General features: G+C 64.0%; 56 protein-coding genes and 1 riboswitch (2 of these 57 running past the window's edge). Of the genes, 29 read left to right on the top strand and 27 right to left on the bottom strand.

Going from position 1 to position 56,096, the window contains the following annotated elements; translation table 11 throughout:
- The 3 genes from gcvP to gcvT all read right to left on the bottom strand — a co-directional run.
- Positions 1-59: the 5' portion of an aminomethyl-transferring glycine dehydrogenase gene (gcvP, locus tag B5V03_RS07345; RefSeq protein WP_164987860.1), read on the bottom strand. 2,806 nt of this gene lie to the left of the window's left edge; only the first 59 of its 2,865 coding nucleotides appear in the window; it begins with the start codon at positions 57-59; its stop codon lies beyond the left edge, outside the window.
- A 156-nt stretch (positions 60-215) separates the two neighbouring features.
- Complete coding sequence (gene gcvH, locus B5V03_RS07340) at positions 216-584, bottom strand: glycine cleavage system protein GcvH (RefSeq protein ID WP_129268617.1); 369 nt, start codon at positions 582-584, stop codon at positions 216-218.
- Positions 585-594: 10 nt separating this feature from the next.
- A complete protein-coding gene (gene gcvT / locus B5V03_RS07335; protein WP_129268615.1) occupies positions 595-1,743 on the bottom strand; it encodes a glycine cleavage system aminomethyltransferase GcvT in 1,149 nt (382 codons plus the stop codon).
- A 142-nt stretch (positions 1,744-1,885) separates the two neighbouring features.
- Positions 1,886-1,976: riboswitch (glycine riboswitch) on the bottom strand.
- A 234-nt stretch (positions 1,977-2,210) separates the two neighbouring features.
- Here gcvT and alaS point away from each other — a divergent pair.
- Positions 2,211-4,889 (top strand): alanine--tRNA ligase, encoded by a 2,679-nt coding sequence (gene alaS, locus B5V03_RS07330; protein WP_164987839.1) that lies wholly within the window; start codon positions 2,211-2,213, stop codon positions 4,887-4,889.
- A 6-nt stretch (positions 4,890-4,895) separates the two neighbouring features.
- Positions 4,896-6,122, top strand: coding sequence for a cyclic nucleotide-gated ion channel (locus tag B5V03_RS07325; RefSeq protein WP_129268611.1), 1,227 nt, complete (start codon positions 4,896-4,898; stop codon positions 6,120-6,122).
- A 4-nt stretch (positions 6,123-6,126) separates the two neighbouring features.
- Here the strand turns inward: B5V03_RS07325 and B5V03_RS07320 are convergent, their stop codons facing one another.
- Positions 6,127-6,633, bottom strand: a complete 507-nt coding sequence (locus tag B5V03_RS07320; protein WP_129268609.1) for a DUF3455 domain-containing protein — start codon at positions 6,631-6,633, stop codon at positions 6,127-6,129.
- Between the two features lie 98 nt (positions 6,634-6,731).
- Positions 6,732-7,946, bottom strand: a complete 1,215-nt coding sequence (locus B5V03_RS07315) for an NADP-dependent isocitrate dehydrogenase (protein WP_129268607.1) — start codon at positions 7,944-7,946, stop codon at positions 6,732-6,734.
- 336 nt (positions 7,947-8,282) lie between these two features.
- Here B5V03_RS07315 and B5V03_RS07310 point away from each other — a divergent pair, with 336 nt between their 5' ends.
- Entirely contained in the window at positions 8,283-9,482 is a 1,200-nt protein-coding gene (locus tag B5V03_RS07310; protein WP_129268605.1) for a TrmJ/YjtD family RNA methyltransferase, read from the top strand.
- A gap of 216 nt (positions 9,483-9,698) precedes the next feature.
- On the top strand, positions 9,699-11,381 hold the full coding sequence (locus B5V03_RS07305) for a tetratricopeptide repeat protein (protein ID WP_245502179.1): 1,683 nt from the start codon (positions 9,699-9,701) through the stop codon (positions 11,379-11,381).
- Between the two features lie 116 nt (positions 11,382-11,497).
- Here B5V03_RS07305 and B5V03_RS07300 read toward each other — a convergent pair whose 3' ends face one another.
- From B5V03_RS07300 to mddA, 3 genes are read right to left on the bottom strand one after another with little or no spacing between them, the layout of a single operon-like run.
- Entirely contained in the window at positions 11,498-12,250 is a 753-nt protein-coding gene (locus tag B5V03_RS07300; protein WP_129268603.1) for a hypothetical protein, read from the bottom strand.
- 27 nt (positions 12,251-12,277) lie between these two features.
- A complete protein-coding gene (locus tag B5V03_RS07295) occupies positions 12,278-13,255 on the bottom strand; it encodes an NADPH:quinone oxidoreductase family protein (RefSeq protein ID WP_129268601.1) in 978 nt (325 codons plus the stop codon).
- The gene (gene mddA, locus B5V03_RS07290; RefSeq protein ID WP_129268599.1) at positions 13,252-14,034 is read right to left on the bottom strand and encodes a methanethiol S-methyltransferase; all 783 of its coding nucleotides are present in this window, start codon (positions 14,032-14,034) and stop codon (positions 13,252-13,254) included. Before mddA ends, B5V03_RS07295 begins: the two co-directional genes overlap by 4 nt.
- A 148-nt stretch (positions 14,035-14,182) precedes the next feature.
- Between mddA and B5V03_RS07285 the strand changes: the two genes are divergently transcribed.
- The gene (locus B5V03_RS07285; protein ID WP_129268597.1) at positions 14,183-15,745 is read left to right on the top strand and encodes an alpha/beta fold hydrolase; all 1,563 of its coding nucleotides are present in this window, start codon (positions 14,183-14,185) and stop codon (positions 15,743-15,745) included.
- A 115-nt stretch (positions 15,746-15,860) separates the two neighbouring features.
- Here B5V03_RS07285 and B5V03_RS07280 read toward each other — a convergent pair whose 3' ends face one another.
- Positions 15,861-16,502 (bottom strand): TetR/AcrR family transcriptional regulator, encoded by a 642-nt coding sequence (locus B5V03_RS07280; RefSeq protein WP_129268595.1) that lies wholly within the window; start codon positions 16,500-16,502, stop codon positions 15,861-15,863.
- A 246-nt stretch (positions 16,503-16,748) separates the two neighbouring features.
- On the opposite strand from B5V03_RS07280, the gene B5V03_RS07275 reads away from it, so the two are divergent.
- Genes B5V03_RS07275 through B5V03_RS07265 form a run of 3 tightly spaced genes read left to right on the top strand, consistent with a single transcriptional unit; the run spans position 16,749 to position 19,368 of the window.
- The gene (locus B5V03_RS07275; protein ID WP_129268593.1) at positions 16,749-17,291 is read left to right on the top strand and encodes an OsmC family protein; all 543 of its coding nucleotides are present in this window, start codon (positions 16,749-16,751) and stop codon (positions 17,289-17,291) included.
- Positions 17,292-17,326: 35 nt separating this feature from the next.
- The gene (locus B5V03_RS07270; RefSeq protein WP_164987838.1) at positions 17,327-18,439 is read left to right on the top strand and encodes an acyl-CoA dehydrogenase family protein; all 1,113 of its coding nucleotides are present in this window, start codon (positions 17,327-17,329) and stop codon (positions 18,437-18,439) included.
- Between the two features lie 50 nt (positions 18,440-18,489).
- Positions 18,490-19,368, top strand: a complete 879-nt coding sequence (locus B5V03_RS07265; RefSeq protein ID WP_129268589.1) for a sulfurtransferase — start codon at positions 18,490-18,492, stop codon at positions 19,366-19,368.
- Between the two features lie 6 nt (positions 19,369-19,374).
- Here the strand turns inward: B5V03_RS07265 and B5V03_RS07260 are convergent, their stop codons facing one another.
- Entirely contained in the window at positions 19,375-21,303 is a 1,929-nt protein-coding gene (locus B5V03_RS07260) for a sigma 54-interacting transcriptional regulator (RefSeq protein ID WP_129268587.1), read from the bottom strand.
- A 160-nt stretch (positions 21,304-21,463) separates the two neighbouring features.
- On the opposite strand from B5V03_RS07260, the gene B5V03_RS07255 reads away from it, so the two are divergent.
- The 4 genes from B5V03_RS07255 (at position 21,464) to cynS (ending at position 25,261) form a co-directional block, all read left to right on the top strand.
- Entirely contained in the window at positions 21,464-22,840 is a 1,377-nt protein-coding gene (locus tag B5V03_RS07255; RefSeq protein WP_129268585.1) for a CmpA/NrtA family ABC transporter substrate-binding protein, read from the top strand.
- 148 nt (positions 22,841-22,988) lie between these two features.
- A complete protein-coding gene (ntrB, locus tag B5V03_RS07250) occupies positions 22,989-23,828 on the top strand; it encodes a nitrate ABC transporter permease (protein WP_129268583.1) in 840 nt (279 codons plus the stop codon).
- A gap of 5 nt (positions 23,829-23,833) precedes the next feature.
- A complete protein-coding gene (locus B5V03_RS07245) occupies positions 23,834-24,757 on the top strand; it encodes an ABC transporter ATP-binding protein (RefSeq protein WP_129268581.1) in 924 nt (307 codons plus the stop codon).
- 15 nt (positions 24,758-24,772) lie between these two features.
- On the top strand, positions 24,773-25,261 hold the full coding sequence (gene cynS, locus B5V03_RS07240) for a cyanase (protein ID WP_008135039.1): 489 nt from the start codon (positions 24,773-24,775) through the stop codon (positions 25,259-25,261).
- Between the two features lie 53 nt (positions 25,262-25,314).
- Here the strand turns inward: cynS and purB are convergent, their stop codons facing one another.
- Entirely contained in the window at positions 25,315-26,757 is a 1,443-nt protein-coding gene (gene purB, locus B5V03_RS07235; RefSeq protein ID WP_129268579.1) for an adenylosuccinate lyase, read from the bottom strand.
- A 93-nt stretch (positions 26,758-26,850) separates the two neighbouring features.
- Entirely contained in the window at positions 26,851-27,174 is a 324-nt protein-coding gene (locus B5V03_RS07230) for a DUF1476 domain-containing protein (RefSeq protein WP_129268577.1), read from the bottom strand.
- 330 nt (positions 27,175-27,504) lie between these two features.
- Between B5V03_RS07230 and purC the strand changes: the two genes are divergently transcribed.
- Positions 27,505-28,272, top strand: coding sequence for a phosphoribosylaminoimidazolesuccinocarboxamide synthase (gene purC, locus B5V03_RS07225; protein ID WP_173015815.1), 768 nt, complete (start codon positions 27,505-27,507; stop codon positions 28,270-28,272).
- A gap of 12 nt (positions 28,273-28,284) precedes the next feature.
- Positions 28,285-28,527 carry a phosphoribosylformylglycinamidine synthase subunit PurS gene (purS, locus tag B5V03_RS07220; protein WP_129268575.1) on the top strand — a complete coding sequence of 81 codons (243 nt, stop codon included), beginning with the start codon at positions 28,285-28,287 and terminating at the stop codon, positions 28,525-28,527.
- Between the two features lie 48 nt (positions 28,528-28,575).
- Here the strand turns inward: purS and B5V03_RS07215 are convergent, their stop codons facing one another.
- Positions 28,576-29,592: a magnesium and cobalt transport protein CorA gene (locus B5V03_RS07215; RefSeq protein WP_129268573.1), complete on the bottom strand. Its 1,017-nt coding sequence runs from the start codon at positions 29,590-29,592 to the stop codon at positions 28,576-28,578.
- A 168-nt stretch (positions 29,593-29,760) separates the two neighbouring features.
- On the opposite strand from B5V03_RS07215, the gene purQ reads away from it, so the two are divergent.
- Positions 29,761-30,462, top strand: a complete 702-nt coding sequence (gene purQ, locus B5V03_RS07210) for a phosphoribosylformylglycinamidine synthase subunit PurQ (protein WP_129268571.1) — start codon at positions 29,761-29,763, stop codon at positions 30,460-30,462.
- A complete protein-coding gene (locus tag B5V03_RS07205; protein WP_129268569.1) occupies positions 30,459-31,433 on the top strand; it encodes a tripartite tricarboxylate transporter substrate binding protein BugD in 975 nt (324 codons plus the stop codon). Before purQ ends, B5V03_RS07205 begins: the two co-directional genes overlap by 4 nt.
- A 28-nt stretch (positions 31,434-31,461) precedes the next feature.
- Here B5V03_RS07205 and B5V03_RS07200 read toward each other — a convergent pair whose 3' ends face one another.
- On the bottom strand, positions 31,462-31,941 hold the full coding sequence (locus B5V03_RS07200; RefSeq protein WP_164987837.1) for a PaaI family thioesterase: 480 nt from the start codon (positions 31,939-31,941) through the stop codon (positions 31,462-31,464).
- 183 nt (positions 31,942-32,124) lie between these two features.
- Between B5V03_RS07200 and purL the strand changes: the two genes are divergently transcribed.
- Positions 32,125-34,335, top strand: a complete 2,211-nt coding sequence (gene purL, locus B5V03_RS07195; protein WP_129268567.1) for a phosphoribosylformylglycinamidine synthase subunit PurL — start codon at positions 32,125-32,127, stop codon at positions 34,333-34,335.
- Between the two features lie 114 nt (positions 34,336-34,449).
- Here the strand turns inward: purL and B5V03_RS07190 are convergent, their stop codons facing one another.
- Positions 34,450-35,637 (bottom strand): acyltransferase family protein, encoded by a 1,188-nt coding sequence (locus tag B5V03_RS07190; protein WP_129268565.1) that lies wholly within the window; start codon positions 35,635-35,637, stop codon positions 34,450-34,452.
- Positions 35,638-35,820: 183 nt separating this feature from the next.
- Between B5V03_RS07190 and B5V03_RS07185 the strand changes: the two genes are divergently transcribed.
- Positions 35,821-35,994 carry a DUF1328 domain-containing protein gene (locus B5V03_RS07185; protein ID WP_027548646.1) on the top strand — a complete coding sequence of 58 codons (174 nt, stop codon included), beginning with the start codon at positions 35,821-35,823 and terminating at the stop codon, positions 35,992-35,994.
- Positions 35,995-36,121: 127 nt separating this feature from the next.
- Here B5V03_RS07185 and B5V03_RS07180 read toward each other — a convergent pair whose 3' ends face one another.
- Positions 36,122-36,481 carry a DUF427 domain-containing protein gene (locus B5V03_RS07180; RefSeq protein WP_129268563.1) on the bottom strand — a complete coding sequence of 120 codons (360 nt, stop codon included), beginning with the start codon at positions 36,479-36,481 and terminating at the stop codon, positions 36,122-36,124.
- 208 nt (positions 36,482-36,689) lie between these two features.
- On the opposite strand from B5V03_RS07180, the gene B5V03_RS07175 reads away from it, so the two are divergent.
- Together B5V03_RS07175 and B5V03_RS07170 are read left to right on the top strand one after the other, a co-directional pair.
- Entirely contained in the window at positions 36,690-36,926 is a 237-nt protein-coding gene (locus tag B5V03_RS07175) for a BolA/IbaG family iron-sulfur metabolism protein (RefSeq protein WP_008139419.1), read from the top strand.
- 42 nt (positions 36,927-36,968) lie between these two features.
- The gene (locus B5V03_RS07170) at positions 36,969-38,150 is read left to right on the top strand and encodes a low temperature requirement protein A (RefSeq protein WP_164987836.1); all 1,182 of its coding nucleotides are present in this window, start codon (positions 36,969-36,971) and stop codon (positions 38,148-38,150) included.
- Between the two features lie 12 nt (positions 38,151-38,162).
- Here the strand turns inward: B5V03_RS07170 and egtD are convergent, their stop codons facing one another.
- A complete protein-coding gene (gene egtD, locus B5V03_RS07165) occupies positions 38,163-39,134 on the bottom strand; it encodes an L-histidine N(alpha)-methyltransferase (RefSeq protein WP_164987835.1) in 972 nt (323 codons plus the stop codon).
- A 51-nt stretch (positions 39,135-39,185) separates the two neighbouring features.
- Positions 39,186-40,484, bottom strand: coding sequence for an ergothioneine biosynthesis protein EgtB (egtB, locus tag B5V03_RS07160; RefSeq protein ID WP_164987834.1), 1,299 nt, complete (start codon positions 40,482-40,484; stop codon positions 39,186-39,188).
- A 240-nt stretch (positions 40,485-40,724) separates the two neighbouring features.
- Between egtB and grxD the strand changes: the two genes are divergently transcribed.
- From grxD to B5V03_RS07140, 4 genes are read left to right on the top strand one after another with little or no spacing between them, the layout of a single operon-like run.
- Entirely contained in the window at positions 40,725-41,051 is a 327-nt protein-coding gene (gene grxD / locus B5V03_RS07155; RefSeq protein ID WP_129268557.1) for a Grx4 family monothiol glutaredoxin, read from the top strand.
- 3 nt (positions 41,052-41,054) lie between these two features.
- Positions 41,055-41,606: an O-acetyl-ADP-ribose deacetylase gene (locus B5V03_RS07150; protein ID WP_129268556.1), complete on the top strand. Its 552-nt coding sequence runs from the start codon at positions 41,055-41,057 to the stop codon at positions 41,604-41,606.
- 46 nt (positions 41,607-41,652) lie between these two features.
- Complete coding sequence (locus tag B5V03_RS07145; protein WP_164987833.1) at positions 41,653-42,939, top strand: serine hydrolase domain-containing protein; 1,287 nt, start codon at positions 41,653-41,655, stop codon at positions 42,937-42,939.
- Position 42,940: 1 nt separating this feature from the next.
- Positions 42,941-44,200, top strand: coding sequence for a serine hydrolase domain-containing protein (locus B5V03_RS07140; protein ID WP_164987832.1), 1,260 nt, complete (start codon positions 42,941-42,943; stop codon positions 44,198-44,200).
- On the opposite strand, the gene B5V03_RS07135 is transcribed toward B5V03_RS07140, so the two are convergent.
- The 6 genes from B5V03_RS07135 to murI form a co-directional block, all read right to left on the bottom strand.
- Positions 44,201-45,268: a threonine aldolase family protein gene (locus B5V03_RS07135; protein WP_129268553.1), complete on the bottom strand. Its 1,068-nt coding sequence runs from the start codon at positions 45,266-45,268 to the stop codon at positions 44,201-44,203. It abuts the gene before it with no gap.
- An 89-nt stretch (positions 45,269-45,357) separates the two neighbouring features.
- Positions 45,358-45,975, bottom strand: coding sequence for a 30S ribosomal protein S4 (gene rpsD / locus B5V03_RS07130; RefSeq protein ID WP_129268552.1), 618 nt, complete (start codon positions 45,973-45,975; stop codon positions 45,358-45,360).
- Positions 45,976-46,173: 198 nt separating this feature from the next.
- Positions 46,174-46,941 (bottom strand): acyltransferase, encoded by a 768-nt coding sequence (locus tag B5V03_RS07125; protein ID WP_129268551.1) that lies wholly within the window; start codon positions 46,939-46,941, stop codon positions 46,174-46,176.
- A 104-nt stretch (positions 46,942-47,045) separates the two neighbouring features.
- Entirely contained in the window at positions 47,046-47,429 is a 384-nt protein-coding gene (locus B5V03_RS07120; protein ID WP_129268550.1) for a cupin domain-containing protein, read from the bottom strand.
- A gap of 68 nt (positions 47,430-47,497) precedes the next feature.
- Positions 47,498-48,271, bottom strand: coding sequence for an HpcH/HpaI aldolase family protein (locus B5V03_RS07115; RefSeq protein WP_129268549.1), 774 nt, complete (start codon positions 48,269-48,271; stop codon positions 47,498-47,500).
- A 61-nt stretch (positions 48,272-48,332) separates the two neighbouring features.
- Positions 48,333-49,130 (bottom strand): glutamate racemase, encoded by a 798-nt coding sequence (gene murI / locus B5V03_RS07110; RefSeq protein ID WP_129268548.1) that lies wholly within the window; start codon positions 49,128-49,130, stop codon positions 48,333-48,335.
- 173 nt (positions 49,131-49,303) lie between these two features.
- On the opposite strand from murI, the gene B5V03_RS07105 reads away from it, so the two are divergent.
- Together B5V03_RS07105 and B5V03_RS07100 are read left to right on the top strand one after the other, a co-directional pair.
- Complete coding sequence (locus B5V03_RS07105) at positions 49,304-49,855, top strand: cytochrome b (RefSeq protein WP_129268547.1); 552 nt, start codon at positions 49,304-49,306, stop codon at positions 49,853-49,855.
- Positions 49,856-50,044: 189 nt separating this feature from the next.
- Positions 50,045-50,686, top strand: coding sequence for a glutathione S-transferase family protein (locus B5V03_RS07100; RefSeq protein ID WP_129268546.1), 642 nt, complete (start codon positions 50,045-50,047; stop codon positions 50,684-50,686).
- Between the two features lie 11 nt (positions 50,687-50,697).
- Here the strand turns inward: B5V03_RS07100 and B5V03_RS07095 are convergent, their stop codons facing one another.
- The gene (locus tag B5V03_RS07095; RefSeq protein WP_129268545.1) at positions 50,698-51,603 is read right to left on the bottom strand and encodes a LysR family transcriptional regulator; all 906 of its coding nucleotides are present in this window, start codon (positions 51,601-51,603) and stop codon (positions 50,698-50,700) included.
- Between the two features lie 151 nt (positions 51,604-51,754).
- Here B5V03_RS07095 and B5V03_RS07090 point away from each other — a divergent pair, with 151 nt between their 5' ends.
- Entirely contained in the window at positions 51,755-52,501 is a 747-nt protein-coding gene (locus tag B5V03_RS07090; protein ID WP_129268544.1) for an SDR family NAD(P)-dependent oxidoreductase, read from the top strand.
- Between the two features lie 75 nt (positions 52,502-52,576).
- On the opposite strand, the gene B5V03_RS07085 is transcribed toward B5V03_RS07090, so the two are convergent.
- Both B5V03_RS07085 and B5V03_RS07080 read right to left on the bottom strand, forming a co-directional pair.
- Positions 52,577-53,383 (bottom strand): Crp/Fnr family transcriptional regulator, encoded by an 807-nt coding sequence (locus tag B5V03_RS07085; protein WP_129268543.1) that lies wholly within the window; start codon positions 53,381-53,383, stop codon positions 52,577-52,579.
- Between the two features lie 278 nt (positions 53,384-53,661).
- Positions 53,662-54,744: a SecDF P1 head subdomain-containing protein gene (locus B5V03_RS07080; protein WP_129268542.1), complete on the bottom strand. Its 1,083-nt coding sequence runs from the start codon at positions 54,742-54,744 to the stop codon at positions 53,662-53,664.
- A 204-nt stretch (positions 54,745-54,948) separates the two neighbouring features.
- Between B5V03_RS07080 and B5V03_RS07075 the strand changes: the two genes are divergently transcribed.
- Positions 54,949-55,293, top strand: coding sequence for a hypothetical protein (locus B5V03_RS07075; protein WP_245502178.1), 345 nt, complete (start codon positions 54,949-54,951; stop codon positions 55,291-55,293).
- A gap of 1 nt (position 55,294) precedes the next feature.
- Positions 55,295-56,096: the 5' portion of a hypothetical protein gene (locus B5V03_RS07070; RefSeq protein ID WP_129268541.1), read on the top strand. Its footprint extends 20 nt past the window's final position; the window shows 802 of its 822 coding nt (coding positions 1-802); the start codon lies at positions 55,295-55,297; its stop codon lies off the right edge, out of view.

Below are 56,096 nucleotides of genomic sequence, written 5' to 3'. Positions count from 1 at the left end.
CCGATGTGACGGCGAACGAAAGTGGCGGTGTCGCCGGTGGATTTGCGGTGCGCGGTCATCATGGGTCCTCGCTTTAGAAGTTGCTGTCATGCCCCGCGAAGGCGGGGCATCCAGTAAACGCAGGCGGCAGTGCTTTAACCGAGAAGCCGCGGCGTACTGGATCGCCCGCTTTCGCGGACGATGACACCGAATATGGAGCGGCTGCTTGCTTCATCTCACGCCGTGTGGGCCTTGTAGGCGGCTTCATCCATGAGGCCGCCGAGCTCGCTCTTGTCGGCGATCTTGATCTTGAAGAACCACGCCTTGCCTTGCGCGTCCGAGTTCACCAGCGCGGGCTCGCTGGCGAGCTCGGCATTGGTCTCGAGCACCTCGCCGGTCACGGGCGCGTAGACGTCGGAGGCGGCCTTCACCGATTCCACGACGGCGGCGGCCTCGGCCTTCTTCAGCGTGCGGCCGATCTTGGGAAGCTCGACGAACACGACATCGCCGAGCTGGGACTGCGCGTAGTCGGTGATGCCGACGGTAGCGACATCGCCGTCGATCGCGAGCCATTCATGGTCGGAGGTGTACAGCGTCGTGGTCATTGTCTTGTCCTCAGCGTTTGTAGGTGTTTTTCACGAAGGGCATGGCGGCGATGGTGAGCGGCAGACGTTGCCCGCGCACCTCGGCGAAGATTTTCGTATCGAGCGCGCTCAGGGCCGTCGGCACATAGCCCATCGCCACCGGCGCATTCAGGCTCGGGCCGAAACCGCCCGAGGTGACCTTGCCGATCGGCTCGCCCGCGGCCGCGTCCGCAAACAGCAGCGCGCCCTCGCGCACCGGGGCGCGGCCCTGGGCGAGCAGGCCGACGCGGCGGCGGCTCGCGCCGTGATCGAAATGTGCGAGAATCTTCTCGGCGCCGGGAAAGCCGCCGGCGCGGGCGCCACCGCTGCGGCGGCTCTTCTGCACCGACCATTCCAGCGCGGCTTCGACCGGCGTGGTCGCGGTGTCGATGTCGTGGCCGTAGAGGCAGAGCCCGGCTTCCAGCCGCAGGCTGTCGCGGGCCCCTAAGCCGATCGGCATCACGTTGGGGTTTTCCAGCAGCGCTTTTGCAAGCCGCTCGGCATCGGCGGCGGGGACCGAAATTTCAAAGCCGTCCTCGCCGGTGTAGCCCGAGCGCGAGACGAAGCAGGCGAGGCCGGCGACTTTGTGCGGGCCGGCATCCATGAAGGTCATGGACGGCGCCTCTGCACATAATTTCGCCAGCGCCGATTCCGCTTTCGGGCCCTGCAGCGCGATCAGCGCGCGGTCGGAGAGCTGCTCGATGACGCAGTCGTCGGAGAGATTCGCGCGCAGATGCGCCTCGTCCTCGTCCTTGCAGGCGGCGTTGACAACCAGGAACAAATGATCGCCGAAATTGGCGACCATGAGATCGTCGAGAATCCCGCCATCTTCATTGGTGAACTGGGCGTAGCGCTGCCGGCCCGGTGCAATCGCCACGATATCCTGCGGCACCAGCCGTTCCAGCGCGCGGGCGGCGTCCTCAACCTTGCCCGACTTCGGCCGAAGCGCGAGCTGGCCCATATGGGAGACGTCGAACAGGCCGGCGGCGCTGCGGGTCTGAAGGTGCTCCTTCAGCACGCCGGCTGGATATTGCACGGGCATGTCATAGCCCGCGAACGGCACCATCTTGCCGCCGAGCGACACATGCAGCCCGTGGAGGGGCGTCTTTTTCAGGGAATCTTGGTCGTCGCGCACTGGCATTACGGGGCCCTCGGCGGTTCCCCGGGAACGATTCCCGTGGACACCAGTCGAAGCCCCATCTGTCGCTGTGCCTGAGAGTATTATCCCGTCGGCGGACGCAGTCCGGGCCTAAGCCCGTCGGCGCCTCTTTCCAGATGCTGTCAAAGCCACGCGGTCCTTTTGCCTGAGAGTTTCCGGGGCGGTTGCTCCTTCGGCGCCGGCTACCAGTTGCCGGTCTCTCCCGACGTGGCCGTACGATACAGATGGGTACAGACCACAGGCCGGCCAAGCCTGTCAACGCGGCCTTTGTGGCTTTCCAAAGGGATTGCAACGGGATTGCGCGCCTGCGGCAACCCACTGATCCGTCTGCACAGTTTCTGGACAGCGAAGCTGGCCTTGTCTAAAAGCGCTGTGGCCCGCAGATATCAGCCCAAATGTCAGGTTTGGATGGCTGGGAAGCGGGTCCAAGCACACCCGATTGGATGAACATGAGCGGCGTCAACGAAATCAGGTCGACCTTTCTGAACTTCTTTGCCGAGAACGGCCACGAGATCGTGTCGTCCTCGCCCTTGGTGCCGCGCAACGATCCGACGTTGATGTTCACCAATGCCGGCATGGTGCAGTTCAAGAATGTCTTCACCGGCGTCGAGAAGCGGCCCTATCAGCGCGCCACCACGTCGCAGAAATGCGTGCGCGCCGGCGGCAAGCACAACGACCTCGACAATGTCGGCTACACCGCGCGCCATCTCACCTTCTTCGAGATGCTCGGCAACTTCTCGTTCGGCGACTATTTCAAGGAGCGCGCGATCGAGCTGGCCTGGAAGCTCATCACCAAGGAATACGGGCTGAAGAAGGACAAGCTGCTCGTCACCGTCTATCACACCGACGACGAGGCGGCCGGGCTCTGGAAGAAGATCGCGGGCTTCTCCGACGACCGGATCATCCGCATCCCGACCTCCGACAACTTTTGGGCGATGGGCGACACCGGCCCGTGCGGCCCGTGCTCGGAGATTTTCATCGATCGTGGCGACCATATCTGGGGTGGCCCTCCCGGTTCACCCGAGGAGGACGGCGACCGCTTCCTCGAGTTCTGGAACCTGGTGTTCATGCAATACGAGCAGGTGACGAAGGAGGAGCGCGTGGATCTGCCGCGTCCCTCGATCGACACCGGCATGGGGCTGGAGCGCATGGCCAGCGTCATGCAGGGCGTGGACAGCGTGTTCGAGACCGATCTGTTTCGTCACCTGATCGACGCGACCGCGTCCGCGCTCGGCAGCGGGCCGAACGAAGAGACCGTGGCCTCGTTCCGCGTCATCGCCGACCATTTACGCTCCTCGGCTTTCCTGGTCGCCGACGGCGTGCTGCCGTCGAACGAGGGCCGCGGCTACGTGCTGCGCCGGATCATGCGCCGCGCGATGCGTCATGCGCAGCTGCTCGGTGCGAAAGAGCCGCTGATGCATCGCCTGGTGTGGGCGCTGGTCCGCGAGATGGGCCAGGCCTATCCGGATTTGATGCGCGCCGAGAATCTGATCGAGGAAACGCTGCGGCTGGAAGAGACCCGCTTCCGCAAGACGCTGGTGCGTGGCCTCTCCATTCTCGATGAGAAGAGCGCGTCCTTGAAGAAGGGCGACATGTTCGACGGCGACGTCGCCTTCACGCTGTACGACACTTATGGCTTCCCGCTGGATCTGACGCAGGACGCGCTGAAGTCGCGCGGCATCGGCGTGGATCAGTCCGCCTTCACCGACGCGATGGAGCGCCAGAAGGCCAAGGCGCGCGAGTCCTGGAAGGGGTCTGGCGAGGCGGCCTCCGAAGCGATCTGGTTCCCGCTACGCGAAAAACTCGGGGCCACCGAATTCCTCGGCTACGAGACCGAGAGCGCTGAAGGCGTCGTGTCCGCGCTGGTGAAGGACGGCAAGGAAGCCACCAGCCTCAAGGCCGGCGAGACCGGTGCGATCGTGCTGAACCAGACGCCGTTCTACGCGGAATCAGGCGGCCAGGTCGGCGACACCGGCGTGCTGACGGGCGAGGGCGGGATCAAATTCCGCGTCACCGAGACGCAGAAGAAGCTCGGCGATTTCTTCGTTCACGTCGGCACCGTCGAGAGCGGCGAGCTGAAGCTCGGCACCGCGCTGCAGCTCGAAGTGGATCATGCGCGGCGCTCCTCGATCCGCGCGCATCATTCGGCGACGCATCTCATTCATGAAGCGCTGCGCCAGGTGCTCGGCGATCACATCGCCCAGCGCGGCTCGATGGTCGCGCCGGATCGCCTGCGCTTCGACTTCGTGCATCCGAAGCCGATCACGCCGGAGGAGCTTGCCCGCGTCGAGGACATCGCCAACGACGTGGTGCTGGAGAACGACGAGGTCACGACCCGCGTCATGGGCGTCGACGAAGCCCGCGAGGCCGGCGCGCGCGCCCTGTTCGGCGAGAAATACGGCGACGAGGTCCGCGTCGTCTCGATGGGCCGGACCGCGCGTGAGCGCGGCGCCAATGCGCTCGGCTGGTCGGTCGAGCTCTGCGGCGGCACGCATGTGCGGCGCACCGGCGATATCGGCCTGATCACGCTGACCGGCGAGAGCGCTGTCGCCTCCGGCGTCCGCCGCATCGAGGCGCTGACCGGCAATTATGCGCGCAAGCACGCCAACGAGACCATGGCGCTGGCGAAGACGGCGGCCAACGAGCTGCGCACCTCCATCGACGACGTTCCCGCGCGCATCACCGCGCTGATGGACGAGCGCAAGAAGCTCGAGCGCGAGCTCTCCGACGCCCGCAAGAAGCTGGCGATGGGCGGTGGCGCGGCGGCCAGCAATGGCGCGTCCACCGGCGTGCGCGAAATCGGCGACGTCAAGCTGATGGCGCGTGCGGTCGAAGGCATCGAGATGAAGGATCTCAAGAGCCTTGCCGACGACGGCAAGAAGCAGATCGGCTCCGGCGTCGTTGCCATCGTCGGCGTCACCGAGGACGGCAAGGCCGGCGTCGTGGTCGGCGTCACCGCGGACCTCACCGCGCGCTTCAATGCGGTCAATCTGGTGAAGATTGCTTCCGAAGCGCTCGGCGGCAAGGGCGGCGGCGGCCGGCCCGACATGGCGCAGGCCGGCGGCCCCGATGGTGCCAAGGCGGCTGATGCGCTCGCGGCGATCGAAAAAGCGATGGGGGCTGCGTAAACGGCCGTGGGCCTCGTTCCGCGAGGGCATGGCTCAGCCGATCCCGATCTGAGGGATCGCCTCTACGAATTGCTGGAGCACGATCCCTTGGCCTATTCGGCCGGATCGCGCTTCATCCAGCTGATCATTGGCGTCATCGTGCTCAACGTCGCCGCGATGATTTTGGCCTCGGTGCCGGAGCTGGACGCGCAGTTCGGCGCGCTGTTCTCAGGCATCACCATCCTGTCCGTGATCGTGTTCGCGCTCGAATATGCGGCGCGTCTCTGGACGGTCGCCGGCCACACGCCGCGAAAAGGCACGGCGCTCGCCGACCGGCTCGGCTATGCCTTCTCCGCGCTTGGGATCATCGACCTCCTGGCGTTCCTGCCCGCGGCAATCGTGCTCGCCACGGGGCGGCACGCGACGCTGGCAGCGCTCGGCGTGCTGCCGTTCTTCAAGCTCATTCGTTATTCACCGGCGATGCGCTCGCTGCTGGCGGCCGTGCATGCCGAGCGGCGGGCGCTGATCGGCTGCATCGTCATCCTGTTCGGTGTGGTGCTGACATTTGCCTCGTTGCTCTACGCGATCGAGCGCGACGTGCAGCCGAGCAAGCTCGGCACCATTCCGGATGCGATGTGGTGGGCGATCGTGACGCTCGGCACCGTCGGCTATGGCGACGTGGTGCCGGTGACGGCGCTCGGAAAATTCATCTCGGTGTTCGCGATCATCTCGGGCTTCGCCATGATCGCGCTGCCGGTCGCGATCATCTCCACAGGGTTCGCGGAAGAGGTGAGGCGGCGCGACTTCGTGGTGACCTGGGGCATGCTGGCGCGGGTGCCGCTGTTCTCGCATCTCGCGGCCGCGGAGATTGCCGACATCATGCGGCTCTTGCGCGCGCGAACGATCGAGCAGGGCGAGATCTTGGTGCGGCGGGGCGATGCGGCCTCGTCGATGTATTTCATCACCGCCGGCGAGGTCGAGATCGCGCTGCCGAGCCAGCAGGTGCGGCTCACCGACGGCACTTTTTTCGGCGAGATCGCGCTGCTGCACAAGACAAAACGCAGCGGCACGGTGACGGCGATGCGCAAGACCCGGCTCCTGCTGCTCGACGCCCAGGATTTTCACGCCTTGATCGCGCGCATGCCGACGCTCGCCGCCCATGTCCACGAGACCGCGAAGGCGCGGCTGGAGGAGACCGGCGATCTCGCGGCCGCTGAGCTGGCGCAGGCCGAGCGCGAAGGCACCGACCGCTGAGCGATCAGCCCTTCTTCAGGAAAACATACTCTGCCGAGTAGGGCGCGCTCTTGAATTCGCCGGCCTTGTCGCAAGAACCCTCGAGCTTGCCGCCATGGGTGTTGATGCGCTGGACCGTGGTGACAGGCGTCAGCACGCCGCTGCCGCGGCGGGAGGCGACCTCCAGCTTGAGCCAGGCGATATCGGCGGGCGTTGCGCCCGGCGCGTTGCCGATGGCCTTGCCGACCACGGCGCTGCTGTCGGCGAGCTCCCAGTTCGGGCCGGCATAGTGGCGGCCGACGGTCTTGCCTTCGGACAAGAGCGTCGCGATCGGTTCGCGGAAGGCCCAGGCGAGCTTGCCGTCGGTGCCGGCCTTGCATTCATAAACCTGCGCGCCCTCGGCGTGGACGCTGAGCACGAGGCTCTCGCCGGGTGCGGCGATGGCCTCGGGCAGCGTCTCTGCGGCCGAGGCGGGTCCGGCCATGGCCGCGAGCAGCAGCAGGGAGGGGACGGCGAACTTGATGATGGACATGGAGGGGCTCCGCACAGTGGCATCAAAATGAATGGGCCGCGCCTGCGCGCGGCCCATAATGATGTCTAACCCCGGTCAGGCCAAAATAATGCGCAGGCTTACGCCGCCAACGCTTTCGTGAGATTCTCCGAGACCTTGTCGAGGAAGCCGGTAGTCGAGAGCCAGCGCTGGTCGGCACCGACCAGGAGCGCGAGGTCCTTGGTCATGTAGCCTTCCTCGACGGTGTCGACGCAGACTTTCTCCAGGGTGCTCGCGAACTTGGCGAGCTCGGCATTGTTGTCGAGCTTGGCGCGGTGGGCGAGGCCACGGGTCCAGGCGAAGATCGACGCGATCGAGTTGGTCGAGGTCTCCTTGCCCTTCTGGTGCTCGCGGTAGTGGCGGGTCACGGTGCCGTGGGCGGCCTCGGCCTCGACGGTCTTGCCGTCGGGGGTGAGCAGCACCGAGGTCATCAGGCCGAGCGAGCCGTAGCCCTGCGCGACGGTGTCGGACTGCACGTCGCCGTCGTAGTTCTTGCAGGCCCAGACATAGCCGCCGGACCATTTCAGCGCCGAGGCCACCATGTCGTCGATCAGGCGGTGCTCGTAGGTCAGGCCCTTGGCGTCGAATTCCTTCTTGAACTCGCGCTCGTAGACGTCCTGGAAGATGTCCTTGAAGCGGCCGTCATAGACCTTCATGATCGTGTTCTTGGTCGAGAGATAGACCGGATAATTGCGCAGCAGGCCGTAGTTCAGCGAGGCGCGGGCGAAGTCGATGATGGAATCGTCGAGATTGTACATCTGCATGGCGACGCCGGCGCCCGGGGTCTTGAACACTTCCTTCTCGATCACGGTGCCGTCCTCGCCGACGAACTTCATCGTCAGCGTGCCCTTGCCCGGGAACTTGATGTCGGTGGCGCGGTACTGGTCGCCATAGGCGTGGCGGCCGATGATGATCGGCTTGGTCCAGCCGGGAACCAGACGCGGCACGTTTTTGCAGATGATCGGCTCGCGGAAGATCACGCCGCCGAGGATGTTGCGGATGGTGCCGTTCGGCGACTTCCACATCTGCTTGAGGTTGAACTCCTTCACCCGGGCCTCGTCCGGGGTGATGGTGGCGCACTTGACGCCCACGCCGACCTTCTTGATGGCTTCGGCGGCATCGATCGTGACCTGATCGTTGGTCTCGTCGCGGTATTCCATGCCCAGGTCGAAATAGAGCAGCTCGACATCGAGGTAGGGGTTGATCAGCTTGTCCTTGATGTACTGCCAGATGATCCGGGTCATCTCGTCGCCATCGAGTTCGACGACGGGTTGGGACACCTTGATTTTTGCCATGATCGGAGAAGCCTCTTGGGAACGGCGCCCGGGGGCGCAAACGGGAATATAAGCGGCGTCATAGCACCTGACCGCGGCGGGCGAAAGCCAAGTGATTATGCACTTTTAGCTCATCCAGCTTCCACAGATGGGGGGCGGGCTGGCGCCTGGCCGCAGGGGTGGGGTGAAGTTTCAGGCGAGATTCAAAAACCGAATCCAACCCGTTATTTCCCTTGAGAATTTCGTCAGGACAGGCAAACGACAGGCAGACGGGGCGAGCCGGCTGGCGGCCGGCTTGAATCAATTCCTGAGACGGCCTCTGCAAGGCCTTGAGAACCAGAGTGAAAGCGAAACCAGATGTCGGGGACTGACAAGAGCAAAGCGGGCCTTTCCCTCGACGGTCCCATCGTGATCCTGGTCGAGCCGCAGCTTGGCGAGAACATCGGCATGGCCGCACGCGCCATGGGCAATTTTGCGCTCGGCGCCTTGCGCATCGTCAATCCCCGCGACGGCTGGCCCAACATCGCGGCACAGCGGGCCGCCGCCGGCGCCGACCACATTCTGGAAAAGGTCGAATTGTTCGGCACGGTCGGTGAGGCCGTCGCCGATCTCGACCTGCTGTTTGCGACCACGGCTCGTCCCCATGATCAGGCCAAGCCGGTGGTCGGGCCTGAGGCCGCAGCCAGCGAGATCGCTGGGCATGTCGCGACCGGCGGCAAGGCCGGCATCCTGTTCGGCCGCGAGCGCTGGGGCCTGACCAACGAGGAGGTCGGGCTTTCCAACCGCATCATCACCTTCCCGGTCAATCCGGGCTTTGCCTCGCTCAACCTCGCCCAGGCCGTGCTGCTGGTCGGCTACGAATGGTTCAAGCGGGCGACCTCGGGCGAGCTGCCGCACGCGATGCCGGAGCGTTCCGAGCGCGCCTCGCAGCACCAGATGCAGGCCTTCTTCGACAACCTCATCCGCGAGCTCGACCGGGTCGAATTCTTGCGCCCGGCCGAGAAGCGCGACACCATGCTGGTCAATTTGCGCAACATCTTTAGCCGGATGGAGCCGACCAAGCAGGACATGCACACGCTGCACGGCGTGGTGATGGCGATCGCGGAAGGGCGCAAGGGCCCGGCCAAGGGCGGCGTGCTCGATGGCGAGCAGGCCACGCGCCTGCGCGCGCTGCTGGCCGAGCACGGACAGGGAGGTGGAGCGCCCGACAGTGGCTCGACCGTGCGCGGCCTCGCCCGCCTGCTCCGACGCAACCCGACCGATGCCGAGCGCCTGCTCTGGCAAGCCCTCACGCGTGATCGCCGTTTCGCAGGAGGGTTCAAGCGCCAGACCCCGGTCGGCCGCCATATCCCCGACTTTGTCTCGTTCCCGCACCGGATCGCGATCGAGCTGGTCAACCCGGGTGAGGGCGAGACCATCGCTGCTGATCGGGCGTCGCGGAGGGCCTGGCTGGAAGCGCGGGATTATCGGGTGCTCGACATTCGCGCGGCGGATGTGGAGCGGGATATCGAGGCGGAGCTGGTGCGGCTTGCAGCGATGATCGAGCAGGGCGCGTAGGTCTCGTCAGGCAAAGGTCTCGTAGGATGGGCAAAGCGAAGCGTGCCCACCATCTCGATCGAAGAGGCCGAGACAGGGGGGCACGGCGCTGCGCGCCTTTGCCGCCCCTACGAGACCGTCATCCGCGCCCGAGCTGCACGTCGCGCCGCAACCGAGGGCTGTGCGGGAGCGCAATCGGTTGCTATGACAGTTCCCAGGAATTGAGTTGGGGACTGCATGTTTGGAATCACGGGCCGCACACTTGTCTGTGCGGCAGCAGGCGTGAGTGCGTTGGCGCTGACGAACTTGCTCGAAGTATCGGCTGCGCGCGCGGAAATGCCTTTGACCGCGAAGTGCAATGCGGTCGGAAATTTCAGCGTTGATGATCGCATCGCGGGTTGCACCGCTATTATCCAGGCGGCAACGGGCATGCAGCAAGGTGCGATCATGGCGCGCTTCCGCCGCGCCATGTTCTACCGCCAGAAGGGCGAGGTCGGCCTAGCGGTCGCGGACTACAACCAGATCATCGAGCGCGATCCGGGCAATCTGAACGCCCGTATCGCGAGGGCGTCTGCGTTCCTCCAAAAGCAAGAGCCCGAAACCGCGCTGCTAGATTACGCCAAGGTGATCGAGCTCGATCCGAAGAGTACCTATGCATATGTAGGACGTGCTCACGTCTATTCGGCGAGACGCGACTTCGTCCGGGCCATCGCCGACTATGATCAGGTTCTCCTGATCCATCCGGAGAATGTCATCGCGTATGTCGAACGAGGCCTCACTTACGTCCGCAAGGGAGATCCGGACCGGGCCATGGTCGACTGTGATCGGGCGGTTGAGATCAGCCCCCAAACCGGCGGTGGCCAGTTGTGTCGCGGACGAGTTTACTTCGCTAAGGGTAACAGAGAGCGTGCATTGGCCGAGCTCGATCAAACAATGCAGATCAGGCCAAAGAACGAGAATTTCTACTACTTCCGAGCCGAATCCTTTTCTCAGCTGGGCGAACTCGACCGCGCTATCGCAGACTATGACCGGATCATCGAGCTGAACCCACAAAGCCGATCTGCCTACGGCTGCCGCGGTGTCGCCTATGCTCGAAAAGGCGATTATAATCGCGCCATTGCCGACTACAACCAAGTGCTTCAGCTGGCACATCAGGGTCAAGGAAACCCCGGCGATCGGCAGGCTCAGATTCAAGGTCAGGATGGTGACACCATTTCCGCGTCCGTCGCTGGTGAATCAATTGTACTCGCTTCAGGGGATGGCCCTGTGCTTCGCGCTCGGGGAGCGGCCTACCACGCGAAAGGGGAGCTTGACCGCGCTGTCGCAGACTATGATGAGGCGATCCGTCTTAATCCCAAAGACAAGGATGCTCTCGGGCTCCGCGCTAACGCGTACAAGGCAAAGGGGGACTTCGGCCGCTCGCTTGCGGACTACGATCAACTCGTGCAACTCGATCCCAAGGATGCCCGCGCCTACTTTCATCGTGCGCGGGTTTATTGGCAGCAAGCTTCATTCGACAAATCGTTGACCGATCTGGATCAGGCGATCCAGCTTGATCCAAAAGGCGCCTATCCGGTCTTATGGCGCGAGATTGTTGGAAAGCGCAGTGACCAACCGAGCCGATTGAACGAGGCTGCAAAGCAGCTCGACGCGACGAAATGGCCGGCGCCGATCGTCAATCTCTTTCTTGGCACGATGACTCCGGAGCAGGTGCTCAGCGCTGCCGAAGACCTCGACCCGGTGAAGAGAAAGGGGCAGGTCTGCGAGGCCAATTTCTATATCGCCGAGCGCGCACTACAGGGCGGCTCCAGGGAAGAGGCGTTGAAGCTGTTCGAGCAGGCGGCAGCCGATTGCCCGAAGACCTTTATCGAGAAACCGGCCGCCGACGTCGAACTTGCCGCGTTTCGAGCGAGCCGCTGATTGCGATTGGGGACGGTCTCGTCGGGCGGGCAAAGCAAAGCGTGCCCACCATTTCTATCAACTAAGCTGAAGTGGTGGGCACGGCGCTATGCGCCTTTGCCCACCATACCTGACCTTCATCCGCGCCCAAGCTGCACGTCGCGGTCGACTGCAATCCATGTCGTCTTCGCGACCGCCAGCAACTTCCCGGCTTCATCCTGCAGCGCGGCCTCCGCAGTGCGCTTGCGGCCGTCGCGGCCGGTGGGCCACGCCGTGATGATGCAGCGGTCGCCGGGGCGCGGGCGGGACTCGATCCGGGCTGACATGCGGCCGAGCAGGAGCGGCGCCTGATCGAAGCCATCGCTCTCTTGATTGTAGTTGCAGGCATAGCCGGTGGGACAATCGAGCGCCGACCAGAGAAATTCGGGGGCGACCAGGCCGTCCTCGGCGGCGAGATTCGAATCCGGCGTCCAGCTCGCCGCGAGAACGGCGTTCTGCGAATGACGGCCGAGCGGTCCGGCGAAAATGCGCAGGCCGTCGCCTTTCGCCCGCGCGGGACCGCACACGAAACAGGTCGGCAGGGGATGCTCGTTCGGCTTCACCGGCGTCAGTAATTCGGCGGCGCAGGCCTCCTCGAAGCTCGCTGTCTCCACGCGCGCAAGTTCGACGCTTGCCGCTCGCCCCGTCGCGACGACCTTGGCGCCATCGCGAAGCTCCCATGTGCCGCTGTCCGCCGCGATCGTATCGAGCGGCGTGTCCAGCGGAGGCGGCGCGCGCAGTGTCACCTCCGCAGCCCCGGGAATGTGACGGGCGAGCCGGCCGCAGACGTAACCGCCGTTGCCGGAGTTCGGGGGACCGCAATAGCGCTTGTCGATGATGATCTGTGTCATCGGTTCTTTCTTCGTCGTTGACGCACCTTACCTGATCTTGAGCACAATTCGTCCCTGAACCGTCCGGTTGGCCAGCGCGCGCATGGCGTCCCCGACCTCCTCCAAAGGGAGGACGCGGTCGATATGCGGCCGGATTTTTCCTTCGGCCAGCAATTGCACCAGCGTATCGTTCATGCTGGCGGCCTCCGCGGAAAATTTCTCCGCCCAGGCGCCGGCAAAGACCCCGAGGATGGAATAGTTCTTCAACAGCGGCAGGTTCATCGGGATTGACGGAATCTCACCGCCGGTAAAGCCGATAGGCATCAGCCGTCCGGCCCACTTCATCAGACGTGCCATGTGCTCGAAGATCGCGCCGCCGACATTGTCGAAACCGACATCGATGCCGTCACCGCCGGTGATCGACTTGATGCGGTCGCGCAGGTCCTCGCTCCGATAGTTGATGACCTCGCGGGCGCCGTAATCGCGCACCAGGGCAGCCTTGTCGTCGGAGCCGACGCCAGCGACGACGTGCAGGCCGAGATGGCGGCCAAGATCGACCGCGGCGAGGCCGACACCACCAGCGGCGCCCGTGACGAACAGCGTTTCGCCGCGTTGCGCCCGTGCCCGCTCGACCAGCGCATAATAGGCCGTGCCGTAATTGTGCAGCACCGTTGCCGCCGCTTCGAACGCGACGCCCTCAGGAAGCCGCACGCACTTCGATTCCTTCGCTGTCATCCGTTCGGCGTAGCCGCCGGTCCAGGCGCTGCACGCCACGCGATCGCCGGGAGCGAATCTGGTGACCTTGTTGCCAACGGCGACGACGACGCCCGATGCTTCGGTACCGGGCACGAAGGGCGTCGGCGGCCGCATCTGGTAGAGGCCCGAGACCAGCAACTGGTCCATGAAGCTCACGGACGCCGCATGGACATCGATCAGAATCTCGTCGCCCGCCGGCTTCGGCTCGACGATCTCACCGAGGCGTAAATCTTCTGGTCCGGTAAACGAATTGCACAACACGGCTCTCATCGTGACTCTCCGACAGACCGGTGATCATCGGCTTGGCGGCGCACGAACAGACCCGGCACCAGCATGGGAACGCGCTGGCGATATTGCTGATATGTCGCGCCGAACGCGGCGATCAGATCGCGCTCTTCGAACTGGAGCGCGACCAGGATGTAGGCGGTGTTTGCGAGCGCAAACAGCAAATGCCCTGATGTCATCACGGGCGTGGCCCAGAACGCGAGAAGGAAGCCCAGCATGATCGGATGCCGCACGATCTTGTAGAGCAGCGGCGTCCGGAAGGATTGACCTAATATCTCGGCCCCGCGCAGCGTGGAGAAAGCCTGGCGCAGGCCGAACAGGTCGAAATGATCGATCATGTGGGTCGAGGCGAACGTGATCAGCCAGCCGAGCCAATGCGCAGCGGTCAGCAGCCAGGCCACAAATCCGTCCGTCTGCCAGATCACGGTCGGGATCGGACGCCACTGCCAGAACAGCAACAGGAGGATCAGGCTCGAGAGCAGAACATAGGTGCTGCGCTCGCAGGCTGCGGGAAGGAATCTGGCCGACCATCGTTTGAAACCGGTGCGCGCCATCACGCTGTGCTGGATAGCAAACAGGCTCATCAGCAGCAGATTGACGACGATGGCTTCGCCCAAATTCGTGGAGCTGCCGACGTCGATCGACCAGTCGATTGATTTGGGCACGACATAATTGCCGACGAAACCGAGCGCATAGAGAAATGAGACCGTGAACAGCGCGTAGCTCACGAGGGCGTAGAGCAGAATGAGAAGGCGCGAGACCATGTTTTTTCCTATTGTGCCCGGTACAGCGGTGCCGCATGCAGGAGCCTGAATTGCTCGCTGGCGAAGGACCCGATCTGGCCCGATGGCTACCGCGCGACCGTCCCCTGTACGTCCTCCGGGGACGCGGTGAGGGGAGGAAGGGGTGTCCATGACGGCTTTCTCGCTTGGGACGTTCGGGTTCCCCGAGGTCCACGCCGACGGCCGCCCCATCAAGCTGGCCCTGCGCAAGGGGCTCGCGCTGCTGGTCTATCTCGCGGAAGCCAAGGGCGCGGTCGCGCGAGAGGTGATCGCCACGCAGTTGTGGCCCGAGGCTGATCGCGAGACCGGCCTTGCCCGACTGCGGCGGTTGCTTCACCGCGTCGAGCTCGCGTTGGGCCAACCAGTTTTCGAGACCGACCGCACCAGCCTGCGATGGTCTCCGGCGGTCGAGCTGAGCGTCGACTCGCATCTGTTCGAGAGCGCCTGCGACCGCGGCGCGTTTGAAGGGGCCTGCCGGATTTATCGGGGCGACTTCCTGGCGGGCTTCGCTCTGGACGACTGTCGCGAATTCGACGATTGGGCGTTCTTTCGCAGGGAGGCGCTGCGGGGGCGGCTGGTGCACGCGCTGGAGCGTCTGGTGCAGGACAGGAGCGCCGCCGGCGATCATTTTGCCGCGACGACGCATGCGGGACGCTTGGTCGAGCTCGATCCGCTCAGCGAGGTCTATGGCCGCTACCTGATCCGCAGCCTGCTGCTGGCAGGCGACCGCAGCGCGGCCGAGCGGCACCATGCGGCGCTGACACAGCGGCTGCGCGACGAGCTTGGCGTCGCGCCGGAGGCCGAGACCGAGGCGCTGATGAGCCCTGCGGCGGCGCTGCGCGATGCCGCGCCCGTGACACGCTATGTGAAGGGCGCCGGCCTGCATTTGGCCTATCAGACCTACGGAAGCGGGCCGCTCGATATCCTGGTCATGCCCGGCTTCGTCTCGCATGTGGAGCGCGCCTGGGAGCATCCGGCGAGCCGGACGTTCCTGGCGTCGTTGATGAAGCTTGGCCGCCTGATCGTATTCGATCGCCGCGGCATCGGACTGTCCGACCGGGTTGGCTCAGCCCCTGACATCGACGTCACAGCGGAGGATATTGGCACTGTGCTGCGGGCGGCGGATTCGCGCCGCGTCGTGCTGTTCGGCGCGTCCGAATGCGGGCCGGCCTGCGTTAAATTCGCTGTCGATGAGCCGCGCCGCGTGGCCGGGCTCATTCTGTTCGGCGCATTGGCAAAAGGCTGCTGGTCCGAGGACTATCCGCACGCGCTGCGCGCGAGCCAGTATGACGCGTGGAGCAGGCATCTCGTTGCGCAATGGGGTGGTCCGGTCGGGATCGAGGCTTTTGCGCCGAGCCTTGCCAATGATCCCCAGGCGCGCGCGTGGTGGGCAGGACTGCTGCGTGCGGCGTCCAGTCCCGGCGGCATCGCGGCGGTGCTCCAGGCGTTTCGCGACGCCGATGTGCGCGATCTGCTGCCGCAAATTGCCGTGCCGACATTGGTGCTGCACCGTCGGGGCGACAAGGCCGTGCGGATCGCGGCCGGCCGCGATCTCGCGAGCCGGATCAGCGGTGCCGAGTTCGTCGAACTCGACGGCAGCGATCACTGGTTCTTTGCCGGGGATCAGGGGCCCGTGCTTGAGGCGATCAGGCAGTTTGTGGAGGGAGTGAAGGGCGAGGGAACGAAGCGATAGCGCCCGGTCTCGTAGGGTGGGCAAAGCGAAGCGTGCCCACGATGTTGCTCAGCCAGGTAGAGGTCGTGGGCACGGCGCTGCGCGCCTTTGCCCACCCTACAGGATCACGGCAGAGTCACACCACCTCTAACTCACGCTTCTTCTTCGCCTTGGTCTGGCCGAGCAGGGGACCTGCCGTGAGCGCTGCCGTATCCGCCACGCCCGGATCGCGCGAGATCATCGCGGCCACGATCGCACCGTCGATCAACAGCCCGAGCTGATGCGCGAGCACCGCGGGCTCGCTCGAGCCGAGCTCGCCGGCGAGCTTCTCGATATGGCCGAGCACGATCTTCTTGTGCTTCAGCGCGATGTTGCGAAACTGCTTGGCGTCCTTGTCGTGCTCACCGACCGCATTGATAAAGGGGCACCCGTAGAAGCGCTCTTCGGCGAACCAGCTCTTCAGCGCAGGGAAGATGCGCGTCAGTTTCGCCTGCGCATCGCCGCCGCCTGCTTCCATGGCGCCGATGAACCATTCCCGCCATTGCTTGCCCTCGCTCTCCAGCACCGCGTTGACGAGGTTGGTCTTGGAGCCGAACAATTTATAGAGCGTGGTCTTCGCGGTGCCGGCTTCCTCGATGATCGCATCGATGCCGGTGGCGTTGATTCCGTTCTTGCAGAACAGATGCGTCGCCGCGCTGAGCAGGCGCCCGCGCGCGGACTCGTCTTCGCCCGCGCCGGCGTGGGGCGAATGAGACTTCTTCTTTGCCGTCTTTGTCATGGTGACGAACTTACCCGCAGCCGCGCCGCATCAGCAAGCCGCATCTGTTCCGCGCTGAAAAGATTCGCAAGGGATAACGCATCTGCATCGCCTTTGAGCAAGCGGCGGCTGATCAATCTGCAGGCAGCGCCGGCTAAGCGGCTCCAATGCCTCGCCTTTTGTTTTTGGCCCCCTCTGGCACGCTCCATGCAAGGAAACAGACCGTTCGGTATCCTGCCGGATTCCACGGCTGCCAGGGAGAAAATGATGACTGCCGTCGTTCAAAAGACAGTGCTGACGGGTTGCCTCGCACCCATCGACAAGAATGGCCTCGAGCAACTGATCGCCAACGGCAAGGCCAATCCGAAGGTCATCAAGACCTTGAAATGCAAGACGGTCGCGGAAGGAAAATTCCGCCACGCCAACTACATCCGTAATCTCCAGCCCTACATCGTCGACGAGCCGCCGGGCCTTCTGGGTGACGACACCGCGCCAAATCCGTCGGAAGCCTCGCTCGCCGCACTTGGCTCCTGCCTTGCGGTCGGCCTGCACGCCAACGCGGTGCATCGCGGCTGGATCGTCAACAAGCTCGAGCTCGAGCTCGAAGGCGACCTCAACATCACCGCGGTCTGGGGCACCGGCGACACCTCCGACAAGCCGGTCGGCTTCACCGATGTGCGGGTCAAGGTCGACATGGAATGCGAGGGCATCTCGCAGGACGAGATCAACGCGCTGGTCACCCATGTGAAGCAATGGTCGCCGGTCGCCAACACGTTTACGCGCCCGGTCAATCTCGAGGTCGGCGTCTGAGCTGATCACAACAGGACAAGGTGCGGGAGACGATCATGGGTTCACTGGCTTTATCACGGGCCGACATTTTGGATCAGCCCGCGCCGTCCATTGCCGGCGAGGTGGCGCGGATCGCGAAGGAGCAACTCGCGCCGCTTGCCGCCGGCATCGATGAGGGATCGGTCTATCCGGCCGAGGTGCTGCGCGCGTTCGGCGCGGTCGGGGCGTGGGGCAGCCACGTGCCCCACGAAGGTCCGGCCGATCTGCGCTGCGCCATCCAGACGATGGCGGCGATGGGCGAGGTCTGCGGTGCCACGGCCTTCATGGCCTGGTGTCAGAACACGCTGGTCTGGTACGCCGCCAACTCGACCAACATGAAGCTCGCCAAACGCTTTGGCGATGCCTTCTCGACCGGCCGGGTGCTCGGCGGCACCGGGCTCTCCAATCCGATGAAGAGTTTCTTCGGCATCGAGAAGCTGAAGCTGAAGGGGCGCAAGGTCGAGGGCGGCTATATCGTGCGCGGCGCGCTGCCCTGGGTCTCCAATCTTGGCCCCGACCATTACTTCGGCACCATCTTCGAACGCGAGGACGAGCCCGGCACTGTCATGTTCCTGGCCGACTGCTCCGATCCCGCGATCACGCTGACGCCGTGCAAGCCGTTCCTTGCGATGGACGGAACCGGCACCTACGGAGTGCAGTTCCGCGACGTGTTCGTGCCGGATGAGCTGATCCTCGCCGATCCCGCAGCACCCTTCGTCAAGAGGATCCGCGCCGGCTTCATCCTGCTCCAGGTCGGCATGGCGCTCGGCGTCATCCGCGACTGCATCAGCATCATGGACGAGGTCGACAACTCCCTCGGCCACATCAACCGTTACCTGCCGCAGCAGCCGGTGCATTTCCGCGATCTCGCGAGCGAACTCGAAACCGAGACCATGGCGCTGGCGCGCGATCCCTACAACGAGGAGGAGACCTACTGGCGCAAGGTGATTGCGCTCAGGCTTCGCGCTGGCGAAGCCAGCGTCGCGGCGGCGCATGCGGCGATGCTGCATTGTGGCGCGCGCGGCTACCTCAAAAGTCACCGCGCGCAGCGGCGCCTGCGCGAGGCTTATTTTGTCGCGATCGTCACGCCGGCCACGAAGCAGCTGCGCAAGATGCTCGCGGATTCATGACTCTTTACGTGCCCACCCCGAAGACCCCCAACCTCAACGGAGAGGCTGCCATGACTGACGTCCTGATCACTGCCGTCGAACTCGCCGATCTCTTGAAGACTGAGCCGTGTGTCGTCATCGACACCCGCAATCCCGATGCCTACGCCGCCGGCCACTTGCCGAACGCCGTCAACGTGCATGAGATTTTTACGTTCCTTGCGACCTCGACGCCGGAAGGCATGGCCGAGTTGAAGACCAAGTTCGCCGACGCGTTCGGCGGCGCAGGTCTCTCCGGCAAGGAAACGGCTGTGATCTACGAGCAGTCGATGAACTCGGGCTTCGGACAGTCCTGCCGCGGTTACTATCTCCTCACCATGCTCGGCTATCCCAAGATCAAGGTGCTGCATGGCGGTTTTGACGCGTGGTCGGCCGCGGGCTTCCCGGTGACGACGGACGTGCCGGCGCCGGCAAAGGCCTCGTTTGGAATCGTGCCTGAAGCCGGCGAAATCCTGATCGATGCGAAGACCATGCTCGGCGCCGTCGGCAAGCCCGGCATCGCCATCCTCGACGTGCGCGATGTCGATGAATGGATTGGCGACAGCTCGTCGCCCTATGGCAAGGACTTCTGCCCGCGCAAGGGCCGCATCCCCGGCGCCGTCTGGCTGGAATGGTACCGCATGATGAAGCCGACCGCCGAGGGCCCGCGCTTCAAGTCCAAGGACGAGATTTTGGCCGAATGCGCCACCGTCGGCATCTCGACGACGACGCCGGTCTATCTCTACTGCTTCAAGGGCGCGCGCGCCTCGAACACCTTCCTGGCGCTGAAGAATGCGGGCGTGAAGGACGTGCGGATGTATTTCGGCTCCTGGAACGAATGGTCGCGCGATCCGTCGCTGCCGATCGAGCAGGGGCTGCCGATTGCATCCGATGTGACGACCAAGGCGGCCTGAGCGCCGCTAACCGAGGGCATGCGGACGAGGCGCAATTCCGAGCGCCTTGATCCGCGAGGCCAGCGTGGTCGGCTTGATGTCGAGCATCTCGGCCGCACCGCCGGGGCCGAAGACTTTCCCTGCGCAGGCCTCAAGCGCGGCAACAATGTTGGCGCGCTCGTGGTCGCGCATCTCCGATGATGTCATGACCGCCGGACGCGCATCGGCCTTCTGACGCGCCGCGCCGGCCGGAGCTTGCGCGCCTGATACATCCGGTAGGTCGATGCGCAGGCGGCCGTTCTGCGACAGGATCGCGGCGCGCTCGATCACGTTCTGCAATTCGCGGACATTGCCGGGCCAGTCGTAGCGCGTCAGCCGCCGCGCATCGCCCTCCGACAGGCGCAAATTCGACTTCAGCGCCTTGCTCTCGCGCGTCAAGAAATGCTGGGCGAGCAGCGGAATGTCCTCGCGCCGTTCGCGCAAGGGTACCGTCTCGATCGGGAACACGTTGAGGCGGAAATAGAGGTCCTCGCGAAAGCGGCCGCGCTGCACCTCCTGCTTGAGATCGCGATTGGTCGCGGCGATGACGCGGACATCGACCGTGCGGGTGCGCTCCTGGCCGACGCGCTCGAAATTACCCTCCTGCAACACGCGCAGCAGCTTGCCCTGGAGCTCCAGCGGGATCTCGCCGACCTCGTCGAGGAACAGCGTGCCGCCGTCGGCCAGCTCGAACCGGCCGATGCGGTCGCGCGTTGCGCCGGTGAAGGCGCCGCGGACATGGCCGAAGAACTCGCTCTCGAACAGCTCGCGCGGGATCGCGGCGCAGTTGACGCGGATCAGCGGCCGGTCGCTGCGGGTGGAGTCTTCGTGGATGGCGCGCGCGATCAGCTCCTTGCCGGTGCCGGATTCGCCGGTGATCATCACCGCGGCCGTGGTTGGCGCCACCAGCTTGACCTGGCGCAACGTCTGCTGGACCGCCTCGCTTCCGCCGATGATGCCGCGCGGATTGGTCTCGATGCGGATTTCTTCCTGGAGATAGGCGTTTTCCAGCTCGAGCCGCTCGCGCAGGCGATCCACTTCGGTGAGCGCGGCGTGCAGCTTCTCGTCGGCCTCGCGGCGCTGGCTGACGTCGCGGAACACCACGACGGCGCCGACCACGACGCCGCGATCGCGGATCGGCGTGGAGGTGTATTCGACCCAGGCCGGCGAGCCGTCCTTGCGCCAAAACACCTCGCCGTCGACCTGATGCACGGCGCCGTCGCGAAACGCCGCGTAGATCGGGCAATCATGGTTGTGATAGTGCCGGCCATCATGATGGGTGTGATGCATGATGGGGTGGATTTCCTTGCCGACCAGCTCTTCGGCAGTCCAGCCCAGCATGCGCTCGGCCGCCGGGTTCACGAATGTGGTCTTGCCTTCGGCATTGACGCCATAGATGCCTTCGCCGGCAGCGCGCAGGATCAGCTGGTTCTCGCGCTCGATGTCCTGGAACACGCGCTCGACCCGCTGCCAGGTCGAGATGCCGCTGCGCATATGGTCTTCGGCGGCGGCATCGACATTGCGGCGGCGCCGGGCTTCGAGATCGGTGAGGGTGAGCTGCAGCAGCGTGCGGCCGTCATGGGGCAGGACGCAGCCGGCATATTCCAGCCGGAGATTTTGGCCAGTGGCATGGCGGGGGTTGAGCGCGGTGGTCCAGTAGGCGCCCTTGTGCAGCACGGCCTGGGTGAAGACGGTGAGGGCCGGGAGCTCGCCTGCATGAAGTGTGCTGGCCCTGGTCTGCCGCAGCAGCGCGCGGTCGTAGCCGAGCAGGGTGCAGGCGGCCGGGTTGGCATCGACGATCTGGTCGCCATAGGGATCGACCAGCAGCGTCGCCTCGACCGAGGATTCGAACGCCGCGACACGCGGATCGATGGCTTCGACGGGTTCGTCATGTTCAAGCATGGGCGTCGTTGCCATTGCGAAATCTCGTAATTGAACTACGAGATTTCGTTTATCACGAGTTTTCGTAGCAGCCAAGTGTGACCGAAAGTGCTGCGTCATCAAGGCACTGGCTCGCCAACAGGCGGTGGCATGCTCCTTGCGTAATTCCTGCTCGCAATGACGCGCAGGAGGTCCGATGTCCATGTTTGACAATCCGTTTGATCCCGATCGCCACCTTCGAGCCGGCTGTGCCTGTGGCCAGCATCAATCCGCGGTGGAGCATGAGCAGGCCGCGTTGCGCTGCGAGCCGGTCGAGAGCGAGGAGAAGCGTTACGAGGGCGTCGTTGCTTCCGCCGTCATGCGCGCGATGTTTCCGCAGGACGTGGCGCGGCGCGCCTTCCTGAAATCGGTCGGAGCGTCGACGGCGCTGGCAGCACTCTCGCAATTCTTCCCGATCAAGGCCGCGACCGAGGTCTTTGCGCAAACAGGTGCGCCCGAGAAGAAGGACCTCAAGGTCGGCTTCATCCCGATCACCTGCGCGACGCCGATCATCATGGCGGCACCGCTGGGCTTCTATGCCAAGCACGGTCTCAACGTCGAAGTGGTGAAGACCGCGGGCTGGGCCGTGATCCGCGACAAGACCATCAACAAGGAATACGACGCCGCGCATATGCTGGCGCCGATGCCGATCGCGATCTCGCTCGGCCTGGGCGCTAATGCCATTCCCTTCGCCGTGCCCGCGATCGAGAACATCAACGGGCAGGGCATCGTGCTGGCGACCAAGCACAAGGACAAGCGCGACCCGAAGGACTGGAAGGGCATGAAGTTCGCCATTCCCTTCGACTATTCCATGCACAATTACCTGCTGCGCTATTATCTCGCCGAGCACGGCATCGACCCCGACACCGACGTGCAGCTGCGCTCGGTGCCGCCGCCGGAGATGGTGGCGAATTTGCGCGCCGACAACATCGACGGCTTCCTCGCGCCCGACAACATCTGCCAGCGCGCGATCTATGACGGCGTCGGCTTCATGCATCTGTTGTCCAAGGAGATCTGGGACGGCCATCCCTGCTGCAGCTTCGCCGCGAGCAAAGAGTTCATCACGACCGCGCCGAACAGCTTTGCGGCACTGACGCGCGCGATCGTCGATGCCACCGCCTATGCCTCGAAGGCGGAGAACCGCAAGCAGATTGCGGAGGCCATCGCGCCGGCCAATTACATCAACGCGCCTGTGACCGTGCTGGAGCAGGTCCTGACCGGAACCTACGCTGACGGCCTTGGCGGCGTGAAGACCGACGCCAAGCGTGTCGATTTCGATCCGTTCCCCTGGCAGTCCTTTGCGGTCTGGATGCTGACGCAGATGAAGCGTTGGGGCCAGATCAAGGGCGATGTCGACTACAAGGCGGTGGCCGAGCAGGTGTATTTGGCGACCGACACCAAGAAGCTGATGACGGAGATGGGCCTGACGCCGCCGGCGACCGCCTACAAATCCTTCGCGGTGATGGGCAAGAACTTCGATCCGGCCAAGCCGGAGGATTACGTCGCGAGCTTCAAGATCAGGAAGGCATCGTGAGCATCTCCGCTCTCGTGTCCCGGGCGCGGCGCAGCGCGAAGCGGTGCGACGCAGAACCGGGACCCATGTGGCCCGACTGGGTCCCGGCTCTGCGAAGCAGCACTGCGTGCTGCATCGCGTCCGGGAAACGAGCGGTGGAGCTTGCGCGATGACATCCTCCCTCCGCCTCCGCGCCGGGATCGTCTCCATCGCGCTGCTCGCCGCGTTCCTCGGCATCTGGCATCTCGCCACGCGCTCGACGGCACCGGTCGCGACGATGAGCCCGGAATACGCCAAGCTGATGGGGCTGACCGCCACGCAGGGCAAATCCGCCATGCCCGGGCCGCTCGATGTCGGCGCAAAGCTCTGGGAGCATTTGAAGCGGCCGTTCTATGACAACGGGCCGAACGACAAGGGGCTCGGCATCCAGCTCGGCTATTCCATCGCGCGCGTCGGCATGGGCTATCTGCTCGCCGTGCTCGTCGCCATTCCGCTCGGCTTCCTGATCGGCATGTCGCCGCTGCTCAGCAAAGCGCTCGATCCCTTCATCCAGGTGTTGAAGCCGATCTCGCCGCTGGCCTGGATGCCGCTCGCGCTCTACACCATCAAGGACTCTTCGATCTCTGCGATCTTCGTCATCTTCATCTGCTCGATCTGGCCGATGCTGCTCAACACCGTCTTTGGGGTGGCGAGCGTGCGCAAGGAATGGATCAACGTCGCACGTACGTTGGAAGTCGGCACGCTCAGGCGCGCCTTCACCGTGATCCTGCCGGCGGCGGCGCCGACGATTTTGACCGGCATGCGCATCTCGATCGGCATCGCCTGGCTCGTGATCGTCGCGGCCGAGATGCTCGTCGGCGGCACCGGCATCGGCTACTTCGTCTGGAACGAGTGGAACAACCTCTCGATCACCAACGTCATCATCGCGATCCTGCTGATCGGGGTCGTCGGCATGCTACTCGACCAGATCCTCGCGCGTTTCACGCGCATGGTCACGTTTCCGGAGTAGGGGCTGTGACCGACAAATTTATCTCCATCGAAGGCATCGCAAAACGTTATCCCGGCGCGAGCGGCGCCACGACCACGGTGTTCGAGAATCTCTGGCTGTCGATGGCGCGCGGCGAGTTCTGCTGCGTGATCGGCCATTCCGGCTGCGGCAAGACCACGGTGCTCAATATTCTTGCCGGCCTTGATGCGCCGAGCGAGGGTACTGTCATCGTCGACGGACAGGCGATCTCGGGCACGAGCCTCGACCGCGCGGTGATTTTCCAGAGCCATGCGCTGCTGCCGTGGCGCACGGTGCTCGGCAACGTTGCCTATGCCGTAAGTTCGAAATGGCGACGCTGGGATCGCGCCAAAGTAAAGGCGCACGCTCAGACCTTCATCGATCTCGTTGGTCTCTCCGGCTCCGAGCACAAGCGGCCGTCAGAACTCTCCGGCGGCATGAAGCAGCGCGTCGGCATCGCACGCGCGCTGTCGATCACGCCGAAGATGATGCTGATGGATGAGCCGTTCTCGGCGCTCGACGCGCTGACGCGCGGCACGCTGCAGGACGAGGTACGGCGTATCTGTCTGGAGACCGGGCAGACCGCGTTCATGATCACCCACGATGTCGACGAGGCGATTTATCTGGCCGACAAGATTTTTCTGATGACCAACGGCCCCGGTGCGGTGCTCGCCGAGGTCGTCGAGAATCCGTTGCCCCGGGATCGCGGTCGCACCGACCTGCACCGGCATCCGCTCTACTACGCGCTGCGCAACCACATCATCGATTTCCTGGTGACGCGCAGCAAGACCTTTACGGCCGAGAAGCCCGATCACGATCCGCGCAACGTGCCCGTGGTGCAGATCGGCAAGCCAGGACTGACGATCGCATCTAGCGGCGACGAACAACGACAGACTTGGACACCCGGGACCAGTCCTGGACTAACCGCCTGAAAGGGAGACCCCAAAATGAAACGCGAAGACCTCACCGAAAAACTGCTCGACATCAAGCGCGAGAAGGGCTGGACCTGGAAATACATCTGCGAGCAGGTGGGCGGCTATGCCGAGGTGCTGATCGTCGGCGCGATCCTCGGTCAGATGAAGCTGACGAAGCCGCAGGCGGCGAACGCCGGTGAGCTGTTCGGCTTGTCGAAGGCGGAGACCGCGATGCTGAACGAGGTGCCGATGCGCGGTACCGGCACGCCGATGCCGCCGACCGATCCGTTGATCTATCGTTTCTACGAGATGGTGATGGTGAATGGCCCCGCCTGGAAGGCGCTGATCGAGGAGGAATTCGGCGACGGCATCATGTCGGCGATCGACTTCGACATGGGGATCGAGCGCGTCGCCAACCCGAAGGGCGACCGCGTCAAGATCACCATGAGCGGAAAATTCCTGCCGTACAAATATTACGGCGCCAGCGGCAACGTGCCGGAGTATGGCTTCAAGGAGGGGTAGACGGCGGATTGCGAGTAGCGAATGGGTCTTTCCCACTCGCTACTCACTATTCGCTACAGGATCGCGCCCGGCGTGTAGCGGGCCGCTTCAGGCTTCGCCTTTGCCAGAGCTTCGACCTGCTCGGCGAAGTGATCGACCTGCGCGCCGGCGTCGCCGGAATTGGCGCGCCCGTGATCGAGCACGCTTTGCAGCTCGGCCGCGCTCAGGCCGAGTCGCTGATCGGCAGCGAGACGCTGCAACAGGTCGTTTTGCACGATCTTGCCGGTGCGCAGATCGCGGATGGCCGCCACCGCATGCTCCTTGATCGCCTCGTGCGCGCCCTCACGGCCGGCGCCCTTCTTCACCGCTTCCATCATGACCGTCGTGGTCAGCAGGAAGGGCAAATAACGGTTGAGCTCGGTCGCGACGACGGCGTCGAATATCTCCATCTGGTCGAGCACCGAGAGCAGGGTCTCGAGCAGGCCGTCCATGGCGAGGAAAGTATCGGGCAGCATGACGCGGCGGACCACGGAGCAGGAGACGTCGCCTTCGTTCCACTGGTCGCCGGCGAGGCCGGCGGCCATCGCGAGATAGCCCTTCAGCACCACGTGCAGGCCGTTGATGCGCTCGCAGGAGCGGCTGTTCATCTTGTGCGGCATCGCGGATGAGCCAACCTGGCCCTTGGCAAAACCTTCGCTGGCGAGTTCGTGCCCCGCCATCAGCCGCAACGTCTTGGCGAAGCTGCCCGGACCGCTGGCGAGATCGACCAGCACGCTGACCGCGCGGAAGTCGAGGCTACGCGGATAGACCTGGCCGACAGCATCAAAGCTCTTGGGCAGGCCGAGGTGCTTGAGGATTTGCTGTTCGAGCGCGCGGGCCTTGCCGGCATCGCCATTGAACAGGGTGATCTGGTCGAGCCGCGTGCCGACCGCGCCCTTCAGGCCGCGTGCCGGATAGGTGTCGAGCAGGTTGACCAGGCTCTGATGCGCCAGCAGCATCTCTTCGCCGAACATCGCGATACGCTTGCCGAGCGTCGTGACCTGCGCGGCCACGTTGTGCGTGCGGGCCGTGAACGGGATATCGCGCAACTGATTTGCGTGTTTCGCAAAACGGATCAGCGCGGCGATGGTCTTGGTCTCAATCAGCTGCAACCCGCGGTAGACCTGCAACTGCTCCACGTTCTCGGTGAGGTCGCGGCTGGTCATGCCCTTGTGCAGGTGCTCGTGACCGGCGAGTTCGCAGAACTCCTCGATGCGCGCCTTGACGTCGTGGCGGGTGATGCGCTCGCGGCGCATGATGGACTCAAGGCTAACCTGGTCCTTCACGCGCTCGTAGCTTTCGATCACGCCATCCGGCACCGGGATGCCGAGATCGCGCTGACCCTTCAGCACGGCGATCCAGTAGTCGCGCTCGAGGCGAACCTTGCCTTCGCCACTCCAGATGGCGCGCATGGCGGGCGAGGCATAGCGTTCGGCGAGGACGTTTGAAATGTGATCGGGTGTGTGATCTTTGGACATGCCGCTCATTTGGCATTGCCCGGGGCTGTCCGCAAGCCGTTATGGGGCGAGCGGCGAACGGGATTGACCTCACCATTCGCCGCTCCCGCCAGCTTATTTCCCGGCCTTCACCTCGGCGGCCGCCACGGCGATCAGCTCGCTCATCTTGGCGCGAATCGCCTGCTCGGTGATCGCCACGTCCTTGGCGGCGAAATCACCCATGACCTTGCGCAGGACGTCGTCATCGCCGGCTTCCTCGAAATCGGCCGCGACGACCTCCTTGGCATAGGCCGCAGCGGCTTCGCCTGACATTCCGAGCTTTTCGGCCGCCCACAGCCCGAGCAGCCGGTTGCGGCGAGCTTCCGCCTTGAATTTCTGCTCCTCGTCGAGGGCGAACTTCTTCTCAAAGCCTTCCTGGCGCTTGTCGAACGTGCTCATGCGGCTTCCAATTCCCTGCTGGCTGGACCGGGTGGCCTCGTTGCGAGAGCCCCGGTGCATGCCTAGATAGGGGGCACGAATCGGCAAAACAACGAGCCGTTAAGCCGCAGGCAAGGCGGTATAAGTTGGCATCGGATGAGCCGGATCGATTGTACTGGGGCGGCCAATCGGATAGGTTGCCTGAGGCTCGGTTCCTGTTCTGTTTCCTTGGTCTTTTCTTGGGCTTCAGACGGGTTCCAGGCCGTTCACGGCAGCTCCGCTGTGTGTCGTCGTTCTAGTCAACCGGAGCACACCAAATACATGGATTTCAACAAAACACGGTACATCCCCATGAGCCGTCGGCGTCGCATTTATGAAGGCAAGGCAAAGGTTCTGTATGAAGGTCCCGAGCCCGGTACCCTGATCCAGCACTTCAAGGATGACGCGACCGCATTCAATGCGAAAAAGCATCAGGTGATCGAGGGCAAGGGTGTCCTCAACAACCGGATCTCGGAGTACCTGTTTCAGCATCTCAACGACATCGGGGTGCCGACCCATTTCATCCGCCGCCTCAACATGCGCGAGCAGTTGATTCGCGAGGTCGAGATCGTGCCGCTCGAAGTGGTGGTGCGGAACGTCGCTGCCGGCTCGCTGTCGCAGCGCCTCGGCATCGAGGAGGGCACGCAGCTGCCCCGTTCGATCATCGAGTTCTATTACAAGAACGACCAGCTCAACGACCCCATGGTGTCGGAAGAGCACATCACGGCGTTCGGCTGGGCGACGCCGCAGGAGATCGACGACATCATGGCGCTTGCCATCCGCGTCAACGACTTCCTCACCGGCCTCTTCCTCGGCATCGGCATCCGCCTCGTCGACTTCAAGATGGAGTGCGGCCGGCTGTTCGAGAACGAGATGATGCGCATCATCGTCGCCGACGAGATCTCGCCGGATAGCTGCCGTCTGTGGGACATCAAGTCGAACGAGAAGCTCGACAAGGATCGTTTCCGCAGGGATCTCGGCGGCCTGCTCGAGGCCTATACCGAAGTCGCCAAGCGTCTCGGCATCCTCATGGAGAACGAGCGTCCGCAGGGCTCCGGCCCGGTGCTGGTGAAGAGCTAAGAGGATCTTGACGTGAAGGCACGTGTCACCGTTACCCTGAAGACCGGCATCCTCGATCCGCAGGGCAAGGCCATCGAAGGCGCGCTGAAGTCGCTCGGCGTCGACGGCGTCGCCAGCGTCCGTCAGGGCAAGGTGTTCGACATCGAGCTCGCCGGCGCGGACAAGGCCAAGGCGGAGGCGGCGTTGAAGGACGCCGCCGACAGGCTGCTGGCAAACACCGTGATCGAGAACTATCGGGTCGAGCTGCTAAGCTAGCCGAACTGTTAAGCCAGGGCGATCGGGCGTCGCGCGCTCGCCCTGGGCTCACAACCACCCCACGCGGCGGAAGCGCCAGTAGAGCGCGATGCAGGCGAGCGCCATCATCCCCATCACGACGAAGTAGCTGTACTCCCATTGCAGCTCCGGGATGTATTTGAAGTTCATCCCGTAGATGCCGGCGACTGCGGTCGGGACGGCGAGGATCGCGAGCCACGAGGCGAGCTTCTTGGAGACCGCCGTCTCCTGCGCCTGACCGACCAGCAGACTAGCCTCGAAGGCGAAGGCCAGCACCTCGCGCATGGAATCGATGCGCTCCTGGATGTTCCTGACGTGGTCGGTGACGTCGCGGAACAACGGCTGCATGGTCGCGCGCACCATGGCCAGCTCGTCATGCTCGAGCCGGCGGCACACTTCCACCAACGGGCCGATCGCGGTCCTGAGCCGCAACAGGTCGCGGCGCAGCATGTAGAGCCGCTCGATCTGCGCCTTGCTGATCGGCTTGGAGAGCACGTCGTCCTCGATGCCCTCGACCTCCTCGTGAATGCTCTCGAGCACGGGGGAGTAGTTGTCGACGATGAAATCGAGGATGGCGTAGAGGATGTAGTCCTCGCCGCGCGCCAGCGCCCGCGGGCAGCTTTCGCAGCGTTCGCGCACCGGCGTGTAGGACGTCGAGGCGCCGTGGCGCACCGAGACCAGATAGCCTTCGCCGACGAAGATGTGCGTCTCGCCGAAGGCGATCCGGCCCTCGATCAGCTGCGCCGTCCGCGCCACGATGAACAGGGCCTCGCCATATTGCTCGATCTTCGGCCGCTGGTGGGCGTTGTTGGCATCCTCGATGGCGAGGTCGTGCAGGTCGAACTGTTTCTGCACGGCGCCGAGCAGCGCCATGTCGGGCTCGTGCAGCCCGATCCAGACGACGTGGCCGGGCTTGGCCCGCCAGCTCGAGGCTTCGCTGATGGCGATATTGGCAACGCGCCGGCCGTCGACATAGGCGCCGGCAGCGACGACGCCTTCAGCGGACACCGGTTCGGAGGCTGATGCGGGCAGCGACGGGACATTCATGGCTTCCATCCCGGGCAAGATCGTTGGGCAGACGAGCCGTGGCTATGGCCTGTGTACAAGGCCGCCCGGCAAGGCTAGCACTGGTAAAATCCCCGTCAAATGGCTAAGTGTCTTGGCGAATTGGCCCTTTGGGCCAGCCCGATTCCCATCATCGCCGGAACCCGAACCATGAAAGCCGCCATCCTCGTCTTTCCCGGAATCAACCGCGAGCGCGACATGGCGCGCGCATTGAGGCTGATCTCCGGCAACGAGCCTTCGATGGTCTGGCACGCCGAGACGTCGCTTCCCGCAGGCACCGATCTCGTGGTGGTGCCCGGCGGCTTCTCCTATGGCGACTATCTGCGCTGTGGCGCAATCGCCGCGCGTGCGCCGGTGATGGATGCGGTGCGCGATTATGCGGCCAAGGGTGGCCTCGTGCTCGGCGTCTGCAACGGCTTTCAGATCCTCTGCGAGTCCGGCTTGCTGCCGGGCGTGCTGATGCGCAATGCGCGGCTGAAGTTCATCTGCAAGGACGTGCATCTGCGCGTCGAGCGCTCCGACACGCCGTTCACCCGCGGCTACAATGCCGGCCAGGTCATCCGCGTGCCGGTCGCCCACGGCGAGGGCAATTACGAGGCGGATGAAGAGACCATCAAGCGCATCGAGGGCGAGGGGCGGGTGCTCTATCGCTACTGCTCGGCCGACGGCGCGGTCGACGAGAGCCACAACATCAATGGCGCTGCGCATTCGATCGCCGGCCTGGTCAACGACAGGGGCAACGTGCTCGGCATGATGCCGCATCCGGAAAACCACGTCGAAGACATCATGGGCAGCACCGACGGCCGCGGCCTGTTCGCCGGTCTCGTCCAGCATCTGGAAAAGGCCGCGTGATCTCGTTCGTGTTGAAGCGGCTATCGGCCGCCATTGCCGTTGCTGCGTTTGCAACGGCCGCGCTCGCTCAGGATTTCCCCAAGCGTCCTGTGACCATGATCGTGCCTTTCGCGGCCGGCGGCACCTCGGACGTGATTGCGCGAACCGTTGCCGAGCAGATGGGCATCGCGCTCGGCCAGACCATCGTGATCGAGAACGTTGCGGGTGCCGGTGGTTCGACGGCGCTGGCGCGTGCCTCTCGCGCCGAGCCTGACGGCTACACCATCGCGATTGGCAATGCCGGCATCAATGCTGCGACCTACACGATCTATCCAAAGCTGCCGTTCACGCCAGAATCCTTCGTGCCGATCGGGATGGTAGCCAAGACGTTCGGCATCATCGCGATCCGCAAGGACTTTCCGGCGAAGGACCTCAAGGAGTTCATCGCCTACGCCAAGGCCAATCCGGGCAAGATCAATCTCGGCCATGCCGGCGTCGGCTCGTCGAACTATTTGATCTGCAAGAGCTTCGTCACGGCCGCCGGCATCGATGCGACGCTGGTGGGCTATCGCGGCGCCGCGCCCGCGCTGACCGATGCGATCGGCAGCCAGATCGACGGCGTCTGCGATGCGGCGGCCTCCGTCTCGCAGTCGATCAACGAGAAGCTGGTGCGGGGCCTCGTGGTCGGCTCGACCGTGCGGCTCGCGACGCTGCCGGATCTACTCACTTCAGCTGAAGCAGGCCTGCCCGAATTCGAGGCGCAGGGCTGGAACGGCCTGTTCGCGCCCAAGGGCACGCCGCCGGCGATCATCGCAAAACTGAATGCAGCGGCGCGTACCGCGGTCGAGACCGACGCGGTGAAGAAGCGTTTTGCAGAGCTGTCGACCGTTGCGCCCGATGACAACGAGCATACGCCGGAGCTGCTTCAGCAACTGGTGACGCGGGACGTCGAGAAGTACCGAAAAATGCTGGCGGACGACGCCAACAAGTAGCGTCCGCACTGCCGCAGATCGCGGCGAGCTATGCGTTTGGCTGAGCGAGCGACTTCCGCTTCGCCCGCTTGATCGTCCCGGAGAACGTGAACAGCCGGCGCTCGGCGGCGGCCATCTGCCCGCGCAGGAAGATCAGCGAACCGCCGGAGCGGGTGACCTCGCCGGTGCATTCGATCAGCTCGCCCTCGTGGCCGGCATCCAGGAACTCGCAGGCAAAATTGACCGTCACGCCGCGGCCCTGGAGCGCATGGCGGCCGATCGCGAACAGGCAGTAGTCGGCGAAGGCCATGAAGCAGCCGCCATGGACGTTGCCGGAGCCGTTCAAATGCTTCTTTTCGACCCGGAAGGCGCAGCGGACGCTGCCATCCGCCTCCAGGCGGTGCCAGAAGGGACCGATATGGTTCTCAAAACTGTCGCGGATCCAGGTCTGCCAGCCCGCGAATTCGCCGTCCGTCGCGACATGCAGCTCCGGGCGCGGGGAAGGGGCCGTTTTGGTCAATTCGTGCAAGGAAATGGGCCTTCAATTACGGGTCTTTAGCCCTTAAATCCGATCCGTCAGCGCGTTGCAATTCCCGTTCCCGCACCGACCTGCCGCAAAACGTGGGACAGCGGGAAAATGCGCCATAAAGGGCTTTTCGTGAGCCCCCGATGTTCCTAAGAACGGCCAAACCCCGCCGAAAGCCCCGAATCCATGAAGAACGAACCCAAGATCACCCCCGAGCTGATCGCCGCCCACGGGCTCAAGCCCGATGAATACGAGCGCATCTTGAAGCTGATCGGGCGGGAGCCGACCTTCACCGAGCTCGGCATCTTCTCGGCGATGTGGAACGAGCACTGCTCGTACAAATCCTCGCGCATCCATCTGAAGGGCCTGCCGACCAAGGCGCCTTGGGTGATCCAGGGTCCGGGCGAGAATGCCGGCGTGATCGACATCGGCGATGGCCAGGCCGTGGTCTTCAAGATGGAGAGCCACAACCACCCGAGCTACATCGAGCCCTACCAGGGCGCGACGACAGGCGTCGGCGGCATTTTGCGCGACGTCTTCACCATGGGCGCGCGTCCCATCGCCTGCCTCAATGCGTTGAGCTTTGGCGCGCCTGAGCATGCCAAGACCCGGCATCTCGTCTCCGGCGTCGTCGCCGGTGTCGGCGGCTACGGCAATTCCTTCGGCGTGCCGACGGTCGGCGGCCAGGTCCGTTTCCACACCCGCTATGACGGCAACATCCTCGTCAACGCGATGGCGGTGGGCCTCGCCGATACCGACAAGATCTTCTATGCGGCGGCGTCCGGCGTGAACATGCCGATCGTCTATTTGGGATCCAAGACCGGCCGCGACGGCATCCATGGCGCCTCGATGGCCTCGGCCGAGTTCGACGACAAGTCCGAGGAGAAGCGCCCGACCGTGCAGGTCGGCGATCCCTTCGCCGAGAAGCTGCTGCTCGAGGCATGCCTCGAGATCATGGAGAAGGGCTGCGTCATCGCGATCCAGGACATGGGCGCGGCGGGGCTGACCTGCTCGGCGGTCGAGATGGGCGCCAAGGGCGACCTCGGTGTCGATCTCGATCTCGATGCGGTGCCGACCCGCGAGACCGGCATGAGCGCCTACGAGATGATGCTCTCGGAGAGTCAGGAGCGCATGCTCATGGTGCTCAAGCCCGAGAAGGAAAAGGAAGCCGAGGCGATCTTCAAGAAGTGGGGCCTCGACTTCGCGGTCGTCGGCTACACCACGCCGAGCAAGCGCTTTGTGGTCAAGCATGGCGGCGACGTCATGGCCGATCTGCCGATCAAGGAGCTCGGCGACGAGGCGCCGCTCTATGACCGTCCGCATGTCCCCTCCGCCGCGCTGCCGGTCGTGCATGCGCGCGAGGTGCCGGCGCCGATGGGCCTCGGTGCTGCGCTGGAAAAGCTGATCGGCACGCCCGACATGTGCAGCAAGCGCTGGGTCTGGGAGCAGTATGACCACGTCATCCTCGGCAACACCATGCAGCGTCCCGGTGGCGATGCCGCCGTGGTGCGCGTGCAGGACGGGCCGAAGGGCCTGGCGCTGACCGTCGATGTCACGCCGCGCTATTGCGAGGCCGATCCGTATCAAGGCGGCATGCAGGCGGTGGCGGAAGCCTGGCGCAACATCACCGCGGTCGGCGGCAAGCCGCTTGCTATCACCGACAATCTCAATTTCGGCAATCCTGAGCGGCCAGAGATCATGGGCCAGTTCGTCGGCTGCCTGAAGGGCATCTCGGAAGCCTGCCGCACGCTCGACTTCCCGGTCGTGTCCGGCAACGTCTCGCTCTACAACGAGACCAATGGCCGCGCGATCCTGCCGACGCCTTCGATCGGCGGTGTAGGCCTGCTCGACGATTTCACCAAGTCCGCATCGCTCGCCTTCAAGGCCGAGGGCGAGGCGATCCTGCTGATCGGCGAGACCCATGGCTGGCTCGGCCAGTCCGTTTACTTACGCGATATTTGCGGTCGCGAGGAGGGCGCGCCGCCGCCGGTCGATCTCGCGGCTGAAAAGCGCAACGGCGATTGCGTGCGCGGCATGATCCATGCGGGCACTGCGACCGCCGTGCACGACCTCTCGGATGGCGGCCTCCTGATCGCGCTCGCCGAGATGGCGATGGCGAGCGGCATCGGCGCGAAACTGCTGGCGGCGCCGACGTCGCTTGTCTCGCAGGCCTATTGGTTCGGCGAGGATCAGGCGCGCTATCTCGTCACCGTGCCGGAAACGGAAGCCGGCCGCGTGCTCGCAAAAATGCGCGGCTGCGAGGTGCCCTGCGTGCGGATCGGCACCACCGGTGGTGATGCGGTTGCGATTGTAGGCGAGGCACCTGTAACGATCGACACGCTGCGCAAATCGTTCGAGCGCTGGCTGCCGGAGTATATGGGCGGGAAGGCGGCGTAAGGCGCCGACACACACTCCGTCATTGCGAGCGTAGCGAAGCAATCCAGACCGCCTCCGCGGAGGGTTTCTGGATTGCTTCGCTGCGCTCGCAATGACGAGTTGAGAGAGCGTGCCTCACAACACGTGTGACGCCCCCGGAATCTTCCGCAACGCCGCCGTCAGCCCCCAGCTCAGGATCACCGTGAGCACGAAGCCGATCGCCGCTTTCACAATTGCGGGCAGCGTATAGTCGAACAGCGCATACTGGATCCACAGCGCGATCGGATAGTGCACCAGGAACATGCCGTAGGCGTCCGCCTGCATGCGGTCGAGCAGGTTCGGCCCCGGCGACTTCTGGTGCAGGAAGAAGGCGAGGATCGCGAGCAGGATCGAGCAAGAGAACAGCACGAAGAACGTGCCGTAGATCGCCTGATACCAATGCGGCTGCGGGTCTGGATTGCCCAAAACTTCGCGCTTGATGTAGATCATCACCCACATCAGACAGTAGGGGATCAGCGTGACAATCACCCACGTCCAGCGGCTTTTCGGCAACTGGCCCTCTGCGCTGAGGATGCCGCGATCGAAGTTCGCAGCACCAACGCTGACGCCAATGAAGAAATAGGCGAAGTAGAGCAGGATGCGGCTCGCCTGCACCGAGAACGGCCCGGACTCGAACCATCGGCTGCCGCCGAAATAGAGCAGGACCGGCACATAGACGATGATGGAGACGACGGCGAGCATCAGCCAGAAGACGAACGGCTGGTCAAACCCGCGCAGCGAAACGCGGTTGCCGGGATCGACCAGATGCGCGGAGACCCGGTAGAGCAGGCTCGCGGTCAGGTCGAACGCCAGCAGCACCCAGACGAACCAGATCGGGCCGCTCGGCCACGGGCCCACGGTGATCGTCTTCCACCAGAACGCGGCGAAGTTCAGCTCGGGATTGGCCCGCAGCGCGATCGCGTAATAGGCGAGCGGAATGACGGTCAAGGCCGCGATCGCGAACGGAAGTCCGAGCCGCAACAACCGGTCGCGCAGGAAAACGGAGGGCGCCTTGCGCGCGATGCCGGGCCAGGTGAACAGGCCCGACAGGAAGAAGAACATCGCCATGAAGAAGCTGTCGGTCGCGAGCACGACGATGTCGAACCCGATCCAGGAGGCCGGATCGGTGTGACCGAAATAGGTGTAGGGAATGACGGCGTGATGCAGCAGCACCACCAGCGTCAGGAAGGTGCGGGCGCGATCGAGCGACAGATTGCGCGCCTTGGCCTTCGGCGCGGCGTGCGCCTCTGCGCCGATCGCCGCGGAATGTGACATCGTGATCATGGTCGCCCCGACTTGCGCTCCTGTCCCGGGGCGGACTGTGCCGCCGGGAACCGGATTCAGCAAGGGTCGTTTGAGCCGCAAAAGCCTCCCGTCGTGCGATCAGGAACCAGTTCTGGACAGCGAAGTTAGCGTCCACGTACAGGTTGAGGGCCGTCAAGTTGCGGCCTTAGGTCGGAGTTGGCGATGACGATCCTGAAATGGGCGCTGATCTTTTTACTGATCTCGATTGTAGCAGGCGTGCTCGGCTTCACCGGCATCTCGGCCGCCTCCGCCGATATCGCTCGCTTCCTGTTCTACGTCTTCGTCGTGATCTTCCTAGTGCTGCTGATACTCGGGCTCACGATCTTCAGGGCGTAACTGAGCTTCGCATACACAGTCGGTCGTCATGCCCGGGCTTGTCCCGGGCATTCGATCTTTCTTCCGGGAGCCAAGAACGTGGATGGCCGGGACGAGGCCGGGCCATAATGGCGGCGCGCAGCGCGGCCTATCCCACTTCCTCGATCGTCACCTTGTCGGGATAAAACGCGAGATGGCCGGAAATCTCCGTCATCGCCGGGAAGGGCGTCTCATAGGTCCAGATCGCGTTGTCGAGCGTTTTGCCGTCGGCCTTGACGCTGTAATAGCTCGCATCGCCCTTGTAGGGGCAATGGGTGACGCGGTCGGTGCGCTCCAGCAGCGCCATGTTGGCGTCTTCCCGCGGCACATATTGCACCGCCGGATATTTGGCCTCCTTCAAGACCAGCGCATTGCTGGTCTCGGCGATCACGATGTCGCCGGCCGTGACCCGGACACGCCGGGGGTTCTGGGTGATGGTGATGGGGTGGTCGGGCCCTGGAAGCTTCATGATTTCACGCCTTTTCGATCAATCTGCCGCGCGCGGCACTTTGTCGTGCCTTTATCCGGATGGGATCAGGGATATAGTGCCTGAAGGCGTGACGTAGAAGACCGTTCACGCTAAGTTTGGCCCGGCCGGCAAGTTTGGCTTTGCAGATCCGGACCCCGGCAAGCGATTCTAAGCCGAGACTGAAAGACGAGACAGGAGCACGACCCGAATGCCCATGGACGCCCACGATATCGAGGCGATGATCAAGGCAGCGATCCCCGATGCCGAGGTGACCATCCGTGACCTCGCCGGCGATGGCGACCATTACGCCGCGACCGTGATCTCGGAATCCTTCCGCGGCAAGTCCCGCGTCCAGCAGCACCAGATCGTCTATCAGTCCCTGCAAGGCCAGATGGGCGGCGTGCTGCATGCGCTGGCGCTGCAAACCGGCGTACCAGGTACCTGACCAGGGTTGCATCTGACCTGACCAGCGCGACGGGGGACGATGATGGCTGCGGATAATGCGCGCGGCGCGATGTTTCGCGTCATCCTGCCGAACCAGCCCAGCCGCGTCACCAATGCCGAGCTGTTCTTCGACCTGGTCTTCGTCTTCGCCGTTACGCAGGTGTCGCACACGCTGCTGCACCATTTCACGCCGCTCGGCGCGGTCGAGGTCACGCTGCTGTTTCTGGCGGTGTGGTGGGTGTGGGTCTACACCGCCTGGGTCACCAACTGGCTCAATCCCGAGCTGACGCCGGTCCGCATCCTGATCTTCCTGATGATGCTGGGCGGCCTCGTGCTGTCGACGACGATCCCGACCGCGTTCGAGGGGCGGGGCCTGTGGTTTGCGATCGCCTATGCGACCATGCAGGTCGGACGCACCGCGTTCTGGCTGTTCGCAACCCCGCGCCACCGGACGGCGGTGCGGCACAATGCGATCCGCATCCTGGTCTGGCTCTGCGGCTCCGCGATCTTCTGGATCCTTGGCGGCCTCGCGCACGGGGAGGAGCGGCTGTGGTTCTGGATCGTGGCGCTGACGATCGAGTATGTCTCGCCGGCGGTCCGCTTCTGGCTCCCGAGGCTGGGCTTCTCGTCGGTCGAGGCCTGGGCCGTCGAAGGCGGCCACATGGCCGAGCGCTGCGCCGGCTTCATCATCATTGCGCTCGGGGAAGCCGTTGTCGTCAACGGCGCAACCTTTGCCGAGCTGGACTGGACCGCCGACAACATCCTGGCCTTCGTCTCGTGCCTGGTCGGCGCCATCGCGATGTGGTGGGTCTATTTTCACAAGGGCGCCGAGGCTGGCTCAGAGCGGCTGTCGAAGTCCGCCGAATCCGGCCGGCTGGCGCGGCTCGCTTATACCTATCTGCACTTGCCGATCGTCGCCGGCATCATCCTGACCGCAGTCTCGGACGAGCTGGTGCTGAAGCATCCGACCGGCCATTCCGACATCCGCACCATCGTCAGCACGATCGGTGGCCCGCTGGTGTTCCTGATCGGCACCATCCTGTTCAAGCACGCGATCCGCGGCTTCCTCCAGCTCTCGCACGGCATCGGCATCATCCTGCTGCTGGTGCTGTGGTGGTTCGCGGCGGAGCTGTCGCCCTTATGGCTTTCGGTCGCGACGACGGTGATCATGATCGTCGTCGCGGTGTGGGAGTCGGTGTCGCTGGGGTCGGCAACCGAGGAGTAGGCGCCGGAGCGCTTACTCCGCCACCTCCAATGCGTGCACCGAGAACATCTTCGCTGCATCCATCCAGCTCTCGCGCACCCGCCAGCCGGCGCCCTGCGCCAGCGCGGCGAAACGCTCGAGGCTGTATTTGTAGCTGTTCTCGGTGTGGATGCTCTCGCCCGGGCGGAACGAGAAGCTGGTGCCGAGCAGGCGCACGGTCTGGCTCTTCTTGCTGATCAGGTGCATCTCGATGCGGTGCCGCTCGCGATTGTAGATCGCCCGATGGGTGAAGGCGGACAGATCGAAATTGCCGCCGAGCTCGCGGTTGATCCGCACCAGCACATTGAGGTTGAAGCGCGCGGTGACGCCGGCGGCATCGTTGTAGGCGTCGTGGAGCACGCGCTCTTCTTTTTCCAGGTCGGCGCCGATGATCATCTGCGCGCCCGCGCCCAGGATCTTGCGTGCGCTCTTCAGGAAGGCCTGCGCTTCATGCGGTTCGAAATTGCCGATGGTCGAGCCGGGGAAGAAGCCGACCTTGGGCATGGACGCGACCACCTTGGGCAGCTCGAACGGCGTGGTGAAGTCGGCCGCCACCGGGTAGATGCCGAGTGACGGGAAATCCCGCTTCAGGCCGTTCGCCTGCGCCTTCAGGAAGTCGCCGGAGATGTCGACGGGGACATAAGCCGCGAACTTGCAGTGGCCCAGCAGCAGGCGGACCTTCGTGGTCGCGCCGGCGCCGAACTCGACCAGTGCCGCATGCTCCGGAATGATCTTTGCGATCTCGCTGCCGCGCTCCTTCAGGATCGATAGCTCGGTGCGGGTCGGATAATATTCCGGCAGCTTCGTGATGGCCTCGAACAGCTCCGACCCTGTCGCGTCGTAAAAGTACTTCGGCGACAGCTTTTTCGGCTGCTGCGAGAGGTCTTCGATGGCCTCGCGGGCGAAGGCGGTGGTCTGCTCGTCGGGAAGATGGGCTTCGGCCAAAGCGCTGGCGTGCACATTCATGATACTCTCCTGAACGCGCTGTCCGGCGCGCATCTGTCGTCGGATTAAAGACTAGACGTAATCTGCGAGCCGCAGTCCGGTGAACTGCCAGCGATGGTGCGGATAGAAGAAGTTGCGATAAGTAATACGGCTGTGGCCGTCAGGAGTTGCAAGCGAGGAGCCTCGCAGCACCAGCTGGTTGATCATGAATTTGCCGTTGTATTCGCCGAGCGCGCCCTCGATGGCGCGGTAACCCGGGTAGGGCGAGTAGGATGATCGCGTCCACTGCCAGACGATGCCGAAGGCATCGTTGAGCTGGCCGGCGCGCGCGGCGACCTCCCATTCCATCTCGGTCGGCAGATGCTTTCCGGCCCAGCGCGCAAAGGCGTCGGCTTCGTAATAGCTGACGTGGCAGACCGGTGCGTCCGGATCGACTGGCTTGAGGCCGGCGAGCGTCATCAGCTGCCATGCGCCATCGACCTCGCGCCAATGGCCCGGGGCTTGCCAGTCTTCCTTGCTGGCCGCGGCAAAGCCGTCCATCAGCCACAGCGTTGCCTTCGCATAGCCGCCGTCGCGCATGAAGGCGAGCCATTCGCCATTGGTGACGAGATTGCGGGCGACCTTGACGGGGCCGACCAGGGCGCGATGCGCCGGCTTCTCGTTGTCGAAATGAAAACTGTCGTCGACATGGCCGACGGTGTGGATGCCTTCGTTGAGCATCAGCCAGTCGTCGCCGCTGCGCGTCGCGGACGGGAAGCGCCAGTCCGGGTCGTAAGCCGGATAGACCGGGTTTTGCGCGAAGGCGTGCAGGATGTCGGTGAACATCAATTCCTGATGCTGCTGCTCGTGATTGAGCCCGACCTCGACCAGCGGTGCCAGGGCCCGGAGCTTGTCCTCGCTCGTTTCACGGAAGAATTTGACGACCGCCGCATCGACATGGCTGCGATAGGCCCCAACCTCGTCGGCGCTGGGGCGGGTGATGTCGCCGCGATGATTGCGGGCATGACGCGGGCCGGCGCTGACGTAATAGGAATTGAACAGGAAGGCAAAGTCGGGGTGGAAAGACCGGTAGCCCGGGGCGTGCTCGCCCAGCAAAAATTGCTCCCAGAACCAGGTGGTGTGGGCCCGGTGCCATTTGATAGGGCTCGCGTCCGGCATGGACTGGATCTGCTGGTCCTCGGGCGAGAGCGACGCGGCCCGGCGTTCGGTCTCGTTGCGGACGGCGAGAAAGGCGTCCTCGAGCCGCCGGGCGAGGTTGCCCGGGTCAAAAGACGGTGACGAAAGCGGCGGACTGGCCGTAGCGGAGGCTTGTTTCGTCACGTTTTTCTCCAGACAGGACAAGAGAACGTTGTTGGCGTTGCCCGGTTCCAAAACCGGGGTTTGTCCTAGATAGGGGTTCCGTTACGGTATGAAAGTCCTCCCCGGCGATGATATTCGTGGCATCATGTAATGGGCCCGACGCCCTCAGGACAGCCCGCCTTGGGGCCGTTCGCCGCCATTTTACTTTGGATGCACAACGGTTTGGGCTACATATATAGGCAAGGATCGGGTTAGATCGGCTGAGCCGGCCCGAAGCAATTGTTGGGGGCTCCGCCCCAGAAGGACACGGATATGAGCATCGCGGAATTCATCGCCAACGAAGTGAAGTCGAACGACGTGGTTCTGTTCATGAAGGGTACGCCGCAATTTCCGCAGTGCGGGTTCTCCGGCCAGGTCGTCCAGATCCTCGACCACATCGGCGTTGGCTATAAGGGCCTCAACGTCCTCGAATCCGCCGAGCTGCGCAACGGCATCAAGGACTATTCGAACTGGCCGACCATCCCGCAGCTCTACGTGAAGGGCGAGTTCATCGGCGGCTGCGACATCGTCCGCGAGATGTTCCAGGCCGGCGAACTGCAGCAGCTGTTCTCCGAGAAGGGCGTCGCCGTCGCGGCCTGACGCGTGACCTCGCTGTCGCGCCGGATTGGCGGCGTTGAGCTCGAGGTCATTGTCGCTGACATCACCACACTCGGCGTTGACGCCGTCGTCAACGCCGCAAATTCGTCGCTCCTCGGTGGAGGCGGCGTCGACGGTGCGATCCATCGGGCGGCCGGGCCCGACCTCGTCGCCGAATGCCGTATGCTGCACGGCTGCAAGACGGGCGACGCCAAGATCACCAAAGGCTACCGCCTCAAGGCCGCTCATGTGATCCACACCGTCGGGCCGGTCTGGAACGGCGGCACAATCGGCGAGGACGATCTGCTCGCCTCCTGCTATCGCCGTTCGATCGAACTGTGCGGCAAGCACAAGCTGACCTCGGTGGCATTCCCCGCGATTTCGACCGGCATTTTCCGTTTTCCGGCCGACCGGGCCGCGAAGATTGCGATCCATACGACCATTGACGCCCTGCCGGCTGCGCCTTCAGTCGACCATGTCATATTCTGTTGTTTTTCGGAGGCAAGCGCCGCGCTCCATACGGACGTTTTGGCGCGCTACGGCGGCCCTTGTGCCTGATGATGCGGCCGGTACACTCCGCCCGCCCATGTTCCGGGGAGGGGATATGATCTTACAGTTTGGATTGCGTGCGCTTGTCTGCGGCGCGCTCGTATCGCTCGGCGCGATGTCACTCGCGCGGGCGGAAGGCACCTACGAGATTCCGGCCGGCGCACATTTCAATCAGGAGAAGCTCGCCAGGATCAGCGAGTTCTTCAAGAACGAGGTCGCCACCGGCAAAATCGCCGGCGCGACCGTGCTGATCAAGCAGGGTGGCAAGCCGGTCTTCCGCGAAGCCTTCGGCGTGCAGGACGTCGCCAGCAAGGCGCCGATCACCGACAAGACGATCTTCCGCCTGTTCTCGATGACCAAGGCGATCACATCGGTGGTCGCGATGAAGCTGGTTGAGGACGGCACGATCAAGCTCGATGATCCCGTCTCGAAATACATTCCGTCCTTCGCCAACCTGAAGGTCGGCGTGGAGAAGAAGGCCGACGATGGCACCAAGTCGCTCGAGCTGGTGCCGCTGAACCGTCCGATGACGGTGAAGGATTTGATGACGCACACCTCGGGCGTCACCTATGGCTTCTATGGCGACAGCCTGGTCCGCAAGGCCTATCGTGACGCCAAGATCTATGACGGCGATTTCGATCTCGCCGAGTTCGCCGAGCGCATCGCAAAACTGCCGCTGCACAACCAGCCGGGCGCGCTCTGGCAATACGGCCATTCCACCGACATCCTCGCGCGCGTCATGGAGGTCGCGGCCGCCAAGCCGCTGATCGACATCATGCGGGAGAAGCTGCTCGATCCACTCGGCATGGTCGATACCGGCTTTTTCGTCACGGATCCCGAGAAACAGAAGCTGCTGGCGCAGCCGGTGCCGAACGACAGCGATTTCCGGGTCGGCCGGATCAACGATCCGACGGTCGTCAAGAAGATCCAGTTCGCCAGCGGTGGCATGGTCACGACCATGGCCGACTATCAGCGCTTTGCGGAGATGCTGCTCCAGGGCGGCAGCTTCGAGGGCAAGACCATCCTCAAGCCCGAGACGTTCAAGCTGATGGTGACGGACCAGATCGGCCCTGGCTCCGGCGTCGATCGCGACTATTTCTACTTCCCTGGCGACGGTTTCGGCTTCGGCCTCGGGCTCGCGGTCCGCACCGATCCCGGCAACGCAAAACCGCCGCCGCCCGGCGATCTCGGGGAATTGAAGTGGGACGGCGCCTCCGGCTGCTATTTCGTGATCGACCCGAAGCAGGACATGTTCTTTGTCCTGCTGGAGCAGACCCCGACCGAGCGCCAGCGCGTGCAGCGGACATTGAAGCAGTTGGTTTATGAAGCCATGGAAAAGTGACATGAACGGGCGCCGCGCGCTGATCGCGGCGCTCGTTCTTCTGTTCGGTGTCGTCGGCGCGGAGGCAGGCTCCGAGGGGCGCCCCCACAATTTCTCGCAGGAAGGCCTGGCAAAGGTCTCCGACTACATCCGGAACGAGATCGTCGCCGGCACGTGTCCGGGCGCGATCCTGCTGCTCCAGCAGCACGGCAAGCCGGTCTATTACGAGAATTTCGGCGTTCGCGACGTTGCGACCGAGAACTCGATGAGCGCGGATACGATCTTTCGCCTGTATTCGATGTCGAAGCCGATCACGACAGTCATGGCGATGATGCTGGTCGAGGAGGGCAAGCTCTCGCTCGACGATCCTGTCGCAAAGTACATTCCGGCCTTCGGCGAGATGAAGGTCGGCGTCGAGAAAAAGGCCGAGGACGGCAAGGTTTCGCTGGTGCTTGAGCCCGTGAATCGTCCGGTCACGATCAAGGATCTGATGCGCCACACCTCGGGCCTGCCTTACGGCTATTACGGCGGCGGCCTCGTGCGCGAACTCTATGCCGCGGCCAATCTCTTCCACAGCAATCTCACCAACGCCGAGTTCGCCGCGAAGATCGCCACGCTGCCGCTGGTCGAGCAGCCCGGCACGATGTGGGACTACGGCTATTCCACCGACGTGCTCGGCCGGGTCGTCGAGGTGATCTCGGGAAAGACGCTGCTTCAGTTCGAAAAGGAGCGGCTGCTTGATCCGCTCGGCATGACCGAGACCGCGTTCTTCGTCGCCGATCCCCAAAAATTCCCGCGCATTGCCGAGCCGATGCCTGGAGATCGCAACATCAGTCCGACGACGCAGGTCCGCGATATCAGGCTGCCGCTGAAATGGGAGTCGGGCGGCGGCGGCATGGTCGGCACGATCGCCGACTACGCGCGCTTCTCACAGATGCTGCTCAATGGCGGCAGCTATGAGGGCCGGCGCTATCTCAAGCCCGAAACCATCGCGCTGATGGCGTCGGATCATATCGGTCCCGAAACCAAAATCGCGCGCGACCAGAATTATTATCCGGGCGGGACCAGCGGCTTCGGTCTCGGGTTCGCGGTGCGCACCTCGGTGCCATCAGGGACATCTTGGCCTATAGGCGAATATCGCTGGGACGGCGTCGGCGGCACCTTCTTCTTCATCGATCCCGAAGACGATCTGTTCGGGATTTTCATGGTGCAGACTCCGTCGCAGCGCGGCCGGATTCAACTCGCGTTGAAGACGCTGATCTATCAGGCGATGGCGCGGTGACTATGCCCCGCGCACGATCTCGCGCACGTAGCCGATCATCTCCTCCACCTGGCCCGCATTGACGTCGAGATGCGTGCAGGCGCGGATGCGGCCGTCCATCATCGCGAGCGTCACGCCGCGCTGGCGCAGCGCTGCAACCATCTTGTCGCCGGGGACGCCGGCGCCGTCGGGCTTGAAGAACACGAGGTTGGTCTCGGGCTCCTGCACCTCGACGCCTGCAATCTGCGACAGCCCGCGGGCGAGCGCGCGCGCATTGGCGTGGTCGTCGGCAAGGCGCTCGACGTGATGGTCGAGCGCGTAGATGCAGGCGGCCGCGCAGATTCCGGCCTGCCGCATCGAGCCGCCGAGGCGCTGCTTCCACTGCCACACCGCATCGATGAAGGCGCGAGAGCCCGCAAGCACGCCGCCGATCGGCGCGCCCAAGCCCTTGGAGAAGTCGATCCAGGCCGAATCCCACCCCGCCGTCATGTCGCGCGGCGAGATGCCGCTCGCGACGGTGGCGTTCAAGAGGCGCGCGCCGTCCATGTGGGTGACGAGGCCGTGTTGTTTGGCGATCGCGACGATCTCGTCGAGCGCGGCCTTCTTCCAGATCGTGCCGCCGCCGATATTGGCGGTCTGCTCGACGCTGACGACGGTCTGCGCCGCCTGGTAGCGCGTGCGCGGATGCAGCGCGTTGCGAAACGTCTCTGGCGTGAACTGGCCGTCGGCGCCCTTGAGCTGGGTCACCTGAAAACCGCCGATCGCGGCATGCGCGCCGCCTTCTCGGGCGATGATGTGCGCAGTCTCGTGTGCCAGGATTTCGTCGCCGGGGCGGCAGTGCACCAGCGTCGCGGTGACGTTGCACATCGTGCCCGAGGGCATATAGACCGCAGCTTCCTTGCCGAGCAGATCGGCGACGCGCTCGCACAGCGCATTCACGGTCGGATCGTCGCCGACCTGCTCGTCGCCGACCTCCGCCCGCGCCATCGCTTCGCGCATCGCAGCCGTGGGCTTGGTCTGCGTATCCGAGAGCAGGTTGATGCGCACCGGCGGCGCCTTGGGATCGATCGGGGGAGGGGTGTAGAGCATGCGACGGCTCCTGAAAGCATTGCGGCCACTGAAGTGTGGCTCTTAAGCAAAAAGGCCCCAGCGAACCGGGGCCTTTCGATATTCAGATCTTAGCGCGAATAGAATTCGACGACCAGATGGGGCTCCATCTGCACCGGGAACGGCACGTCGGAGAGGTGGGGGATGCGCACGTATTTCGCGGTCATCTTGCCGTGGTCGACTTCGAGATAGTCCGGGGTGTCACGCTCGGGGAGCTGGCTGGCTTCGAGGACGTGGGCGAGCTGCTTGGAGGCTTCCTTGACCTCGACCACGTCGCCGATCTTGACCTGATAGCTCGAGATGTTGACCTTGCGGCCGTTCACCTTGACGTGGCCGTGGTTGATGAACTGGCGCGCGGCGAAGATCGTCGAGACGAACTTGGCGCGGTACACGACCGCGTCGAGACGGCGCTCGAGCAGGCCGATCAGGTTCTCGCCGGTGTCACCCTTGAGGCGGCTGGCCTCGACATAGATGCTGTGGAACTGGCGCTCGCTGATGTTGGCGTAGTAGCCCTTCAGCTTCTGCTTGGCGCGCAGCTGCACGCCGAAGTCGGAGAGCTTGCCCTTGCGGCGCTGGCCGTGCTGGCCGGGGCCGTATTCACGGCGATTGACGGGGCTCTTCGGGCGGCCCCAGATGTTCTGGCCCATACGGCGATCGAGTTTGTACTTCGCCTCACTGCGCTTAGTCATCGCGTCCTCTTCAGGTACATGGTTTGAGGAAACGCGCCCTCCTGTGTGCCGGACTAGCCCGGCACTGACAGGTCCGATCCCCAAAGCTTAAGGGATTAGACCACGGGTCGCGAAACGCTTCGCGGGCCGAAATCGGCCCGCGAGCAAGCGGCTTTTAGGGGAGTTTGGGGTTCGCTGTCAATGCGAATGGCCCCGGAATCAGGTCCCGACGGCCCGGATCGGCTTTGACCCGGCTGCCCGCAATTCGGCAGCGATTTCAGTGTTCAGCACCTGTTCCAGCCGGGTCAGGACCCGGGCGATGGGGGCAGCGTCAGTGACCCGGTGGTCCCAGCGGATCACGACATGGATGGTCTGGTCCGGCTCGACCACCCCGTAGCTGACGATAAAGGGTCCGGGGGTGATGGGGTGGAGCTCGCCGCCGCCATAGGCGGCCACCGAGCTCACCGCGAAGCTGCCGAACCAGTTACCCCGCTGCCGGCCGAAATTCAGGCCGATCGCCCAGGACAGGCGCCGCAGCGGCAGCGGCAGGCGGGTCGCCCGCATGATCTTGCGGAACATGGGGATTTCATCGATCGGCGCCGTCTTGGCATGCCGGATCTCGGCATCGACCGCGGCCAGCGCCATGGCCTCGGGGCCTGCGATTCGCTGCAGCAGCACGCATTCCTCACCGTCCTCGACCCGGGCGATGGCGACCGAGGCGACGCTCTTCGGCAGCTCGTAGAACGACGGCCATGGCCATTTGGCATAGACGGTGCGCAGAACCGGCTCGTCTTTGGCCACGATGGCGAAGGCCTTGACGAACATTGCGGCCCAGCCGGCCGGCGCCATCGCGCCCGCGCGGGCCTCCAGCAGAGGGCGGATATTGAGCGAGCGGGCGAGCGACACGAACGGCACGCCCATCGAGGCGCGCATCAGATCGACAATCAGGCGGCGCGGCAGCGAAATGGTCTTGGCTTTCCCGCGCATCGCGCTCCGGTTCCCGGCGATTAAAATATGTGCAGCGAGCGGGTTCCCGCTCGCCGCCTGCTCTAGCACGAACCAACCCGCCTGGGGCCCGTCGGTTCGCCGCATCAGGGCGCCGGCGAGGCCAGCGGCTTGGTTTTGTCGACGATGTAAACTCCAAGCACTTTCATGGCCTTGTCGCCATGAGCCTTGGCGTCATGCACGACACCTGCCGGGATCTGGTAGGAATCACCGGGTTTCAGGGTTTTCTCCGGCTGACCATCGATGAGCAGAGCCAGCTCGCCTTCGAGCACGTAGCCGGTCTCGATTCCGGGATGGGTATGGCGTCCGGCCGCGCCGCCCGCCGGGATTTCCGCGATGGCGGTGACGGTGTTGTAGCCATCCGGAAATTCGACCTTCTGGAGCGGGGTCCGCTTGATGCCGGGCTGCTGGGCGAAGGCGGCAACGGCAAGGCCGGTGAAGGCAAGAGCGAGCAAAGTCTTTTTGAGCATTGTTTTCCTCCCTGGATCCGCTGAGCCTAGCAGCGCCGCGGTTCCCGGCAAGGTGGCAATCGGCTCGTTCAGCGCCTGATGCCGTCGAACGCGGCCATGATGCCGCGCTGGAACAACGACCAGTCGAAGCCGAGCGCGATCGCGCGGTAGCCGCGGTCGATCAGCTGGTTGGCCTGGTCGGCGGTGCGGGCCACGCCGCCGATCGGCACGCCGCTTTTGAGGATGCCGGCCTCGGCGCGGGCGACCAGCTCCAGCAATTCCGGATCGTCCATCTGCCCGCGCTTGTTGATGGACGTTGCGAGATCGCCGGGGCCGATCACCGCGACGTCGATGCCCGGCGTCGCCATGATCTCGTCGATGCGGTTGACGGCATCGACATGCTCGATGGTGATCATGCAGATCATCTCGTCATCGGCTGACGCCATGTAGTCCGGCATCGACTGACCCCAGCGGAATGGCGCGTGGAACGGGCCCCAGAGACGATCGCCGCGCGGCGGATAGCGCACGCTGCGCACCGCCTTCTCGGCCTCGGCGCGATTGGTGATCATCGGGAAGTTGATGCCGAATGCGCCGATGTCCATCGGCGCTTTCGCAAGCCATGGCTCGTTCGCCGCGATCCGCACCAGCGGCGTGCATGGCGTGCCTGTTGTCGCCGCGATCATCGCATGCGCTTCGGTCAAGCCGATCGGGCCATGCTCGAGATCGACGATGATCCAGTCGAGCGAGCGCGCCATGATCTGCACCATCTGCACGCTCGGGATGGTCGCGATCGCGCCGAAGGCGGGGCGCCCCTCGCTCCACAATTGGCGGAGGCGATTGAGCGGGGTTGCGGGGACCGGCATGTGATGACCTTGCGCGAGTTGACGACGGCGAATGCTAACAGCACGCCGCCGAGGCGCAAGATCAGGCCAGCGCGCGGCCGCCGAAGAACGGCGTCAACGTGGCACCGAGGCCATGCACGCGGTTCGATGTAAAAATCATCTCGGCGCCGAACTGTGCGATGCCGCCGCTGCGCGCGCCGAGTAGGTCGGAGACGCGGCGGGCGATGGCGGGGGCCGGGTCGATCCATTCGACCGGCCAGGGCGCGACCTTTTTCATCCGGTCGAGCAGCAGCGGATAATGCGTGCAGGCGAGCACGATGATGTCGGTGCGTGCGCCCGCGTCTGCGGCATCGCCGACGAAGCAGGGGGCGAGCTCGGCGAGGATGTCGCCGTCGCTGATCTCGTGGCCCTTGAGCTCAGCTTCAGCCAACGAGGCCAGCTCGGGCGAGCCGACCAGCGTCACCTCGCAGCCCTGCGCGAAGTCGCGGATCAGCGCCTTGGTGTATTCGCGCTTCACCGTGCCCTTGGTGCCGAGCACCGAGACGCGGCGCGTCTTCGACTGCGCACAGGCCGGCTTGATCGCCGGGACCGTACCGACGAACGGCTGGGAATAAGCGGCGCGCAAGTGAGATAGGACCAGGGTGGACGCCGTGTTGCAGGCGATCACGATGAGGTCAGGATCATGCGTGCCGATCAATTCCCCCATCAGCGGCACCACGCGGGCGATGATCTCGTCCTCGCTGTGGTGGCCGTAAGGGAAGAAGGCGTCGTCGGCGACATAGATATAATGCGCGTCCGCGCGCGCGGCCACGACCTCACGCAGCACCGTGAGCCCGCCAAGGCCGGAATCGAACACCAGGATCGTCGGAGAATTGGTCACGTCGCCACCCTAAGCCGCCATGGTTACCATTCGGTTTTTGGGGCGGTTTTGCGGCGAGGGCCGTATGAGACCATTTTGGAACGATTCAATTTCATGATTGCCGCATGTTCCCGCTATCAGCGGGGATATTGCACTGCGGACGGGGACAACTCCGCAAAATTCCGGGGACTGACATGATCAGAAACACTGGTAACGGCTGGGGCAGCGTGTCCCGATGGCTGCACTGGATCCTGGCGCTGGCGATCCTCGGCATGATCGGCTTCGGTTGGTGGATGAACCACATTCCGGCGCGCGCCGACAAGTTCTTCTACCGCTCCATTCACGCCGATATCGGCTATCTGATCTTGCTGCTCACCGTGCTGCGCCTGGTCTGGCGCGTCATCAACCCGACGCCGGCGCCGCCGGCCGACAGCCTGCCCTGGCAGAAGCTCGCCGCCCGCATCAGCCATGGCGCGCTCTATCTCGCCGTCATCGTCGTCATCATGCTCGGCTGGGCGCATTCCGGTGCGCACACGCCGGATTATTCGGACTTCTTCGGCCTGTTTCACGTGCCGCAATTCACCTCGCCGGACAAAGCGGCGGCGGACGCCTATGAAGACCGCCACATCCTGTTTGCCTATGTGCTGCTCGCTTTGATCGCGGTTCATTTCATCGCCGCGCTCTGGCACCACTTCATCCGCCGCGACCGCGTCGTGGCGCGGATGGTGACGGACGAGGTGGGGTAGGGGACGTTCGGTCCCGCGTCCGGGGCACGAGAGTGAGGTGCCATACACGCTCCACGTCGTCATTGCGAGCGCAGCGAAGCAATCCAGACTGTCTCCGCCGAAAGATTCTGGATTGCTTCGCTGCGCTCGCAATGACGGAGTATGATGCAGCAGCGGGACTGATCCAATTTGCGATCGTAAGGAGACGCCATGCTCACCGTCCATCATCTCGGCAAGTCGCAATCCGAGCGCATCGTCTGGCTCTGCGAGGAGCTCGAGATTGCCCACGAGCTGAAGCGCTACACGCGCGATCCCGTCACCATGCTGGCACCGGCCGAGTACAAGGCGCTGCATCCCGCCGGCACAGCACCGGTCATCACCGACGGCGAGCTGGTGCTTGCGGAGTCCGGCGCCGTCCTCGAGTACATCGTTGCAAAATACGGCAACGGCCGACTCGTGCTCGGCCCCAATGATCCCGCGTTTGCGCAGTTTCTGTATTGGCTTCATTTTGCCAACGGCACCTTGCAACCCGGCATGGGGCGGATGATGATCCTGGGCCGGCTCGATCTTCCCAAGGACAACCCGACCCTGCTCGCCATGAAGGGCCGCCTCGATCGCGCTTACGACCTTCTCGAAGCCAGGCTTCGCGAGGCCGACTATCTGGCTGGCAGCACCTTCACCACCGCCGACATCATGACGGTATTCTCGCTCACGACGATGCGCTACTTCCAGCCCTATGATCTCCAGCGCTGTCCGAACGTGGTCAAATATCTCGGCCGGGTCAGTGCGCGTCCAGCCTACCGGCGTGCGATGGAGAAGGGCGATCCCGGCATGGCGCTGCTGCTGAGCTGAGCAGGCAGCGATCAGATCGGCATTTGCTTGGTTGCGCGCTCGATGAGGTCGTCAAGTCTCGAGATGAATTTTGCCAGGATCGGCGAGTTGTTGGTCTTGTGATAGCCGACGACGAGGTCGATCGTCGGCGGCTTGCCCTTGAGTGGGCGGCTGACGACAGACCAGGGCAGGAAGTTCTTGATATAGCCCGGTATCAGCGCGAATCCGCGCGTAGAGGCAACCATCGATACCGCCATGGCGAGGTTGTCGGCCTCGTGCGCGGTCGCGATCTGCCGGCCACTTGTGGCGAGGTAGTGGTCGATAACCTCGCGGAGCGCGGGCGCTGTGTCCGACACGTTGATGAAGGGCGTCCCTTCCAGTTTCGCCAAGTCGATGCGGTCGAGCTTCGCCAGACGATGGTCGCTCGGCAGCACGGCGACCAGCGCTTCCTCGACCACGGTCCTGTAGACGAGGTCGTCGGTGCCGGGTTCGCGCCGCATGAAGGCGAGATCGAGATTGCCGCGCATCAGGCCCTCGGCAAGCACCGGCGAAAAGTCGCTCGTCACACTCACGTCGATCGTCGGCAACTCGTCGCGCAGGACCCGCATGGCTTCCGGTAGCCAGTCGATCTCCTGACCGGTGAGGAAGCCGAGGGCAAAGCGCGACTTCTCGGGGCGCGCGGCGCGCCGCGCTGCCTCGATCGCCGCATCAGCCTGCGTCAGCGCAAGGCGTGCGTGATCGAGGAAGGCCTTTCCGGCGGTCGTCAGTTCGACGCCGTGCACGCTGCGCACCAGCAGAGGCACGCCGACCTCGTATTCCAGGTCGCGGATCTGGCGGCTGAGCGAGGGCTGCGCGGTGTGCAGCCGCTTCTCCGCAGCCAAGGTCAGGCTGCCTTCCTCGGCAACGGCGATGAAATAGCGGAGATGGCGCAGCTCCATGAGCATACCTATCAGGTATGCCCAGAAGCTTACAAAGTCTTTTCCAAAGCCACCGCTCGCTAGGAAATAGCACTCCAGCAAAGGGCTCTGCACCGATGCCATACCTGATTGGCAGGAAATGGGGGGCCGGCGCCCGGCGAAGGAGAATGACATGACCGACCTCAAGGGAAAGACTGCTCTCGTCACCGGTGCCTCACGCGGCATCGGTCGTGCCTCGGCGCTAGCCCTCGCGGCGCGCGGTGCGCAGGTGCTGGTGCATTATGGCCAGTCCGCGAAGGAGGCTGAGGCCGTTGTCGCCGAAATCCGCAAGAACGGCGGGCGTGCCGACGCTATCGGCGCCGATCTTGGCGCGCCTGATGGCCCGCATCAACTGGCGGCACGCGTGCGCGGCATCGTTGGCGACCGGCTTGATATTCTCGTCGCCAATGCCGGCGTCGCCAAGTCGGCTGTGATCGAGGAAACGACGGTTGAGGATTTCGACCGGCTGTTCGCCGTTAACGTCCGCGCACCGTTCTTCCTGGTGCAGCAATTGCTGCCGATCCTTCATGAGGGCAGCAGCGTCGTGCTGGTCTCCTCGCTTGCTGCGCACGCGGTGGTCGGCACGCTGCCGGCTTATGCCGCGACCAAGGGCGCGATCGATACGCTGGTGAAGCATTTTGCGGTGGCGCTTGGTGCCCGCGGCGTGCGTGTCAACGCCGTGGCGCCGGGCGTGGTGGGGACCGAAATGTCGTCCTTCACCAAGACCGATGCGGGTCGCGACTACACGCTCGGCATGCAGACCTTGAAGCGGATCGCCGAGCCCGACGACATCGCGGGCGCGGTTGCCTTCCTCGCCTCTCCCGACGCGCGATGGATCATTGGCGAGACCATCCACGTCGACGGCGGCTCGAAGCTCTGAGCCGCGGTCGTCGCTGGATCACCGAATGTGTCGCAACTGAAAGCCGGGTGGCCGAAGCGGATTCGGCTGCCCGGTTCACGCGATCCTGTTCGTGGTGGGCGTCCGCGCCGTGGCCAGCTGCTTCTGCAGGCGATCGATGTTCTGCAGCAGGCGCTGGCTGGTCAGCACCAGGAAATAGTAGCCGAACTGCGGGTCCTGGAAGTAGATCTCGAGCAGCCGGTCGTAGGTGATGGTCAGCACCTGTCCGTCTTCGATGCATTCGATCGTGCCGGTGCGCCGGTTATCCGGCGTCAGGAAGCCGAGCTCGCCCATCAGCGCGCCGGGCCCGATCTCGACGCCGATTTCCTTGACCAGGAACTTGCCGGTGACCGTCAGCAGCATCTCCTTGGCCGGGTCGCCCAGCTTGAACAGCGTGTCGCCGCTGCGATATTTGCGCTCGGTCATGAACGGCTTGAGCCACTCGATCGACATGTCGCCTTCGGCGGCATGGCGCGCCTTCTTGACCAGCTTGAGCATCTGCCGCAGGCGAAGGGCGTTGATCGGAAGCAGCAACAGATAGAGCAGGAACGTCGAGACATTGGCCGAGAGCGCGCCGAAAACGGCAAAGAAGGCGCAGCCGACCATGTTGGCGACGCGCAGGGGCACCATCGTTCGCATCAGGAGGGTGGCGACGAAGAAGCCGGCGCCGACCGCGGCGAACAGATTGGCCAGCGTGATGTTGCTGACAAAGATCTCCAGCATCCGGTTGAAGATCGCGTCGTATGTGACGTTGTTGGGATCGAGGCCCATCTGGACCAGGATCTTCGCGATCCTGAGGTTGTCCGTCGCCGCATCGAGAATGCGGTCGAGGATCGAGGAAATGTCTGCGCTGCCGGACGGCATGGTACTAACCCCGCGTAAGGCCTTCAGTCCTGGTCGGTATTCGTGGCACGTATAGCCGAAATAGAATGACGACCGCTTGAAATGAAGCCTTTGGCCGTCATGTCGCAAGAGGCAAATTTTAGCCTGATCGGGCGTTTCGGCAATTGCCCGTTGGTTGTGCGTATGGCCGCGGTGTGCGCGTGATTCGCGGCGCTCGGGGGCGGGCCTTGGTGCCGTAGACGGACCTCTTGGATGGACTTGGGCGCCCCGGCGAGGCGGGGCGCTGGCGGGTCTCCGGCTTACGGCTTGGCGGCGGGCTGTACGACCTGCTGCTCGACGAGGGAGAGGTGCCCCGGCAGCGCGCCGGCACGCAGCAGCATGGCGACGCTGCTCGCTTCCTCCAGGCTGAAATTGCCGGAGATCTGGCCCGATCCGCCGGTGATGGGCTCGCGGATCACCGGGGCGGAGATCACCTTGTCGTCGAGCACGATGGCGAAGGGCTTTCCGACGTTCTCTTCGGTGATGTGGGCGAAACGCCGCGTGCCGCGGCCGTTGAAGCGGAACGAGGCGATCGGCTCCTTCGTACCGGCCGCAAATCCCGGGCCGGCATAGCTGATGTCGTCGCCGTCGAGCGCGCTGTCCCTGGCAACCAGATAAGGGCGCTTGTCCTTGAAGCCGAGCAGGACTTCGGTGCCCGCGGGCGGCGTGCCGGATTGCGCCTGCTCGGCCGGCATCGAAAGGTCGACCAGGCGCAAGCTGACTTTGACCCTCGTCGCGAAGATCGTGGTGACACGCTCGGGCTCCATCATGCCCGGGGTGAAAATGCGGATACGGTCCGTGCCATCAGGCTGGGCGCTGGCAAGCTTGATATCGGCGTCCTTCAGGCGTTGCTCGATCATGGCGATGGAATCTTCGACGAGATCGCGCAGCCGTGCCGCGGATGCGGCCTCGGTCGGCGCGAGCCTGACCAGTCCGTCGCCGCCGTCGGTGACGTCAAGCGCATGCGACGGCAATCCCTCCGCGGCTGAGGCGAGCTTGCGCGCGAGCTGTTCGCGGCCCTTGGCATCCGCGATCTTCATTTCAACGCCGCCGTCGCGGATCGCAAGGCCGGAGAAGGCGATCTTGCCGTCGCGGAGGGTCTTGTAGACATCGTCACGCAAATCCGTGACGACGCTCTCGCGTAAGCCGTCGGTGTCCACCTTGTAGATGATGCGCGATCCGCCCAGCTTCTCCATCTTGTCGGCGACGAAGGTGGCGATCTTGGTGCGCATCTTGTCGAACTGGCTGTCCGCGGCGAGCGTCGCACGGGGCAGGGCGATCGTGATGGCAATCGAAAGCGCGACAGTGAGCCGTCTGGTTCGATCCCGCAGCGCCTTGGTCATGGTGTCCTCGCGTGTTGTGGTGCGGTGCCTTTCGGCGAGGCCGCTGCCAGTCCTTGGTCCGCGCATCGTGCGGCGAGGTTCATCGGGCTCGATGGTATCTCTGAAAAGAAAGCTATATCAATGCTTTAAAATCGTAACCGGGATACGAATTTGCGTAACCGGGATACACGTGGTAATTTGGTGGTTCGTGGAGCAAGGTAATCGATGATCCCTGCGAACAAGCGCGTCAGGAAATATCGCAGCCAGGGTGGCGCGGCCGACCTCGTGCGCGTCGAAGTCCTGATTCCGCCGGCTGCACGCGATGAGGTTTTGGCGCTCGCCTCGCGCATGCGCGCGGAGCACCGGCTGACCAAAGAACTTCAATCGCTGCTCGACAGTGCACTTCGTCTCTACGGACCGCGCATTCTCGACAATGTCGATCTTGATCGGCTTCCCGATCTGCGGTCCCGAACAGCGGTCGCCGCGCGCGCCATGATCGAGCGTGGCGATGCGAGAGCTTTTGCGATGGGCAGGAAGATGCTCGACCGCGTCAACACGACGGAGGACTGAGATGGCTCTCAGCAAATTGCAGAGCGACATTCTGCGACTTCTCGCGGGAAATCGCTCCGACAGCAGCTATCTTGCCGGCGGCCTGATGCTCAACAGGGACTGGGAGCGACGATCCGACGACATCGACATCTTCCACGACACCGACGAAGAGGTGACCGAGAGCGCAAAGGCCGATCTCGCCGTCCTCGATGCCGCCGGCTTCAAGACGCATCGCGACTACATCATCTATGGCTGCGTCGATGCGACAATCTCGCGCGCTTCCGAAACGACGATCATCCAGTGGTTTGCGGAGACCCGGCTTCGATTCTTTCCGCTCGTGAAGGACGAGCAATGGGGCGCGCGGCTGCACCAGGCAGACCTGGCTATCAACAAGGTGCTGGCCGGCGCGGGCCGCTCGAAGGCGCGCGACGTTGCCGACCTCGTCGCCATCGGTCGCGATTATTGCCCGCTCGGGCCGCTCGTGCTCGCAGCGGCCGGCAAACCGCCGAATTTCTCTCCGGGCCGAACCCTCGATGAAATTCGCCGCCATGCCCTGTCGATTCCGGCGGAGGAGTTTGCCGCGGTGAAAGGCCTGCCGTCCGAATGGTCGGCGGCCTTCATTCGCGACGAGGTGCTTCGTCTGATCGAAGCTGCGGACCGCTACGTGATGACCGCGCCGCCCGAGTTGACGGGAATACTCGCCATCGACAAGGAGGGCGTGCCGATCGAGATGTCGAGCTCAAATCGCGCGGATGTAATCCTGCGAAAGGCGACCCCGGAGCCCGAGGTGATGCCTGCGCCAGCCGATTTCAACGCGGTCGGCT

It is taken from the genome of Bradyrhizobium betae (genome assembly GCF_004123905.1).
GTDB classification, from domain to species: domain Bacteria; phylum Pseudomonadota; class Alphaproteobacteria; order Rhizobiales; family Xanthobacteraceae; genus Bradyrhizobium; species Bradyrhizobium betae_A.
This window is presented reverse-complemented; position numbering and strand designations above follow the sequence as displayed.

Coding starts and splice junctions, on each gene's coding strand:
- gcvH (WP_129268617.1), bottom strand. CDS start 584: ATGACCACGACGCTGTACACCTCCGACCATGAATGGCTCGCGATCGAC.
- gcvT (WP_129268615.1), bottom strand. CDS start 1,743: ATGCCAGTGCGCGACGACCAAGATTCCCTGAAAAAGACGCCCCTCCAC.
- alaS (WP_164987839.1), top strand. CDS start 2,211: ATGAGCGGCGTCAACGAAATCAGGTCGACCTTTCTGAACTTCTTTGCC.
- B5V03_RS07320 (WP_129268609.1), bottom strand. CDS start 6,633: ATGTCCATCATCAAGTTCGCCGTCCCCTCCCTGCTGCTGCTCGCGGCC.
- B5V03_RS07315 (WP_129268607.1), bottom strand. CDS start 7,946: ATGGCAAAAATCAAGGTGTCCCAACCCGTCGTCGAACTCGATGGCGAC.
- B5V03_RS07310 (WP_129268605.1), top strand. CDS start 8,283: ATGTCGGGGACTGACAAGAGCAAAGCGGGCCTTTCCCTCGACGGTCCC.
- B5V03_RS07305 (WP_245502179.1), top strand. CDS start 9,699: ATGTTTGGAATCACGGGCCGCACACTTGTCTGTGCGGCAGCAGGCGTG.
- B5V03_RS07300 (WP_129268603.1), bottom strand. CDS start 12,250: ATGACACAGATCATCATCGACAAGCGCTATTGCGGTCCCCCGAACTCC.
- B5V03_RS07295 (WP_129268601.1), bottom strand. CDS start 13,255: ATGAGAGCCGTGTTGTGCAATTCGTTTACCGGACCAGAAGATTTACGC.
- mddA (WP_129268599.1), bottom strand. CDS start 14,034: ATGGTCTCGCGCCTTCTCATTCTGCTCTACGCCCTCGTGAGCTACGCG.
- B5V03_RS07285 (WP_129268597.1), top strand. CDS start 14,183: ATGACGGCTTTCTCGCTTGGGACGTTCGGGTTCCCCGAGGTCCACGCC.
- B5V03_RS07280 (WP_129268595.1), bottom strand. CDS start 16,502: ATGACAAAGACGGCAAAGAAGAAGTCTCATTCGCCCCACGCCGGCGCG.
- B5V03_RS07275 (WP_129268593.1), top strand. CDS start 16,749: ATGACTGCCGTCGTTCAAAAGACAGTGCTGACGGGTTGCCTCGCACCC.
- B5V03_RS07270 (WP_164987838.1), top strand. CDS start 17,327: ATGGGTTCACTGGCTTTATCACGGGCCGACATTTTGGATCAGCCCGCG.
- B5V03_RS07265 (WP_129268589.1), top strand. CDS start 18,490: ATGACTGACGTCCTGATCACTGCCGTCGAACTCGCCGATCTCTTGAAG.
- B5V03_RS07260 (WP_129268587.1), bottom strand. CDS start 21,303: ATGGCAACGACGCCCATGCTTGAACATGACGAACCCGTCGAAGCCATC.
- B5V03_RS07255 (WP_129268585.1), top strand. CDS start 21,464: ATGTCCATGTTTGACAATCCGTTTGATCCCGATCGCCACCTTCGAGCC.
- ntrB (WP_129268583.1), top strand. CDS start 22,989: ATGACATCCTCCCTCCGCCTCCGCGCCGGGATCGTCTCCATCGCGCTG.
- cynS (WP_008135039.1), top strand. CDS start 24,773: ATGAAACGCGAAGACCTCACCGAAAAACTGCTCGACATCAAGCGCGAG.
- purB (WP_129268579.1), bottom strand. CDS start 26,757: ATGTCCAAAGATCACACACCCGATCACATTTCAAACGTCCTCGCCGAA.
- B5V03_RS07230 (WP_129268577.1), bottom strand. CDS start 27,174: ATGAGCACGTTCGACAAGCGCCAGGAAGGCTTTGAGAAGAAGTTCGCC.
- purC (WP_173015815.1), top strand. CDS start 27,505: ATGAGCCGTCGGCGTCGCATTTATGAAGGCAAGGCAAAGGTTCTGTAT.
- B5V03_RS07215 (WP_129268573.1), bottom strand. CDS start 29,592: ATGAATGTCCCGTCGCTGCCCGCATCAGCCTCCGAACCGGTGTCCGCT.
- purQ (WP_129268571.1), top strand. CDS start 29,761: ATGAAAGCCGCCATCCTCGTCTTTCCCGGAATCAACCGCGAGCGCGAC.
- purL (WP_129268567.1), top strand. CDS start 32,125: ATGAAGAACGAACCCAAGATCACCCCCGAGCTGATCGCCGCCCACGGG.
- B5V03_RS07190 (WP_129268565.1), bottom strand. CDS start 35,637: ATGATCACGATGTCACATTCCGCGGCGATCGGCGCAGAGGCGCACGCC.
- B5V03_RS07185 (WP_027548646.1), top strand. CDS start 35,821: ATGACGATCCTGAAATGGGCGCTGATCTTTTTACTGATCTCGATTGTA.
- B5V03_RS07180 (WP_129268563.1), bottom strand. CDS start 36,481: ATGAAGCTTCCAGGGCCCGACCACCCCATCACCATCACCCAGAACCCC.
- B5V03_RS07175 (WP_008139419.1), top strand. CDS start 36,690: ATGCCCATGGACGCCCACGATATCGAGGCGATGATCAAGGCAGCGATC.
- B5V03_RS07170 (WP_164987836.1), top strand. CDS start 36,969: ATGGCTGCGGATAATGCGCGCGGCGCGATGTTTCGCGTCATCCTGCCG.
- egtD (WP_164987835.1), bottom strand. CDS start 39,134: ATGAATGTGCACGCCAGCGCTTTGGCCGAAGCCCATCTTCCCGACGAG.
- grxD (WP_129268557.1), top strand. CDS start 40,725: ATGAGCATCGCGGAATTCATCGCCAACGAAGTGAAGTCGAACGACGTG.
- B5V03_RS07145 (WP_164987833.1), top strand. CDS start 41,653: ATGATCTTACAGTTTGGATTGCGTGCGCTTGTCTGCGGCGCGCTCGTA.
- B5V03_RS07140 (WP_164987832.1), top strand. CDS start 42,941: ATGAACGGGCGCCGCGCGCTGATCGCGGCGCTCGTTCTTCTGTTCGGT.
- B5V03_RS07135 (WP_129268553.1), bottom strand. CDS start 45,268: ATGCTCTACACCCCTCCCCCGATCGATCCCAAGGCGCCGCCGGTGCGC.
- rpsD (WP_129268552.1), bottom strand. CDS start 45,975: ATGACTAAGCGCAGTGAGGCGAAGTACAAACTCGATCGCCGTATGGGC.
- B5V03_RS07125 (WP_129268551.1), bottom strand. CDS start 46,941: ATGCGCGGGAAAGCCAAGACCATTTCGCTGCCGCGCCGCCTGATTGTC.
- B5V03_RS07120 (WP_129268550.1), bottom strand. CDS start 47,429: ATGCTCAAAAAGACTTTGCTCGCTCTTGCCTTCACCGGCCTTGCCGTT.
- B5V03_RS07115 (WP_129268549.1), bottom strand. CDS start 48,271: ATGCCGGTCCCCGCAACCCCGCTCAATCGCCTCCGCCAATTGTGGAGC.
- B5V03_RS07105 (WP_129268547.1), top strand. CDS start 49,304: ATGATCAGAAACACTGGTAACGGCTGGGGCAGCGTGTCCCGATGGCTG.
- B5V03_RS07100 (WP_129268546.1), top strand. CDS start 50,045: ATGCTCACCGTCCATCATCTCGGCAAGTCGCAATCCGAGCGCATCGTC.
- B5V03_RS07095 (WP_129268545.1), bottom strand. CDS start 51,603: ATGGAGCTGCGCCATCTCCGCTATTTCATCGCCGTTGCCGAGGAAGGC.
- B5V03_RS07090 (WP_129268544.1), top strand. CDS start 51,755: ATGACCGACCTCAAGGGAAAGACTGCTCTCGTCACCGGTGCCTCACGC.
- B5V03_RS07085 (WP_129268543.1), bottom strand. CDS start 53,383: ATGCCGTCCGGCAGCGCAGACATTTCCTCGATCCTCGACCGCATTCTC.
- B5V03_RS07080 (WP_129268542.1), bottom strand. CDS start 54,744: ATGACCAAGGCGCTGCGGGATCGAACCAGACGGCTCACTGTCGCGCTT.
- B5V03_RS07075 (WP_245502178.1), top strand. CDS start 54,949: ATGATCCCTGCGAACAAGCGCGTCAGGAAATATCGCAGCCAGGGTGGC.